The organism is Rhodanobacter fulvus Jip2 (assembly GCF_000264315.1).
GTDB classification, from domain to species: Bacteria; Pseudomonadota; Gammaproteobacteria; order Xanthomonadales; family Rhodanobacteraceae; genus Rhodanobacter; species Rhodanobacter fulvus.
Genome location: NZ_AJXU01000025.1, coordinates 1 through 51,764 on the forward strand (window position 1 = coordinate 1; position 51,764 = coordinate 51,764).

Genomic DNA, 51,764 nt, shown 5'->3' on the forward strand with positions numbered 1-51,764 from the left:
GCAGGCGATCGAAAGCTCTTGATCGGCTCCCCCGCTTGCGGGGGAAGGTGCTGAAGGATGGTGGCGCTCCTGCTCTTGATCGACCAACAAGAGCATCGCGGCTGAAGCCGCTCCCACAGACGTCAGGAGCATCGCGCACAGGGCGAGCTCCTACAGAAACGAGGCGGTGACTCGATGGGAGCCGTGCCATTCGGCAGGGCCGACTTCAGGCACATCGCGGCGGCCCCATGACTGCCACTATCCTTGCGCGCTACGGAGAGCCCATGAATATATTCGCGCCCATGATTCGCCGCCCGATCGGCACCTCGCTGCTGGCGATCGGGTTGATATTGGCGGGGAGCTGGGCCTACCAGCTGCTGGGCGTGGCCGCGCTGCCGTCGATGGACCTGCCGGTGGTGATGGTGTCGGCCAACATGCAGGGCGCCAGCGCGCAGACCATGGCGAGCACCGTGGCGGCGCCGCTGGAGCGGCACCTGGGGCGGATTCCCGGGGTCAAGGAGATGTACTCCAACAGCACCGAGGGGCGCACCTTCGTGCGGTTGCAGTTGTACATGGGGCGCAGCGCGGACAAGGCTGCCAGCGACGTGCAGGCGGCGATCAATGCCGCCGCGGTCGACCTGCCCACGCACATGGACAACCCGCCGCAATACTTCAAGGCGGATACCACCCAGGTGCCGGTGATCCTGGTGTCGCTGACCTCCACCGGGCTGCCGCCGGACAAGCTGTACGACCTCACCAACACCTTGCTCAGCCCGGCGGTGGCGCAGATCCCCGGCGTGGCCCAGGTGGAGGTGTTCGGCGGCACCGCGCATGCGGTGCGGGTGACGCTGGATACCGGGGCGCTGGCGGCCAAGGGGCTCACCACCAACGACGTGGCGAACGCGCTGCGCGCGGCCAACGTCACCTCGCCGCAGGGCCTCATCAGCGATGGCCACACGCAGATGACGGTGTCGGCCAACGACGCGCTGCAGGATCCGGCCGAATTCGGCAATCTGCTGATCGCGATGAAGAACGGCATGCCGGTACGGCTGACCGACGTGGCCACCGTAGCCGCGGGGCCGGAGGATCAATACCAGGCCGCCTGGTTCAACGGCCAGCGCGCGGTGATGATGCAGGTGACCAAGCGGCCGGAGGCGAACGCGGTGGCCACCGCCGCCGCAGTGCGCGACCAGTTGCCCACCTTTCGCGCCATGCTGCCGGCCGATGTCACCATCACGCCGATCCTGGACCTCACCCAGACCACCAAGTCCGCGCTGCATGAAGTGCAGTTCACGCTGATGATCAGCGTCGTGATGGTGGCGCTGGTGATGCTGATCTTCCTGCGTCGCATCGGCCCCACCCTGATCGCCCTGCTCAGCGTGCCGCTGTCGCTGGCCGGTGCGTTCGTGGCGATGTGGGCGTTCGGTTACACCTTGAACCTGCTGTCGCTGGTGGCGCTGGTGCTGTGCATCGGCTTCGTGGTGGACGACGCGATCGTGGTGATCGAGAACATCGTGCGCCACATGGAGAACGGCCAGCCGCCGCTGCCGGCCGCGCTGGTCGGCGTGCGCGAGATCGGCTTCACCGTGCTGTCGATCACCTTGTCGCTGGTGGCGGTGTTCGCGCCGCTGCTGTTCGGCAACAACATGCTGGTGATGCTGCTGCGCGAGTTCTCGGTGACGCTGACCGCGGCGATCGTGATCTCGGCGCTGGTCTCGCTGACGTTGACGCCCGCGCTGTGCGGGCGCTTTCTCACCCTGGAGCACGCCGGCGAAAAGCCGCTCAACCGTATCCAGCGCGCGTTCGAGCGCTTCGACCGCTGGCTGCACCGCGTCTACGAGCGCGCGCTGGACTGGGCCATGCACCACCGCCGGCTGATGCGCTGGCAACCGCTGCTGTTGCTGGTGGCGACCGTGGTGCTGGCCATGGCGGTGGTGAAGACCGCCGGCGGTACTTTCATGCCGGAAGAAGACACCGGCGCGCTCAACGGCAACATCAGCGCCGACGCCAATATCTCGCCGCAGCTGATGGCCGAGCGGGTGAAGCAGGCGGCGGCGATCGTGCAGGCGGACCCGGCCGTGCTGGATGTGTCGTCCATGCTGGGTCGCAACGGCGGCGCGGTGGGCAACAACGGCCGCATGTGGATCGATTTGAAGCCGCTGGGCGACGGCCCCGGCCAGCGCCGCGACAGCTCGAAAGTGGTGCTGGAGCGGCTCAGCAAGCAGTTCGAGGTGTTGCCCGACATGAAGGTGCAATTGCGCACGCTGCAGTTCATGGGCGGCGGTGGCGGCAACAACGAAGGCGCGCAGCACAGCTTCCAGATGATCAGCAAGGACGGCGGCGACCTGCAGCCGTGGGCGCTGAAGATGGTGCAGCAGATGCGCCGCTCGAAGGAGCTGCGCGACGTGGGCAGCGAGTTCGACGAGGTGGGCAAGCAGCAGATGCTGAAGGTGGACCACGACGCGGCCGCGCGCCTGCACGTGAACATGGGCATGGTCGACACCGCGCTGAACAACGCCTTCGGCCAGCGCATGGTGTCCACCATCTATTCCGACATCAACGAATATCACGTGGTGCTGACCAGCGCCAATGCGCAGTCGCTGAGCCCGGCCACGCTGCTGGATACGCGCGTGCGCAACGCGCAGGGCCGGTTGATCCCGCTGTCCGCGATCGCCCGCATCGAGCCCAACATCAGCCCGTCCGGCGTGGTCCACCAGGATCAGCTGGAGGCCACCGACATCAGCTACAACCTGCCCGCGGGCGTGCCCGAAAGCCATGGCATCGACCTGGTGAACCAGGCCGCGCTGGCGATCAACCTGCCCGGCGGCATCCGGCTGAAGTTCGGCGGCACCGACGAGGAGCTGCAGGATCTGCAATCCAACGGCGGCACCTTGCTGCTGGGCGCGATCCTGGCGATGTACATCGTGCTGGGCATTCTCTACGAGAGCCTGGGCCATCCGCTGACCATCCTCTCCACCCTGCCGGCGGCCGGCGCGGGTGCGTTCCTGGCAATGCTGGTGACGCAGACCCAGCTCAGCCTGATGGCGATCATCGCGATCCTGATGCTGATCGGCATCGTGAAGAAAAACGCCATCCTGATGGTGGATTTCGCGCTGGTGGCGCAACGCGAACGCGGCCTGTCCGCGCCCGACGCGATCCGCGAGGCGGCGCTGGTGCGTTTTCGCCCGATCACCATGACCACGCTGGTGGCGATGGGCGCGGCGCTGCCGCTGGCGATCGGTTTCGGCGTGGGTTCGGAAATGCGCCAGCCGCTGGGCGTGGCGATCGTGGGTGGCCTGCTGGTGTCGCAATTGCTGACCTTGCTGAGCACGCCGGCGATCTACCTGTGGGGCCACGACCGCAAGCTGCGCAAGGCCGCACGCAAGGCGCGCAAGGCGGAGAAGAAACGCCTGCGCGCGGGTTTGGCGGCCAGTGCGTCCTAAACTGCGGGCCGGTCCAAGGGACAGTCTGATGGATCAGCTTTTTGCTCGTCATTCCTGCAAAAGCAGGAATCCAGTGCCTTTGCGTTGGATGGCTTGGAGGCACTGGATCCCAGCTTTCGCTGGGATGACGAGCAAAAACAGATCTTTCCTGGGAGCCCAAATGGCAGAAGCTTTCGCGGCGCCAGCATCCACGCGCGGGCCGTCGTCGGTAATATTCCTGCGCATGCCTGCATCCTTTCGCGCCGACGACCGCCGCCCTTTCCTTCCATCGACAACCCCGCGCCGCAGCGCACAGCGGTGCGCATGAGCGTGTTCGCACCGATGGTGCGCCGGCCCGTGGGCACGTCACTGCTGGCGATCGGGCTGATGCTGGGCGGCTTGTGGGCGTACCTGCTATTGGGCGTGGCGGCGTTTCCGTCGATCGAGTTTCCCGGCGTGGCGGTGTTCGCGCAGCTGCCCGGCGCCAACGCGCAGACCATGGCCAGCACGGTGGTGGCGCCGCTGGAGCGGCACCTGGGGCGGATTCCCGGCGTGCGCCAGATGTATTCCAGCGCCAGCGAGGGCGGCGCGCAGATCCAGATCCTGTTCGAGATGGATCGCAGCGCCGACAAGGCCGCGCGCGACGTGCAGGCGGCGATCAACGCGGCCGCCGCCGACCTGCCCTCGGGCATGCCCAGCCCGCCGGGCTACTTCAAGTTCGACACATCGCAGATCCCGGTGCTGCTGGTGTCGCTGACTTCCACCAGCCTGGCGCCCGACCAGCTCTACGACCTCACCGACACCTTGCTGAAACCGGCGGTGGCGCAGATCCCCGGCGTGGCCCAGGTGCAGGTGTCCGGCGGCGCGCCGCATGCGGTGCGGATCGCGCTGAACAGCGCGGCGCTGGCGCAGAAAGGCATCACCAGCAACGACGTGGCCAATGCGCTGCGCGCGGCCAACGTCACCTCGCCGCAGGGCATGCTCAGCAACGGCGCCACCCAGATGACGGTGAGCGCCAACGACGCGCTGCACACGGTGCAGGATTTCGCGCCACTGGTGATCGCCAGCCGCGACGGCGTGCCGGTGCGGCTGTCCGACGTGGCCACCATCAGTAGCGGCCAGCAGGATCAGTACGCGGCGGCGTGGTTCAACGGCCGGCGCGCCGTGACCATGCAGATCAGCAAGCGCTCGGAGGCGAACGCCGTGGCCACGGTGAATGCCATCCGCGCCGCGCTGCCGGGCTTCAGCCACCTGATGCCGGCCGACGTGGAAATCCACCCCATCTTCGACCTCACCCCCACCACCGAATCGGCGCTGGACGAGGTACAGGTGGCGCTGCTGATGAGCATCGTGATGGTGGCGCTGGTGATGCTGGTGTTCCTGCGCCGGCTGCGGCCCACGGTGATCGCGATGTTCAGCGTGCCGCTGTCGCTGGCCGGCGCGTTCATTGTGATGTGGATGCTCGGCTTCACCCTCAACATCTTCTCGCTGGTGGCGCTGGTGCTGTGCGTGGGCTTCGTGGTGGACGACGCCATCGTGGTGATCGAGAACATCGTGCGGCACATGGAGCGCGGCATGGCGCCGCTGCCGGCCGCGCTCACCGGCGTGCGCGAGATCGGCTTCACCGTGGTGTCGATCACCTTGTCGCTGATCGCGGTGTTCGGCCCGATGGTGTTCGGCAACAACATGTTCACCATGCTGATGCGCGAGTTCTCGGTCACCCTGATCGCCACCATCGTGATTTCCGCATTGGTGTCGCTGACGCTCACGCCCGCGCTGTGCGGCGCCTGGCTGGCGCACGAACCGGAAGGCAGCCGCACGCCGGGCCGGCTGGAGCGCATGGCCGAGCGCTTCGACAGCAGCCTGCTGCGCATCTACGAGCGCGGGCTGGACTGGGCCATGCACCACCGGCGGGTGATGCGCTGGCAGCCGATCCTGTTGCTGGTGCTGACCGTGGTGCTGGCGGTGGTGGTGGCCAAGACCGCCGGCGGCAGCCTGATGCCGAAAGAGGACACCGGCCTGCTGCAGGCGCAGATCACCGGCGACGCCAACATCTCGCCCACCCTGCTGGCCGAACGCACGCAGGCGATGGCCGCCGTGCTGCAGGCCGACCCGGCCGTGCTTGATGTTTCCACCATCCTGGGCGGCGGCAACAACAACGGCGCGGTGGGCAACCAGTCCACGCTGTTCGTGGACCTGAAGCCGCGGGGTGACGGTCCGAACGATCGCCATGTGTCGGGGCAGACGGTGGTGGATCGGCTGGACAAGTACTACAAAACCGTCTCCGACCTGGACGTGACGCTGACCACGATGCAGTTCATCAACGGCGGCGGCCCCGGTGGTGGCGCCAAGGGCCAGTACGCGTTCCAGCTCAGCAGCAACGCCGGCCTGCCGTTGCAGGGCCCCACGCTGCACCTGGCGCAGGTGATGCGCGGCATGAAGCAGTTCCGCGACGTCAGCACCAGCTTCGACAGTATTGGCCGGCAGGAGCTGCTGCAGGTGAACCGCGAAACCGCCGCGCGATTGCACGTGAGCATGGGCCAGATCGATTCGGCGCTGTACGACGCGTTCGGCCAGAACCAGATCTCCACCATCTATTCCGACATCAACCAGTACCGCGTGGTGCTCACCGCCGCCGCCGAGCAGTCGCTGAGCCCGGCCAACCTGCTCAACACCTACGTGCGCAACACGGAAGGCAAGATGATTCCGCTGTCCGCGCTGGCCAGCATCCAGCCGCATATCGCGCCGGTCACCATCAACCACTACAACCAGCTCGAATCGGCCTCGATCAACTACAACCTGGTTAAGGGCCTGACCCAGACCGACGGCCTGAAATACGTCGACCAGGCCATCTTCGCCGCCGGCCTGCCCGCGGGCGTGCAGAAAAGCTACACCGGCGACAACCAGAACCTGATGGACGCGCTCAACAACGGCCTGCTGATGCTGCTGGCGGTGATCCTGGTGATGTACGTGGTGCTGGGCGTGCTGTACGAAAGCCTGATCCACCCGCTGACCATCCTCTCCACCCTGCCCGCCGCCGGCATGGGCGCGTTCCTGGCCATGCTGGTCACCCACACCCAACTCACCATGATGTCGGCGATCGCGGTGCTGATGCTGATCGGCATCGTGAAGAAAAACGCGATCCTGATGGTCGACTTCGCCCTGGTCGCCGAACGCGAACACGGCCGCTCGCCACCGGAGGCGATCCGCGAAGCCGCGCTGGTGCGCTTCCGGCCGATCACCATGACCACCCTGGTGGCGATGGGCGCCGCGCTGCCACTGGCGATCGGCTTCGGCTACGGCTCGGAAATGCGCCAGCCGCTGGGCATCGCCATCCTGGGCGGGCTGGCCGTGTCGCAACTGCTGACCCTGCTGAGCACGCCGGCGATTTATCTGTGGAGCCATGACCGCAAGCAGCGCAAGGCGGTGCGCAGAGAGCGCAAGATGGAGAAGAAGCGGCAGAAGTTGTTGCGGCGGGAAGCCAGGGCGGGCGGCTCGGCTTGATTGGGGATTTCGCGGCACTTCGACTTCGCCGTCCGGTGGACGGCTACGCTCAGTGTGATCGGGTGAGGGAATCCGACATCGACCGAAAGAACCTCCACCGTTCTCCCTGAGCGTCGGCCGCGCAGCGGCCAGAGTCGAAGGGCATGCCGCCTCAACGTCACTGTTTTGGACGGCCAATTCGATGCTCAGCTCGACCCATCACGCCCTTCGATAGAACGAAGAGCTCGCGCTTGTGGCAGCATCAACTGTTTTCCACGCGCAGGAAGGGCCCATGGTGTTCGCGATACTCGGTTACGGCCGCTTCGGCCAGGCGTTCGCCGATCTGCTGGCGCGGGCGGGGCATGAGGTGCGTATCCATGATCCGCATGCCGAGGTGCCGGCGGCGCTGGCGGCGGCGTCGATGGTTGCCGCCGTCGATGGCGCGGCCTGGGTGGTGCTGGCGATGCCGGTGCCGCGGATGGCGGAGGCGCTGGCCGCGCTGAAGCCGCATCTGGGCGCCGGGCACACCGTGATCGACGTGGGCAGCGTGAAGCTGCACCCCTGCGCCGTGATGGATGAGCAGTTGGGCGATGCGATACCGCATGTGGGCACGCATCCGCTGTTCGGCCCGCTCAGCCTGGCGCGGGGTGAGCGACCATTGCGCACGGTGGTGTGCGCCAGCGCCCGGCATCCGCAGACGGCCGAACGCGCGCGCGCACTGTTCCGCGAACTGGGTTGCGAGGTGATCGACCAGGATCCGGCCACGCATGACCGGCACATGGCGCATACCCACGCGCTGGCGTTTTTCCTGGCCAAGGGCCTGATCGAGATCGGCGTGGACGACGACTTGTCGGTGACGCCACCGTCGTTCCAGGGCCTGAAGAACATGTTGGCCGCGGTGCGCGGCGACGCCGGCCATCTGTTTGCCGCGATCCAGCAGGAAAACCCGTTCGCTGCCGAGGCGCGTGCGCAGTTGCTGGGGGCGTTGCAGCGCATCGACCGGCAGCTTGCCAGTGCGGATGACGACAGCCTGGCTATTCCTGAGCGGCACGGGGACGCCTAGAGCACTGTGGGAGCGACTTCAGTCGCGATGCTCTTGCTCTGGGGATCCAGAGAAAAAGCATCGCGGCTGAAGCCGCTCCCACACGAACCGGCATCAGACTTTCGAGAACACCAGCGTGCCGTTGGTGCCGCCGAAGCCGAAGCTGTTGGACATCACCGTAGTCAGCTTCGCGTCGCGGCTTTCGCGCACGATCGGGAAGCTCTCGGCCAGCGGGTCAAGCTCGGTGATGTTGGCCGAGGCGGCGACGTAGTTCTCGTTGAGCATCAGCAGGCTGTAGATCGCCTCGTGCACGCTGGCGGCGCCCAGCGAATGGCCGGTGAGGGCCTTGGTCGAGGACAGCGGCGGTACCGCATCGCCGAACACCTCGCGCACCGCCTTCAGCTCCACCACGTCGCCCACCGGCGTCGAGGTGCCGTGGGTGTTGAGGTAGTCGATCGGGCCGCTGACGTTGGCCATGGCCATCTGCATGCAGCGCACCGCGCCTTCGCCCGAGGGCGCCACCATGTCGCCGCCATCGGAGGTGACACCGTAACCCACCAGTTCGGCCAGGATGTTGGCGCCGCGCGCACGGGCGTGCTCGTACTCCTCCAGCACCAGCATGCCGCCGCCGCCGGCGATGACGAAGCCGTCGCGGCTGACGTCATACGGACGCGAGGCCGATTCGGGCGTGGCGTTGTAGCTGGTGGAGAGCGCGCCCATCGCGTCGAACTGCGAGGTCATGCCCCAGTGGACTTCCTCGCCGCCACCGGCGAAGACGATGTCCTGCGCGCCGTGGCGGATCAGGTCCGCCGCCGCGCCGATGCAATGCGCCGAGGTGGCGCAGGCGGCGGAGATGGAATAGCTCAGGCCACGAATGCCGAAGCCGGTGGCCAGCGTGGCCGACACGGTGGAGCACATCGTGCGCGGCACCATGTACGGACCGATCTTGCGCACGCCCTTGTTGCGCAACAGGTCGCCGGTTTCGATCTGCCACTGCGGCGAGCCGCCGCCGGAGCCGGCGATGACGCCGGTACGCGGGTTGCTGACCTGTTCGGCTGACAGCCCGGACTGGGCAATTGCGTCACGCATCGACACATAAGCGTAGGCCGCCGCATCGCCCATGAAGCGCTTCAGCTTGCGGTCGATCTCGGCCACCAGGTCGATCTCGGGCACGCCGGCCACATGGCTGCGCAGGCCCAGCGCCACGTAATCGGGAACGGCGCGGATGCCGCTGCGGCTGTCGCGCAGGGCGGATGAAACCGTCGCCCCGTCGTTGCCCAGACACGACACCACACCCATACCGGTCACTACGACACGACGCATCTCAAAAACCCTCGGTGGACTGGAACAGGCCGACGCGCATGTTGTCGGCGGCATAGATCAGGCGGTCGTCGACGAACGTCTTGCCATCGGCGATCACCAACCGCAGCTTGCCGCGCATCACGCGCCGGATATCGATTTCATAGCGCAGCTTCTTGGCGGTGGGCAGCACCTGGCCGGTGAACTTCACCTCGCCCACGCCCAGCGCACGCCCCAGGCCCGGCTCGCCCAGCCAGGGCAGGTAGAAGCCGCTGAGCTGCCACATGCCGTCGAGGCCAAGGCAGCCAGGCATCACCGGGTCGCTCTCGAAATGGCAGGCGAAAAACCACAGGTCGGGGTGGATATCCATCTCGGCCTGGATCACGCCCTTGCCGTAGGCGCCACCTTCGGTGGAGATGTGGGTGATGCGGTCGAACATCAGCATCGGCGGCAGGGGCAGGCGGGCGTTGCCCGGGCCGAACATTTCGCCACGGGCACAGGCCAGCAGTTGATCGTGATCTAACGAGGAAGGACGCGTCATGAAAAGCTCATCAGTGGAGGAAGCCGGAGTGAGATGCGCGCATGCAGGCCACAGCTACCGGTCAAACCGTATGGTGACAGGGGCACGCCGATTCGCACAATGCGACACACGGTAGCGGAGGGCGCCATAAAGGCGCGTCAAGACGCGTGGTGGCGGGTTTTGGCGGTGCGACGATGCACGTCGATAAACCGAACTGTCCGAAGGCACCGTAACCTCCTCTCCCCTTGGGGAGAGGACACAGGAGAGGGGCCGGTGCTTGCGGGGAAGGCGAGGCGAAGCTGTTCGGCGTCTTGGGTGGCTTCGTTGGGCTTCCCTGCGGCGTGCGCCCCCTCTCCCTGCCCTCTCCCCGCAGGGGAGAGGGAATTACGGCAGGGGTCGGCTTCGAGGCGCGGCGTTGTGCGGGCGCGGTCGCGGCATGGCATGAGCTTGCCGGGTCGATAAACCGAATTGCCCGAAGCCACCGTAACCTCCTCTCCCCCTTGGGGAGAGGACACAGGAGAGGGGCCGGTGCTTGCGGGGAAGGCGAGGCGAAGCTGTTCGGCGTCGTGGGTGGCTTCGTTGAGCTTCCCCGCGGCGTGTGCCCCCTCTCCCTGCCCTCTCCCCGCAGGGGAGAGGGGATTACGGCTTCTTTGTGGTGCTGAGGTTTGGCGTTCAGACGGTCACTCTTTTGCCCATGCGCCGGCGGCCAGCTTCAACAGATGCTCGCGCACGTCGGTTGGCCACTTCGCCGTCAGTTCCGCGAAACGTTGCCGCTCGCCGCGATACAGCGCCCGCGAGGCCTCTTCGTAACCGGCCAGGTCGCCCGCCATCACGCGCATGAAGCGGTCGGTCGCTTCCTGCGCCATGCGTGCCCGGGCTTGCGGCTCCTGTTGGCGGGTGGCGTTTTCCACCAGGCGGCGCAGGGCGCCGGAGATGCCGCCGGGCTGTTGGCCCAGCCAGTCCCAGTGCCGCGGCAGCAGGGTGACTTCGCGCGCCACCACGCCCAGTCGGGGGCGGCCGGGGCCGCGGGGGGTGGCGGGCGCCGGCCCTGGCAGCCGTGCCATCACCTCACCCAGCGAACCGCGGAAATCGACTTCGACGGGCTGGCTGGTGCGGTCGTCGAAGATCAGGATCGGGCCGGCCGCGCCCGCGTCGAGTGCCTGCCTGGTGGCGCGAACCACCTCGGCCAGGGGGCCGCTGGCGATCAGGCGGCGGTGGTCGAAGGCGCTGCAGCTGAGGTCGTTGCTGGGTTTCATGGGTTTGGCCCGGGTAGAAATGTACCGGCATATTACCCGGTAAATATTCACCGTCAATATCACCCGGGCAAATCTCGTCCCGCGGGATGGACGCGCACCCGTGCCGGCTTGCTATCGTTACCTCTTTCAACCGACAGGAATGCCCATGCGCCTGCTGCGTCCGGCCCCGTTGCTGGCCTCGCTCGTCCTGCTTGCCGCCATGGCCCTGCCCGCGCCGGCGGCGGCGGCGGATCTGGATATCCCCCAGCTGCATTACCAGCAACGCACCCTGCCGAACGGCTTGCAGGTGCTGAGCGTGGAGGACCACGGCAGCCCCAATGTGGCGGTGCAGATGTGGTACCACGTGGGTTCGAAGGATGACCCGAAAGGCCGCTCCGGCTTCGCGCACCTGTTCGAGCACTTGATGTTCAAGAGCACGCGGCACATGCAGGCCGAGCAGATGGACCGGCTCACCGAGGACGTCGGTGGCGCCAACAACGCCACCACCGGCGACGACGTCACCAACTATTTCGAGGTGGTGCCGTCCAACCATCTGCAGACGCTGCTGTGGGCTGAGGCCGAGCGGCTGTCCAGCCTCAATGTGGACGAGCCCAATTTCAAATCCGAGCGCGCCGTGGTGGAGGAGGAATACCGCCAGAGCGTGCTGGCCAATCCCTACGGCAAGCTGTTCAACGCGATCGATCCCAACTCCTACGCGGTCCACCCGTACCGCCGCCCCACCATCGGCAGCATCGAGGACCTGGAAGCGGCCTCGCTGCCGGACGTGATCGATTTCCACCGCACCTTCTACCGCCCCGACAACGCCACGCTGATCGTGGCGGGCGACTTCGATCCGAAGCAACTCGATGCCTGGGTCGACCAGTATTTCGGCTGGATACCGAAGCCGGCCACGCCGATCCCGCGCGTCACCGCCACCGAGCCGAAGCGGCGCAAGAACCGCCGCGTCACCATCACCGCCGCCACCGCGCCGCTGCCGGCGGTGGCGCTCAGCTGGCTGATCCCGCCGGCGTCGGACAGCGCCGACACCATCGCGCTGCAGGTGGCCGCCGCGCTGCTGGCGCGCGGCGATGCGTCGCGGCTGTACCAGGCGCTGGTGTATCGCCATCAGGTGGCGCGGGAGGTTGATGCGGAAGCCGATGTGCGGGTGGGGCCGGGCCTGTTCCTGGCCTACGCGATCCTGGCCAGCGGCCACGCGCCGGAAGAGGCGGAAAAACTGCTGCACGAGGAAATCATCTGGCTGGCTACCCAGCCGATTCCCGCCGACGAGCTGGAGCGCGCCAAGACGCTGTTGCTGACCGATGAACTGAAACAGCGCCAGACCGCGCAAGGGCTGGCCTTCGCGCTGGGCCAGGCGGCGCTGATCGGCGGCGACGTGGCCCGCGCCAACACCGACCTGGCGGCCTTGCAGAAAGTCACCGCGAAAGACGTCCATCGGGTACTGCAGAAATACGTCACCGGCGCGTACCACGTCACCATCGATTACCTGCCGGCGGCCAAGGCCGGCCAGCCGTCCAGCGGGGAGAGCTCGAAGTGAACCGTCCAGCCAGCTGTTTCCGCGCCACCCTCTTCACCGCCTTGGGTGTTGCCCTGGGCAGCGCCGTGGCGGCCGAGCCGCCGACCACGTTTCCGACCACGCCACCGGCGCCCGGCGCCGCGCCCACGCTGAGCATTCCCACCCCGACCAGCCAGACCTTGCCGAACGGCTTGCGGGTGATCAGCGTGCGCCGCGACGGCCTGCCCCTGGTCACCGCGCGGCTGGTGATACGCAGCGGCGACGAGATGGACCCGCCTTCGCAGGCCGGCCTGGCCGACCTCACCGCCAACCTGCTGACCAAGGGCGCTGCCGGCCTCACCGCGCCGCAGATCGCCACCGCCGCCGAAACCCTGGGAGGCTCGCTGACCGCGGCCGCCGGTTGGGACGAGAGCGACGTGGGCATCACCGTGACCACGCCGCGCCTGCCGCAGGCGCTGGCCCTGCTGGCCAACGTGGTGCGCCAGCCCGCGTTCAGTGCGCGCGAGTTGGCGCGGGCGCAGGCGCAGGCCATTGACGAGGTCCGCCTCACCCTCAGCAAGCCGACCGCGCTGGCCGGGCTGGTGGCCGCGCGCGGCACCTTCGGCACCGGCGCCTATGGCCACCCGCGCAGCGGCACGCCCGCATCGATCGCCCGCATCGGCCGCGCCGATGTGCAGCAATGGCACGCCGCGCTGTACCGGCCGGACAACGCCATCCTGATCCTGGCCGGCGACATCACGCCGGCGCAGGCGCTGCAACTGGCCCAGGCCAGCTTCGGCGACTGGCCGCGACCCGCCACGCCCTTGCCGGCCAAGCCAGCCGGCAGCGGCGAGCGTTCATTGCCCGCGGTGGTGCTGATCAACCAGCACGGCGCCGGGCAGGCCGGTGTAGTGGCCTCGCACCCGGCACCGCCGCGCAGCGACGCCCACTATTACGACGGCCTTGTCGCCAACGCCGTGCTGGGTGGTTCGTACTCGGCGCGGCTGAACGAGGAAATCCGCATCAAGCGCGGGCTCTCCTACGGCGCGTTCAGTGAGCTGCAACCGCGGCGCAACGCCGGCGCGTGGCTGGCCTCGGCGCAAACCCGCAACCCCGCGGCGCCGCAGGTGGTGGACCTGATGCTGGCCCAGTTCCAGCAGCTGGGCGACGAAAAAGTACCGGATGCCGAACTGGCCGCGCGCAAGGCCACCCTGATCGGCAGCTACGGCCGCAGCCTGGAAACCACCACCGGCCTGGCCACCCAGCTTGCCGAGCTGGCCGCGTACGACGTGAACCTCGACCAGATCAGCCGCTTTCCGGACCAGGTGAACGCGGTGACGCCGCGCCAGTTGCGCAAGTACGCACACAAGCATCTGGACGCTGACGAAGCCACCGTGGTGGTGGTCGGCGACGCCAGCCAGTTCGCGGCCGCGGTGCGCAAGGCCCATCCGAAGGCGCTGCGGCTGGACGCGGCGACGCTCGACCTGGACCGTGCCGACCTGGGCGCCGGGACGGCACCAACACCCTGACCCCGATGGCGGCCGCTGCCCGCTGCCGGAAGCGGCCGTGCGCAGCGGATACGGTCCGATCAAGCGCGGGGGGAAACGGTCGGCCATGGGCGCCTGCCTGCGTTCACCTGTACGCGACACGACATACTGAACTATCGCGTACACCATTTATTTCCGCAGGTTCCCCATGCGTTTCATCCCCACGCTGCGCTCCGCGCTGGTGTTGCTGCCGTTGACCCTCGCCGCCCAGCCCGCCGCCGCCGCGCGATGGGAGTTTCAGGCCGGGCGCAGCTACATGGACAGCTACGGCGCGAACACCGCCTTCATCGAGGCGGTGTTCGCCCCCCACCCTATCGGTGATACCCGTTTCAGCTGGGCGCCGGACGTGTCCGTAGGCTGGATCGACGGCCGCGACGTGGCGCGCTACAACGGCCACCGCTACACCACCGGCGACAGCATCGCCTTGCTGGCCGGGGGCGTACGCCTTTATGCCGGTGACGGTGACGAGTGGAGCCGCCGGTTTTTCCTTGCCCTTCAGCCGGTGCTGCATACCGGGCGCACGCAGGCGTTGAGCAGCGTCTACGAATTCGCCACCACACTGGGCTGGCAGGGCCGGCGCTTCAGCGTGCAGATCCGGCATATCTCCAACGCCAGCCTGCATGAGCCGAACCGGGGCGAGACGATGGCGCTGGTGGGGGTGGCGTTTTAAGAGCGCCCTCATCCGCCTTCGGCACCTTCTCCCGCAAGCGGGAGAAGGGAAAAAGCGCAGCGAAGCGATCCTTCTCCCGCTTGCGGGAGAAGGTGCCCGACAGGGCGGAAGAGGGCGCTCTTCTCAGTGCCCTCCCGCCGCCGGCCCCGCCTTCGCGCTGAACGGCGGCTTGGCCAGCCAGATCACCAGCACCAGCGCGATGAACACCCAGCCCAGCATGTGGAACACCTCGTTGAACGAGATCTGGTAGCCCTGCTGGGTGATCATGTTGTTGATCACGCTGGCGCCCGCTTGCGCATCGCCCTGGCCCAGATGATCCATCGCCGCCTGCGAGGTGGGGTTGAACACGTTGATGTGCTCGGCCAGCTGCTCGTGGTGGGCGACCGCGCGGCGCTCCCACAGCAAGGTGGTGATGGAGGCGGAGAAGCTGCCGCCCAGCGTGCGCAGGAAGGTGGCCAGGCCGGAGCCCGAGGCGATCTCGTTCTGCTGCAGGTCCGACAGCAAAATGGTGAGGATCGGCATGAAGAACAGCGCCACGCCCAGGCCCTGCCACAGCTGCACCATCGCCACGTGGTAGAAGTCGATGCCGATGAAGAAATCGGCGCGCATGAAGCAGGTCACGCCCATCACGATGAACGCCACCGAGGCCAGCAGGCGCAGGTCGATCTTGGTGGCGTACTTGCCCACGAAGAAGGTCAGCAGCACCGGAATGATGCCCAGCGGCGCGGTGGCATAGCCGGCCCAGGTGGAGGTGTAGCCCAGGTTGCGCTGCAGCCACAGCGGCACCAGCAGGCCGATCGAGAAGAACGCGGCATAGGCCAGCACCAGCGCGATGGTGCCGGCGGTGAAGTTGCGGTGGCGGAACAGCTTCAGGTCGACGATCGGGTCCTTGTCGGTCAATTCCCAGATCAGGAAGATCGCGATGTTTATCGCCGAGATGATGCTGGTGACGATGATGAAGGTGGAGTTGAACCAGTCCTCGTCATTGCCCTTGTCCAGCACGATCTGCAGCGCGCCCACGCCGATGATCAGCGTGATCAGGCCCACGTAGTCGACCTTCGGCCGCTCGGTTTTCTCGACTTTCGCGCGCAGCTGGCTGGCCACCACCATGCTGGCGAAAATGCCGATCGGCACGTTGATGAAGAAGATCCACGGCCATGAATAGTTGTCGGTGATCAGGCCGCCCAGAATCGGCCCGGCGATCGGCGCCACCACCGTCACCATCGCCAGCAGCGCCAGCGCCATGCCGCGCTTGGCCGGCGGATAGATGCCGATCAGCAGGCTCTGCGTGATCGGGTACATCGGCCCGGCCACCGCGCCCTGCAGCGCGCGGAACAGGATCAGCATGCCCATGCTCTGCGACACGCCGCACATGAACGAGGTCAGCGCGAACAGCAGCGTGCAGGCGGTGAACAGCTTCACCTCGCCGAAGCGGCGGGTGAGGAAGCCGGTCAGCGGCAGCGAGATCGCCATGCTCACCGCGAACGAGGTGATCACCCAGGTGCTCTGGTTGTTGCTGACGCCCAGGTTGCCGGCGATGGTCGGCAGCGACACGTTGGCGATCGTCGTGTCCAGCACCTGCATGAACGTGGCCAGCGACAGGCCGATCGTGCTGAGTGCCAGATTGGGTGGACGGAAATGGGTGGTCATCGATGTCGGTCAGTGAGGGAGTCTGCTCTTCTCCTCCCCCTGCAAAGCAGGGGGAGGTTGGGAGGGGGTAAAGCTCTTGACTCAAGATCAAGAGCGACCCCTCCCCTGCGAACAGGGGAGGGAGCCTTACTTGCTTCCGCCGGCCATGTTGGCGTGGATGATCTGCGCGATCATCGCGTCGGCCTTGGCCGACTGCTGGGCGTAGACATCGGTGCTGAAGGCCGGCTTGGTCGGCGATTGCTGCGCCAGCGTGGGGCCGCTGCGGTCGTGCAGGCCCACGTCCACGGTGAGCGACATGCCCAGCCGCAGCGGGTGTTTCTGCAACATCGCCGGATCGTCGAACAGGATGCGCACGGGGATGCGCTGCACGATCTTGATCCAGTTGCCGGTGGCGTTCTGCGCCGGCAGCAGCGAGAACGCGCTGCCGGTGCCCACGCCCAGGCTCTGCACCTTGCCCTTGTACTTCACGTCGCTGCCGTAGACGTCCGACTCGATCTCCACCGGCTGGCCGATGCGCATGTCGGTGAGCTGGGTTTCCTTGAAGTTGGCATCCACCCACACCTCGTTCAGCGGCACCACCGCCATCAGCGGCGCACCCGGCTGCACGCGCTGGCCCAGCTGCACCGAGCGTTTGGCCACATAGCCGTCCACCGGCGCCACCAGGGTGGTGCGCAGGTCATCCAGGAACGCGGCGCGCAGCCGCGCGGCGGCGGCCTGCACGTCGGGGTGCGAGGCCACCACGGTGTCGTCCACCAGCACCTTGCTGGTCTGGTACTGCTGCTGGGCGGCGATCAGGCCGCTCTCGGCGGTGGTCAGCGCATCGCTGGCGTGCGACAGCTCCTCGGCCGAGATGGCGCCGGACTTGGCCAGCGCCACGCGGCGCGTGTAGTCCGCGCGGGCCTTGGCCACCGCGGTCTTGCGCGCGGCCACGTCGGCCTGTGCGCCGTTGACGCTGCTGTACAGGCCGCGCACCTTGCGCACGGTGCTGGCCAGGTCGGCCTTGGCGCCGGCCAGGGCCACGTCGGCGTTGCTGCGGTCGAGCTTGATCAGCACGTCGCCGGCATGCACGCGGTCGCCATCATCGGCGCCGATGCTGATCACCGTACCGGCGATCTGCGGCGTCAGCTGCACCACGTTGCCGTTGACGTAGGCATCGTCGGTGCCCTCATACCAGCGGCCGTCGAAGTAGTACCAAAGGCCCCAGGCGATAGCGGCGACCAACAGCACGATGCCGAGCAGGCGCAGCATCAACCCGCGCGACCGGGTCTTGGTTTGCGGTGGGGACGGCGGTGCGGCGACCGGTGGCGCGGTGGGTGTGCTGCCCTGTTCGGGCGGTGTCTGGCTGGACATGGGGGTGCCTCAGGAACGTGATGGGGTGGAAGAGGAAAGCGGCGCGGGCGTGTCGGCTTGCGGACGGAAGCCGCCGCCGAGGGCCTGGATCAGCTGTACCGAGAGATCGACCTGCTGCGCCTGCAACTGCGCCGTGCCGCGCTCGGCCGCCAGCAGCTGCTGGCGCACGCTGAGCGCTTCCAGATAGCTGCCGATGCCGGCCTTGTAGCGCTGCTGCGCCAGCTGCCACGCCTGTTGCGCCGCCTCTTGCGCGCGCTGCTGCGCGTCGAGCTGTTGCTGCAGCGACTGCAGTGCGGACACGTCGTCGGCGACCTGGTTGAGTGCGCCCACCAGGGTGCGGTTGTACTGCGCCACGGCGATGTCGTACTGCGCATCCTTGCCGGACAGGTTGGCGCGCAGCTTGCCACCGTCGAAGATCGGCAGGCTCAGTGACGGCCCGAACTGGTAGAACCGCCCCGGCAGGCTGAACGGGTTGCCGCCGCCCATGCTCACCACGCCGGCCATCGCGCCGATGCTGATGCTCGGCAGGAACTCGGTCTTCGCCGCCTTGATGTCCTTGCCGGCGGCCTCGACGCGCCAGCGCGCGGCGACCAGGTCGGCGCGATGGCCAACCAGATCCAGCGGCAGGTTGGACGGCACCGCCAGTTCGGCCGGGTGCAGCAACTGCGGCCGGGCGATCTGCAAGCCGCGGTCCGGACCCTTGCCCAGCAACACCGACAGCGACGAGCGCGCGGCATCGACGGCGCGGCTGGCCAACGCCACCTGCTGCTCGGCGCTGGCTACCTCCGCGTCGCCCTGGCGCAGCTGGATCTGGTTGTCGATGCCGGCGGCGACGCGCTGGCGGGTCAGTTCGCGCGACTGGCTGGCGCGTTGCAGTTCACTGGCGGCCAGATCCTGCTGGGTGAACGCGTAGCCGAGCTGTGCATAGGCGCGGGCCACGTTGCCGGAGAGTTCGATGCGTGCGGCGCGGGCGTCGACCTCGGCGGCACGCGCCTGGCCCACCGCCGCTTCCCACGCGGCGCGCTTGCCGCCCCACAGGTCCAGATCCCAGTTGAAGCTGGCGTAGCCGTATTTGGCCAGCCCGAAGTGCGCCTTGTCGCCCAGCAGTGCGGCCGGCGGCCGGGCAGCGGCGACCGAGGCGCCGCCGTTCACGCGGGGCTTGCGCGCCGCCTCGGCGACGCCCGCCTCGGCCTGGGCGGCACGGGCGCGTGCGTCGGCGACACCGAGGTCGGGGTTGTTCTGCAGCGCTTCGGCGATCAGCGCGTCGAGCTGCGGATCGCCCAGCCCGCTCCACCAGTCGGTGGAGGGCCATGCGGCGGCGGAGAGATGGGCGAGGCTGTGGTCGGCCTTCAGCGTGGCCGGATCGATCGGCGTGCCGTCCGGGTGCAGGCCACCGCTGCTGGCACAGCCGGCCAACGCGAGGGTCAGGGCGGCGGCAGCCGCAAGAAGATGCAGACGCATGGAAAGGTCCAGGGTGAAAAGTCCGGGGTGGAAGGGTCAGTTCTTGTCGCGAAGCGCGTGCAGCACGCGCTCCAGGTAGTCGTGCAGTTGCGCCTGTTCGGTGTCGTCCAGCGAGCGCTGGGCCGCACTCAGCACGCGTTCGTTGCAGTCGGTCAGCTGCTGCCACAGCGTGCTGCCGGCCTCGGTCAGCTCGATCCGCAGCGCACGGCGGTCCTGCTCATGCCGGCAGCGGCGCAGGTAGCCCTTGCTCTCGAGCTGGTCGAGCTGGCGGGTCATCGCGCCGCCGTCCAACTCCACCGAGCGCGCCAGCTCGGTGGCCGACATCGGGCCAAGCCGGGACAGCCGCTTGATGATCAGGAACTGGGTGAAGCTCAGGTTCAGTCCCCTGGCCGCCAGTTCGCTTTCCATCGCGCGCACGACCTCGCTGCGGACGAGGCCGAGCAGGATGCCCAAGCTCTCCCGGGGCGTGCCAAAAGCGAGCACTTCGGAATTCATGGCCGTGCATTCTATTGCCCCGGTTATATTTGTCAAGGCAAATATATGTGCGTTCATCTTTGCTCTGGCAAGCGTTGCTGCGTTTTAGCCCGCCCGGGTGCGCAGGCTCGCCAGTTCGTCCTGCACCAGGTTGCGCAAGGCGGGATCGCGGATCGCGAAGAGGTCGAACACGCCCAGCGCCAGCAAGGTGGGCAGGCGCGCCAGCAGGCGTGGTTCGGCTTCGCGCCGTACCGATTCCGGCGTGGCCGGGTCGAGCATCAGCTGTGCGTGCACCACGAAATTGGTGAAGGCGTCGGTGTCGGGCTGCACGGGTTGGGGAAAGGGGAGTAGCGACATGTCGGTCTCCTGGCGAAGGTGCAAAAAACAAACAGGCACGGCGGTGGCCGGCGGGTACGGCGAACGGCTGGGGCGCCGTTCGCCGTGGGGATGCCGGTTGGAAAACCGGGCATCCGCGTGGCGCGTGATCGGCGATCACGCGCGTGAAGGGGTGACGGACGGGACAGGCAACCCTATTTCCACCGCCGCTATCATGGGAAGGCACTTCCCACTGCTGGTACTCCCACCACCACCACCTCGCCGGTTGTCGATGACCACGCCCATGCAACGCTCCGAGTTGAAGGCATTCCTGCGCACGCGGCGGGCGATGCTGACGCCCGAGGCGGTGGGTTTGCCACGCGGCACGCGCCGGCTCACGCCCGGTTTGCGGCGCGAGGAAGTAGCCACGCTGGCCGATGTGGGGCTCACCTGGTACACGTGGCTGGAGCAGGGCCGCGACATCAACGTGTCCGCCGCCGCGCTCACCCGCATCGCGCGCGCGCTGTCGCTGTCGGCCACCGACGAAACCTACCTGTTCGCGCTGATGGGCCTGTCACGCACCGAGGTGACCGAGCACCACTTCACCTTGCCGCCGGTGACGCAGCAGGTGCTGGACCTGTACCAGGCGCCGGCGTTCGTGCTGGATACGGTGTTCAACCTGCTGGCCTGGAACCGGCTGGCGGGGAAGCTGTACGACCTGGGCGAATTCGGCGGGCCGTTCGCCGACAACCACATCTGGAACCTCTTCATGAACCCGGCCCGGCGCCGGCTGTATCCGGATTTCGAGGACGGCGCGCTGAACCTGCTGGGCATGTTCCGCATGAATTACGCGGCGCACCCCGAAGACACCCGCTTCGACCGCCTGATCGCCGCGCTGACGGCGGCCAGCCCCGAATTCGTGACCCTATGGCAGCGCTGCCACACGGCGCCGTTGAGCGCGATCATCGTGCCGTTCTTCCACCCGGATTTCGGCGACCTCAGCATCCACTCGATGCGCATGCCGATCCGCGACGAAGACCACCTCGACCGCGCCACCGCCTTCTTCTTCGCTCCCGCCGACGCGCCAACCGCGACCAGCTTCGCGCGGATGGCGCAGCGCCTGGGCGGCGGTTGACAGCCACGCACGTGCCCGCAGGAACCCGTGGGAGCGACTTCAGTCGCGATGCTCTGGGCCGGGCTGGGGAAAAAACATCGCGGCTGCAGCCGCCCCCGCAGAACGCGGGCGCTAACCCTTCGCCGTCAACCGTGCCATGACCGCCTCGGTGACGCGGGCGCAGCGTTCGCCCATGAACGGGAACGCGTCGGTAAGGGAGGCGGCCACCGTGCCGTGCAGTGAATGGCGCAGCAGCCGGCGGGCACGATGCAGGCGGGTCTTCACCGTTTGCGGGTTGATCGCCAGCTGGGTGGCGGTTTCCTCCACCGAGCACTCCTCCACGTCGCGCATCATGTAGACGGTGCGGAACGCCGGCGGCAAGGCGTCGATGGCGTGTTCCAGCAGATGGCGGATCTGCGTGCGCTCGGCGGATACGGCCGGGTCTTCGCTGCCGAAGCGCGAGGGGAACTGGACGATCTGGTGGGTATCCATGGGGGACTCGTCGATTTTCTCCAGCCCGACCATGTTGTGCCGCTTGCGCAGCCGGCCACGGGCCTCGTTCAGCACGATGGAGGTGAGCCAGGTCAGCAGGCTGGACTCGCCACGGAAGGTGTCCAGCTTGCGGTACGCGCGCAGGTAGGACTCCTGCAGCACGTCTTCGGCCTCGGCGTCCTCACCCAGCACGCTGCGGGCGATGCGGAACAGTCGCTGGTTGCAGCGCTGCATGATGTGGCGGAACGCGCCTTGCTGACCACCACGCACCAGGGCCACCAGCGCGGCATCGTCCAGCGCGGTGTAGTCAATGGCAACGGCATGAAGGGAAGCGGACATGATTTCTCCTTTCTACACCGATTGGGATGCGATGACCTCGCCGCAGGTTCCCGCCGAAATTTCCGGAACCTCGCGGGCAGCACCCGCATCCCATGGCCGCAGACGGGCAACTGCCGAACCTGCCCATGTCCATCAGGAGAAATCACGTGAAAAAGTCACTTTTCGCTCTCGCCATCGCGCTTGCCTTCGGCACCGTCGCCAGCGTGCAGGCGCAGCCCGCGCCGGCCGCCGCCACCGCGCCGGCCACGATCGATGACGCGCAGATCGCGCACATCGCCTATACCGCCGGCCAGATCGATGTCACCGCGGCGAAGCAGGCGCTGAAGAAGTCCCACAACAAGGCCGTGCTCGCCTTTGCCGAGGAAATGGCGCGTGATCACGCCGCCGTCAACGAGCAGGCGCTGGCGCTGTGCAAGAAGCTGGGCGTGACGCCGGCCGACAACCCCACCAGCCAGGCGCTGGCCAAGGCCGCGGCGGCCGAGCAGGTGAAGCTGGCCGCGCTGAGCGGCGATGCGTACGACAAGGCCTATGCAGCCAACGAAGTGGCCTTCCATCAGACGGTGAACCAGGCGCTTTCCGGCACGCTGATTCCGTCGGCCAGGAACGAAGAGCTGAAGTCGTTGCTGGAAACCGGCCTGAAGCTGTTCGAGTCGCATCAGATGCACGCCGAACACCTGGCGCAGAGCCTGAAGTAAGGAGCGGATCATGCGCTGCACGATGATGGTATTTGCCAGCCTGCTGGCGATGAGCGGCTGGGCGGTGGCGGCCACCCCACCGACGAAAGCTCCGGCTGCCGTCAAGGCGGCCACGCCGGCGCCGCAGGTGCACGTCATCGTGGTCGACACGATGCAGTACGGCCCGATGCCGACCGGCGTACGCGCCGGCGACATCATCGAGTGGGTCAATCGCGGCATTCTGGAGCACACCGCCACCGCCCGCGACGGCCGTTTCGATCTCGACCTGAAACCGGGCGCCAGCGCGCGCATGAAAGCCACGGCGGGCACGGTGGAGGTCTACTGCAAGTTCCACCCCACGATGGTGGCAACGCTGGTGGTGAAATAGCCGGCTGCGGGGAGCGCCATTTTGTGGGAGCGACTTCAGTCGCGATGCTCTTGCTCTGACGCTCAAAAGCAAAAGCATCGCGGCTGAAGCCGCTCCCACATAATGTGTGCGTTCAGGGGCTCTTCGGCTTTTCCAGATACGTCTCGAACAACTCATCCACGCGCCGGTATTCGTCGTACCACGCGTCGGGATGCACGAAGCCGTGGCGTTCCATCGGGTACAGCGAGATCCAGAAGTTCTTCTTGCGCAGCTCGATCAGGCGCTGGTACAGACGGATGGAATCCTCGGCCAGCACGTTGTCGTCGATCAGGCCGTGTTCGATCAGCAGCGGGTCCTGCAACTGGTCGGCGTATTCGATCGGCGAACTGGCCGTATAGGCGGCCGGATCGATCTGCGGGTCGTTGAGGATGTTGGCGGTGTATTCGTGGTTGTACAGCGTCCAGTCGCTGACCGGGCGCAGCGCGGCGCCGGCGGCGAATTCGCCGGGTGCGCGCAGCAGGGCCATCTCGGTCATGAAACCGCCGTAGCTGCCGCCGTAGAGGCCCACGCGTTGCGGGTCGACGCCATGGTTCTTCACCAGCCAGGCCTTGCCGTCGAGCAGATCCTCCAGTTCCGGATGGCCCATGTTGCGGTAGATCGCGGTGCGCCAGTCGCGGCCGTAGCCTTCGGAGGCGCGGTAATCCATGTCCAGCACCGCGTAGCCGCGCTGCACCAGCAGGTTGTTGAACATCTGCTCGCGGAAGTAATAGGTGGACGACAGCGTCACGTCCTGCAGGTAGCCGGCGCCGTGCACGAACAACACGGCGGGGCGGCTGGTGGTGTCATCGGCCGGGCCGTAGTACTTGGCGTAGATCACGCCGGCGCCGTGGCTGGACGGGATCTGCACGATTTTCGGGGTGATCCACTGATGCGCGGTGAAGGCCGGCTTCATCGTGTCGGTCAGCTCGCGCGGCGTGCCGCCGGCGGCGGGCTGCACCGCCAGTTGCGGGAGGCGGTAGGCGGAGGAATGCAACACCGCCAGCTGGCTGCCGTCGGGCGAGAGCTTGAAGTCGTCCATGCCCTGGTAGTGGGTGACGCGGCTCAACGCGCCGCCGCCGCTGGGCACGCGGTAGACGTCGTAGCTGTACGGCGCCACCTGATTGCTGCGCAGGTAGAACCAGCGGCCGTCGGGGCTCAGCTGCGGGTGGCTGACTTCGAAGCGGCCGGTCGTAAGCGCTTTGGGCTTGCCATCCAATGGCTTGGTGTAGAGCTGCGACCAGCCGCTTTGTTCGCTGAGGTACCACAGCGTGTGGCTGTCCTTCAGCCAGCCGAAATCGTTGAAGTTCCAGTTGATCCAGGCCGGGTCGGTGAGCCGCTGTTGATTGACCAGCGTGTGATCGCCGAAATCGACGCTGGCGATCCAGCGGTCCTTGTTGTCGATGGCGCGCAGCTGCACGGCCAGTTCGGTGCCGTCGTCGCTCCACGCGATGTTGTCGCCACCGTCGCCGGCCACGGTCACCGGGCGCACGTCCGGCGCTTTCAGCGCCTTGGCCTGGTCGGCTTTGCCGGCTTTTTCCAGCGCGGCGATCGCGTCGTGGCGCAGCGCCTTCAGCGGGTCGTCCTTGATGCCGGGCAGGGTGTCGGTGGGCAGTGCGTACGGCTTGTGCTTGACCAGGTCCAGCAGCAGCAGCGACTGGCCGGCCGGATCGTTGCGGCCGACATAAGTGTGCACGTCCTCCGGTTCCGCGTAGCCGCTGTCGGTGACGTAGTGGGTGAGCTGCGGCACTTTGCCCCCGTCGGCGTCCTTGGGCACGGTCACCAGCAGCATCCAGCGGCCGCTGGGCGAGAGCTGGGCATCCACCAGCTTGATCTTGTCGCCCAGCCAGAACGGCATCGGCGCGCGGCTGGGGTCGGCCGCCTGCAGGGCTTCGTTTTCGTCGCGCACGGCCTGCTTGTCGGCCTTGATCCGGCGCAGCGTGCTGAAGGTGGCCAGCTGCCGCTCGCCCAGCGCGTCGGGCCTGGCGTCCTGCGGATCGTCGGCGAATTTCAGCAGCGCCACCGGCGCGACGACAGCCTGCGCCAGGTCGTAGCTGTACCAGTCGTTGCCGTCGCGATACTGCAGCGCGCGGCCGTCGGCGGAGAACTGCGGCGAGGATTCGTCCTGCGGCGTGCGCGTCACCTGGCGCCGCTGGCCGCTGGCCACGTCGACCACGAAAACGTCGCCATGCAGGATGTACGCGGCGTGCTGCCGGCGGCGGTCGAACACCGGATCACCACCGGCCTGCGCCCGCGCCGCGGCATCCAGCTTCACGCTCTGCCCGCTGGCGGCATCGACCCGGTACAGGTCGCGCACCTGGCTGCCGTCGCGCTTCACCGCGTAGTAGATGCTGCGCCCGTCCACGCTCCAGTACGGGCTTTCCACCGCCTGGCCGACCCAGTCGGGGTTGGCCATGATGGTTTCCAGATCCAGCGGTTGCGGGGTGGATGGCGGTGTCGCCGCCAGCGGCAGCACGGTGAAGGCAATGAGGCCGGCGAGCAGCAGTCGACGCATCTTCGGTGTTTCCTGCAAATAGTCAGCATACCGGGCGATCCTCGGCGCTGGCCCCACCCCTGCCACAAGTCAGGCCCCGAAATCACCCGGAATCGAAGTGGCTCGCGTTACCCTCGTTGCCTTCGTTTTGCAGGGAGTTTCCGTCATGCGCCGAGCCCTCGTGGTGGCCATCCTGATGTTCTTGCCCACGACGGGCTGTCTCGCCCAGACGTCGACGGCGCCGACGCCGGATGCGCGTCCGCAGCTGCGCGACGTGTCGCTGATCGGCCAGCGTCTGCTGCCGCCGCCGACGCCCGCGCGAACCGACCGCAGCGTGCTGCACGGCGTGACCGTGGCCGATCCCTACCGCTGGCTGGAAAACCCCGACGATCCGCAGGTGCAGGCGTGGATCACCGCGCAGAACGCCTACACCGAAGCCGAGTTGGCGGCGATGCCCGAGGGTGCGGCGCTCACCGCGCGGGTGCGCCAGCTGGCGATCACTTCCACCACCCGCAGCGGGCCGGTGCTGGCCGGCGGCACGCTGTTCTACATGCAGCAGACGCCACCGCAGCCGCAGCCGGTGGTGATCGCGCAGGCCTGGCCCGACGGCGCCGCCAAAACGCTGGTGGACCCGAACGTCGACCATGGCAGCACCGCCATCACCGGCTACTGGCCGTCGCCAAAAGGACGCTACCTGGCTTACGGCAGTGCCGAGGGCGGCAGCGAACTGACCACGCTCCACGTGCTCGACGTGTCGAGCGGCAAGCTGTTGCCCGACACCCTGCCCTGGGCCGGCGGCGGCACCACGCCACAGGGCGTGGCGTGGGATGCGGACGAGCGCGGCTTCAGCTATGTGCGCTTTGTGCCGCCCACCCCCGGCAAGCCGGTGGAACAGTTCAACGCGGCGCTGGCGCACCACACGCTGGGCCAGCCCGCCACGGCCGACCGCACCGTATTTGGCCGCGATTATTCGAAGGTGGCCGAGTACGTGCTGGTCGATGACGCCGCCTCGGCGCAGGCCGCCGTATTGGCGTACGAAGGCGATGGCGGTCCGGCCGAGGTGTTCCTGCGCCGCGGCGGCGAATTCCGTCCGGTGCTGGGCCATGACGCCAACGTGCGCACCGCGGCATGGGTGTCTGGACGTCTATACGTGGCGACGTTCGCGGACGCGCCGCGCGGCCGCATCGTGGCGGTGGACGCGAACGGCGCCACCACCACGGTGCTGCCCGATAGCAAGGGCGCGATCCAGGAAATCGCGCCGCTGGGCAGCGGTTTCCTGGTGGTGCGCAGCGACGGCCCGGACTGGTGGGTCGAGCAGTACGACGCCAAGGCCGCCTTCGTGCGCCGGCTGCCGCTGCCCGCGCACGGCATCGGCGTGGGTGCGATCGCGTCCGAATCGGGCCAGGACAAGGCGCTGATCAGCTACAGCGGCTGGACCACGCCGTCGCGCTGGGTGGAATACGACGGTCGCAGCGGCAGCCTGAAGACGATTTTCCAGGTCAAGCCCGCCGCCGATTATTCGAAGGTGAAGGTGCAACGCATCGACGGCACCTCGAAGGACGGCACCAGGATTCCGGTCACCGTGCTGTCGATGTCCGGCGTCACCCCCAACGGCGCGCGCCCCACCATCCTGTACAGCTACGGCGGCTTCGACATTCCGATCAAGCCCGGCTTCGTCGGCGCCAACCTGGCCTGGCTGGAGCGTGGCGGCGTGCTGGCCTACGCCAACATCCGCGGCGGCAACGAGAACGGCCAGGCGTGGCACGCGCGAGGGCAGAAGCTGCACAAGCAGAACGTGTTCGACGATTTCCACGCCGCCGCGCTGGCGCTGTTCGACACGCGTTGGACCGACCGCGCCCACCTGGGCATCCTGGGCGGCAGCAACGGCGGCCTGCTGATGGGATCGCAGATCGTGCAGCACCCGGCCGACTACCGCGCCGTGGTGGCGCGCGTGGGCATCTACGACGTGCTTCGCCACGAGACGGATTTCGCCAACGGCCCGTACAACGTCAGCGAGTACGGCAGCGTCACCGATCCGGCGCAGTTCAAGGCCACGCTGGCCTATTCGCCGCTGCAGAATGTAAAGCCGCGCACCGCCTACCCGGCCGTGCTGATGACCACCGGCGCCAACGATCCGCGCGTGGCGCCGTGGCAGTCACGCAAGTTCACCGCCGCGCTGCAGAACGCCACCTCGTCGGATCAACCCATCCTGTTGCTGACCCGCATGAACGCCGGCCACGGCGTCGGCGCGCCCTTCAGCCAGCGCGTGGGCGACACCGCGATCGGGCTGACCTTCTTCGCGCATGAGCTGGGGTTGCCGGCCAAATAAAGCCCGCGCCCTTCGGCGTCGGGGGACTCAGTTCCCCACGCCGCCGATCCAGCTCTGCCGCACGCGGTAGTCGGCATCCAGCGCCACCAGATCGGCCTGGTAGCCGGCAGCGATGCGGCCGTGGCTGGCGCCCAGGCCCAGGAAATCGGCGGGGTAGGTGCTGGCCATGCGGGCGGCTTCGTCCAGCGGCAGGTGCAGCATTTCCACCGCGTTGCGCACGGCGCCGGCCATGTCCAGTGCGGAGCCCGCCAGGGTGCCGCCGGCGGTCTGGCAGACGCCGTCTTTCACGACGATGGTTTCGCCGTTGAGCTTGTATTCGGGGCTGTCGGCACCCACCGGCGGCATCGCGTCGGTGACCAGAACCATCTTGCCGCGCGCCTTGGCGGCGATCGCCACGCGCAGGCTGACCGGATGCACGTGGTGGCCGTCCGCGATGATGCCGCACCAGCTTTCGGCATCGTCCAGCGCCGCCCCGACCACGCCCGGCTCGCGGCTGCCGAACGGGGTCATGGCGTTGAACAGGTGGGTGAAGCCGCGCACGCCCGCGTCCAGCGCGGCGCGCGTGGTGGCGTAGTCGGCGGCGGTGTGGCCGGCGCAGACGATCACGCCGCTGGCCGCCAGCGCACTGATGCTGGCGGTGGGCATCTGGTCCGGCGCCAGGGTGATCAGCCGCACGCCACGGTGCGGCGCGCACAGCAACGCCAGCTCGTCGGCGTCGGGTACGCGGAAGAATTTCGGGTCGTGCACACCCTTGCGCGCGGGCGCCAGGTAGGGGCCTTCCAAGTGGATGCCGAGCACGCCCGGCACGCCTTCGGCCAGCGCCTGCTCCACCGCGGCCAGTGCTGCGCGCATCACCTCGGCGTCGTCGCTGATCAGCGTGGGCAGGAAGCCGGTGGTGCCGTAACGGCGATGGCCGACGCCGATCTGGCGGATCGTCTCCACCGTGGGCGCATCGTTGAACAGCACGCCGCCGCCGCCATTGACCTGCACGTCGATGAAGCCGGGTAGCAGGGTGGCGCCGGCCAGGTCGTGGGTTTGCGCGCCGCGCACGCGCGGATCGGCGGCCGGCAGCACGGCGGCGATGCGCGCGCCGTCGAGCAGGACGGCGACGTCGTCGCGCCAGCCTTCGGGAGTGAGTACGCGGCCGTTGATGAGGGCGAGATTCATGAGAAGTCCTGATGGATGAGAGCAGGTTGGGTGTGGCGTCGAGTGTCGGGCCTGCACTTCGACTTCGCCCGCTGGCGCGGGCTACGCTCAGTGCGAACGGTGTTTCGCACGGTGGTTTTCAGTGCGAACGGCGTCTCCTGGATCATCCATTACCTCCACCGTTCACCCTGAGCGTAGGCCGCAGGCCGAAGTCGAAGGGCCGCAGGCGCCGGCATACGAGCCATCAAACCGTTTCGGTGACCTTGTTCAAATGCGGCGGCACATCCGGGTTGAAGCCGCGCAGCAAGGCCAGTTCGCTGGCGGCGCGGTAGAAGCTCTGGATGATCAGCAGCGGCGTGCACAGCGCGGGCAGGCCGGTGGCGACCGGCAGCGTGCCTTCGCCCTCGAGGCCGGGCGCGGCCACGAATACCTGCGCGCCGCGGTTGCGGAATTCGCGCGCCACTGCCAGCGTGCTGTCCAGCGTGTCGTCGTCCTGGGCGAAGCACAGCACCGGGAAATCCGGGCCCACCAGCGCCATCGGGCCGTGCTTGACCTCGGCCGAACTGAACGCCTCGGCGTGCAGGCCGCAGGTTTCCTTGAACTTCAGCGCCGCTTCCAGCGCGATGCCCAAACCGAAACCGCGCCCCACCACGAACAGGTTGTGGGCGCCGGCCAGGCCACTGCTCAGCGGCGACCAGTCGGCATCCCAGTTGGCGCGCAGTGCGTCGGGCAAGGCCTGCAACGCGGTGGCCAGCGCCGGATCGCTTTTCCAGCGCGCGCACAGGTGCAGCACGGCGGCCAGCGCGGCGATGTAGCTCTTGGTGGCGGCCACGCTGCGCTCCGGGCCCGCATGCAGCGGGATCACCGTGTCGGCGAGTTTCGCCAGCGGCGAATCCTCCACGTTCACCAGCGCCACCACGCGCGCGCCGGCCAGCTTGGCCGCTTCCGCGTTGCGCACCAGGTCGGGGCTCTTGCCCGATTGCGAGATGGCGATGAACAGCGCGCCCTGCCACTGCTGCGGCGCTGCGTACACGGAGGTTACCGACGGCGAAGCCGAGGCGGTGGCGATGCCCAGCTGGGTTTCGAACACGTACTTGGCGTACGCCGCCGCGTGGTCGGAACTGCCACGGGCGCAGGTGACGATGAAGCGCGGCGGCTGTTCGCGCAGCGATTGCGCCAGCGCGGCGATCACGCCTTCGTTGGCGGCGAACTGGCGCGCCACGACATCGGCCGTCTCGTGCGCTTCGGTGTACATCAACGTGTCGCTGGCTGCCATGTCGGTGGTTTTTCCCAAGGTGAAAGATCAGTCGGTTTGCAGTTCCGCCACGAAGTCGTAGATATCGCCGCGGTACCAGGAGCAGGTGAACTCGACCACGCGGCCGTCGTCCAGAAAACTGCGCCGTTCGATGTTGAGCCCGGCGCTGCCCGCGGAAACGTGCAGCAGGCGCGCCTGATGGGCGTTCAGCGACACCGCGCGCAAGCGCTGCAGCGCGCGTCGCGGGCGGGCATTGAAGCGTTCCAGCGCCTCGTACAGCGAGTCGCTGACCAACATCGGGTCGGGCAGCAGGCTGGCCGGCACGGCGCTGCGCTCGATCGCCAGCGGTTCGTCCTGGCCGTAACGCACGCGGTGCAGGCGCGCCACGATCGAACCGGGCGAGAGGTTCAGCGCCATCGATTCTTCCGGCGTCACTTCGCCCAGGCTGCGCTCGAAGAATTCGGAACGCGGCGACAGCCCGCGCTCGCGCAGATCCTCGGTGAAGCTGGTCAGCCGCGACATCGGTTTCACGATGCGCTCGGCCACGAAGGTGCCGGCGCCGTGGCGTTGATGCAGCAGGCCATCCTCGACCAGCCCGGCGATCGCCTTGCGCACCGTGACGCGTGACAGTTTCAGCGTCTGCGCCAGGTCGCGTTCGCTGGGCAGGGTCTGCCCCGGCTCGATGCCGCGGCGCTCCACGATGTTGCGGATCGCGCGGCGCAGGCGCAGATACGCCAGCGGTTGATAGACGGCCGGATCGTTGCAGATCCGCTGATATTCGAGTGCCAGGGCGCTTTCCATAGTTACGAAAGATACCAATAGCGGACCAGTTAGACAACTGCGACACTTCCTGCAGGTAATGAGCGCCTGCATGGCGTGGGTGGGCATGATTTCCGAAGTCGATGGGTTTTGTCCACCCTGCGCCACCGTTTGGTGGGGGAACTGGTGCGCTGTGGTATTCCACTGGTATGATCGACGCCGAACCGCGTGGGCGACCCCGTTCGCCCATCCCCTAACTGCTGCTGTCGTTGAGGTGAAGGCGTGACTGTGATTTCCCTGCCGGTCGAACCGTTCGACCTGGTCATTTTCGGTGGTACCGGCGACCTTGCCCTGCGCAAACTGCTGCCGGCCCTTTTCCATCGCTTCGTGGACGGCCAGATCCCGGCCGAGAGCCGCATCATCGGCGTGGCCCGCGAAGTGCTCGACGACGACGGTTACCGCGCCTCGCTGCGCAAGACGCTGAACGCGCTGGTCGGCAGCGAGCCGGCCAAGGTCGACCAGTTCCTGCAGCAGGTCGGCTACCGCCCGCTGGATGCGCGCAAGGATGCCGGCTGGGACGACTTCGCCGCGCTGATCGGCGAGCAGCCCGACCACGTGCGGGTGTTCTACCTCTCCACCTCGCCGGACCTGTTCGTTGACCTGTGCGCCCGCCTGGGCCAGTACGGGCTCAACGAGGGCAAGTCGCGCGTGGTGCTGGAAAAGCCCATCGGCCGCAGCCTGGAGAGCGCCAACCGCATCAACGACGACGTGGGCCGCGTGTTCAACGAATCGCAGACCTTCCGCATCGATCATTACCTGGGCAAGGAGACGGTGCAGAACCTGCTGGCGTTGCGCTTCGGCAATGTGCTGTTCGAGCCGCTGTGGAACTCCGCCCACATCGACCACGTGCAGATCACCGTGGCCGAAACGCTGGGCCTGGGCCGTCGCGCCGGTTACTACGACCACGCCGGCGCGCTGCGCGACATGGTGCAGAACCACATCCTGCAGCTGCTGTGCATGGTGGCGATGGAGCCGCCGTCATCGCTGTCGCCCGACGCGGTGCGCAACGAGAAGCTGAAGGTGCTGAACGCGCTGAAGCCGATCGACGCCAGCAACGCCAGCCAGCTCACCGTGCGCGGCCAGTACCGCGCCGGCGTGGCCGAGGGCGCCAGCGTGCCCGGTTACCTCGATGAGCTGGAAAGCCATCAGTCCAACACCGAAACCTTCGTGGCGCTGAAGGCGGAAATCGCCAACTGGCGCTGGGCCGGCGTGCCGTTCTACCTGCGCACCGGCAAGCGGCTGCCCAGCCGGGTGTCGGAAATCGTGGTGGCATTCAAGCCGGTGCCGCACTCCATCTTCGACGCCTCGGCCGGCCCGGTGGTGCAAAACCGACTGGTGCTGCGGCTGCAGCCGGACGAGGGCGTGAAGCTGTGGCTGAGCATCAAGCACCCCGGCCCCGGCGGCCTGCGCCTGCGCCACGTGCCGCTGGACATGAGCTTTGCCGAGGCATTTGGCGTACAACAGCCGGATGCGTACGAGCGCCTGCTGCTCGACGTGGTGCGCGGCAACCCCACCCTGTTCATGCGTCGCGACGAGGTGGAGGCCGCATGGAAGTGGGCCGATCCGATCCTGGCCGCCTGGGCCGGCAGCAACGAGTCGCCGCGTCCGTATGCGGCCGGCAGTTGGGGTCCCAGCGCCGCAGTGGCATTGATCGAGCGCGATGGCCGCACCTGGCACGAAGACAACGATTGATCCGCGGGCGTTCGCGCCCTTGTTCCCATCCATAGCGCCGCCGTTGCGCGGCGCCCTCTTGATGCCATGTCTCCCCTACTGAACGTCACCACCCACAGTTTCACCGATTGCAAGGCGCAGGCCGCGGCGCTGGCCGAGCGCATCGCCGGCCACCTGCGCGAGGGGATCGATCAGCGCGGCAGCGCCGCGCTGGCCGTCTCCGGCGGCAGCACGCCGAAGGATCTTTTCGCCCGTCTCTCGCGCGAGGCGCTCGACTGGTCCCGCGTGCACATCACCCTGGTCGACGAGCGCTGGGTGCCGGACACCGACGAGCGCTCCAACGCCCGGCTGGTGAAGGCGACGCTGTTGCAGAACGCCGCCAGCGCGGCGCAGTTCGTGCCGCTGTACACCGGCGCGGAAAGCCCGGAGGCGGGCCTTGCCGAGGCGAACGCGCGCATCGACGCGCTGCCGCATCCGTTCGATGCGGTGGTGCTGGGGATGGGCGATGACGGCCATACCGCCTCGTTCTTCCCCGGTGGCGATCACCTGGCCGAGGCGCTCGATCTGGACGGCCAAACGCGGGTGTTGCCGATGCGCGCGCCCGGCGCGGGCGAGCCGCGCATCACGCTGAGCCTGCCGGCCGTGCTCGATACCCGGGCGCTGTACCTGCTGGTGACCGGCGCCACCAAACGCGACGTGCTGGCCGATGCCAGGCTGGGCCTGGGGGCTGCGCAACATTATCCGGTGCGCAGCGTGCTGAGTCAGACCCGCGCGCCGCTGGCCGTCTATTGGTGCCCGTAACGGCCGTCACGGCGCGCTTCATCCCGATCGCCACCGAACACAAATGGCCGCCGCAACCGGCCGACATCCACGGAGTTTTGTCATGAGTACGCTGCACCCCGTCATTGCCGAAGTCACCCAGCGCATCATCGAGCGCAGCCGCCCCACGCGCAGTGCCTACCTGGCACGCATCGACGAGGCCTGCGGCAAGGGCGTGTACCGCCATCGCCTGGGCTGCAGCAATCTGGCGCACGCCTTTGCCGCCAGCGGCGACGACAAGGTCGCGTTGCGCGGCACCGTCACGCCGAACGTGGGCATCGTCACGTCCTACAACGACATGCTCTCGGCGCACCAGCCGTATGAACCGTACCCCGAGCAGATCCGCCAGGCCGCGCGCCTGGTCGGCGCCGTGGCCCAGGTGGCCGGCGGCGTGCCGGCGATGTGCGACGGCGTGACCCAGGGCCGCGCGGGCATGGAGCTGTCGCTGTTCTCGCGCGAGGTGATTGCGATGGCTACCGCAGTGGCCTTGTCGCATGACACCTACGACGCGGTGCTGATGCTCGGCATCTGCGACAAGATCGTGCCCGGCCTGCTCACCGCGGCGCTCACCTTCGGCCACCTGCCGACCATCTTCGTCCCCGCCGGCCCGATGACCAGCGGCCTGTCGAACGACAAGAAATCCAAGGTGCGCCAGGCCTACGCCGAGGGCAAGGCGACGCGCGAAGAACTGCTGGAGGCCGAATCGGCCGCCTACCACGGGGCCGGTACCTGCACCTTCTACGGCACCGCCAACTCCAACCAGATGCTGATGGAGATCATGGGCCTGCACCTGCCCGGCTCCAGCTTCGTGACCCCCAACACGCTGCTGCGCGACGCGCTGACCCGCGCCGCCGTGTACCGCGCGGTGGCGATCACCGCACTGGGCGAGGAATACACGCCGATCGGCCACCTCGTCGACGAGCGCACCATCGTCAACGGCGTGATCGGCCTCAACGCCACCGGCGGCTCCACCAACCACCTGCTGCACCTGGTGGCGGTGGCGCGCGCCGCCGGCATCATCCTCACGCTGGAGGATTTCGACGCGATCTCGGCGGTGGTGCCGCTGCTGGCGCGGGTCTACCCCAACGGCAGCGCCGACGTGAACCACTTCCATCAGAGCGGCGGCATGCCGTTCCTGATCGGCTCCCTGCTCGACGCCGGCCTGTTGCACGGCGACGTGCGCACGGTGTGGGGCGAAGGCATGGCGCCGTACCGCCGCATGCCCGCGCTGGATGCCGACGGCAAGCTGGTCTGGAACGAGGTCGTGGCCAGCAGCAACCTGGACGTGCTGCGCCCCGCCGCCGAGCCGTTCCGCGCCGACGGCGGCCTGCGCGTGCTCAAGGGCAACCTCGGCCTGTCGGTGATCAAGGTCTCCTCGGTGCCCGACGACCACATGGTGGTCGAGGCGCCCGCGGTGATCTTCAACGACCAGGAAGAAATGCTGGCCGCCTTCAATCGTGGCGAGCTGGAGCGTGATCTGGTGGCCGTGGTGCGCTTCCAGGGTCCCAAGGCGATCGGCATGCCCGAGCTGCACAAGCTCACCCCGCCGCTGGGCCTGCTGCAGTCGCGCGGCTTCCACGTGGCGCTGGTCACCGACGGGCGCATGTCCGGCGCCTCCGGCAAGATTCCGGCGGCGATCCACGTGACGCCCGAGGCGATCGACGCCGGCCCGCTGGGCAAGCTGCGCGATGGCGACGTGATCCGGCTCGACGCCATCGCTGGTACGCTGGAAGCGAAGGTGGACGCCGCCGAATGGGCCGCCCGGCCGCAGGCCGTGGCCGATCTCAGCGCCCATCACAGCGGCATGGGCCGTGAGCTGTTCGCGATGATGCGCAACGCCGTCGGCGGCGCCGATACCGGCGTGACCGTGTTCGGCACCACCGATCGCCATCACGCCGCCGACTTCTGAACCCCGCGCCGGCGCGCCGCGCCGGCCTCTTCGATACAGACGGATGCCATTGACCATGACATTGCAGGAAACGCGACAACAGAAACTGGCCACCATTCTCAAGCTTGCCCCGGTGGTGCCGGTGGTGATCATCGACGACGTCAGCCACGCGGTGCCGATGGCTCGCGCGCTGGTGGCCGGCGGCATTCGCACGATCGAAGTCACCTTGCGCACGCCGGCCGCGATGGATGCGGTTCGCGCCATCGTCGCCGAGGTCAAGGAAGCCGTGGTCGGCGTGGGCACCGTGCTGCGCGGTGGCCAGCTGGAAACCGCCCGCCTCGCCGGCGCGCATTTCGCCGTCTCCCCCGGCACCTCGCCGCGCCTGCTCGACGCGGCGGACGACAACGAACTGCCGCTGTTGCCCGGCGTGGCCACCGCCAGCGAGGCGATGGCCCTGCTCGAGCGCGGCTATGAACACCTGAAGCTGTTTCCCGCCGTGCCGGTAGGCGGCGCCAAGCTGCTCGCCGCCTGGGCCAGCCCGCTGCCGCAGATCCATTTCTGCCCCACCGGCGGCATCAACCTGGCGAATGCGATCGACTTCCTGAAGCTGACCAACGTGGTCTGCGTGGGCGGCTCCTGGCTGACGCCGGCGGACAAGATGGCGCGTGGTGACTGGGCCGGCATCGAGCAACTCGCGCGCGAGGCCGCCGCGCTGAAGTAAGCGGCATCTACAGCATGTGGGAGCGACTTCAGTCGCGATGCTCTTGTTTGTAGCTTGAGGCTTCCAAGGCCTTGCAAGCAAAAGCATCGCGACTGAAGTCGCTCCCACATGTGTTTTGTGCAGTCGGGACATTCCGTTGATCGACGTCTTTCTCGCCATCGCATGCAGCGTGCTGGTCTCGGCGCTGCTCAAGCTTGCCCGCCGTTTCGGTGTGGATGTGGGCCAGGCGATCGCGTGGAACTACGCCGTCGCCAGCGTCCTCGTGGCGCTGATGCTGCAGCCGGACGTCGCCGCCCTGCGCAACGTGGCGGTGCCGTGGCTGGCGCTGATCGGCCTGGGCCTGCTGTTGCCGACCATCTTCCTGGCGCTGGGCGCCTCGGTGCGCCACGCCGGCATCGTGCGCAGCGATGCGGCACAGCGCCTGTCCCTGCTGTTGTCGTTGCCGGCGGCGTTCGTGTTCTTCGGCGAATCGCTGCGCCCGGCCGCCGCCATCGGCATCGTGCTGGGTTTGCTGGCGCTGGCGGCGATGCTGTGGCGACCCGCACCATCGCCCGCCGCGCCCGCAACGGCCAGCGCCGCACGCTGGCTCTACCCGCTGCTGGTGCTGGCCGGTTTCGGTGTCATCGACATCCTGTTCAAGCGCGTGGCGCAAGCCGGCGTGCCGCTGGCCACCTCGTTGCAGGCGATGTTCGCGCTGGCGCTGCCGGTGGCCTTCGCCCTGGCGCTGTGGCGTCGCTGCCGCGGCGGCGCCCGTTTCACCGCGCGCAACCTGCTTGGTGGCGTGCTGCTGGGGCTGTTCAACTTCGGCAACATCCTGTTCTACCTGCGCGGCCATCGCGCGCTGCCGCAACATCCCGCGCTGGTCTTCGCCAGCATGAACATCGGCGTGGTGGCGCTGGGCGCACTGGTCGGCGTACTGCTGTTCCACGAACGGTTGAGCCGGCTCAACCTCGCCGGCGTGCTGCTGGCGGCCCTGGCGATCGGCGGTATCGCCTGGCCGTAACATCCAGGCTTCGATCTCCATGTGGGAGCGACTTCAGTCGCGATGCCTTTGCTTGGCTCCGGAACAGGAGCATCGCGACTGAAATCGCTCCTGCATTCATACTGGGCGCTGCCGATTCGTGGGGCTTTCATGAGCAAATCCATCCGCAACAACGTCCTGATCGTGGGTTCGGCCAATCTGGATTTCGTGATACGCGTGGCCCACGTGCCGGCGCCGGGTGAAACCGTACTTGGCCGCGACGCGCGCGCGTTCCCGGGCGGCAAGGGCGCCAATCAGGCGGTGGCCAGCGCCCGTGCCGGCGGCGCGCCGACACGCATGCTGCTGGCGCTGGGCGACGACGCCAATGCGGGGCCGGTCGAGGCGTCGCTGCGCGCGGCAGGCGTGCGGCCGCAGGTCGTGCGCATGGCCGGTGAGCCCACCGGCATGGCGTTCATCTGCGTCGCCGACGATGCCGAAAACGCCATCACCGTCGCCGCCGGCGCCAACGGTTTGCTGGACGCCAGCGCAATGCCCGCGCTGGACGACGTCGGCCAGCTGCTGATGCAACTGGAGATTCCACTCGACACCGTGCTCGATTGCGCCCGCGCGGCGCGCCGTGCCGGCAGTCGCGTGATCCTAAATGCGGCGCCCGCGCGCGCGCTGCCCGACGAACTGCTGTCGCTGGTGGATGTGCTGGTGGTCAACGAAGGCGAGCTGATCGCGCTGGGCGGCCACCCCGGCGACTTGCGTCGGTCGCTGGACGCCATCACGGTGCCATGCGTGGTGGTGACCCTGGGCGCGCGCGGTTGCGTGGCGCGCATCGACGGCGAGTTCCTGCTGCAAGCTGCGTTCGCCGTCGAGCCATTGGACACCACGGCCGCAGGCGATACGTTCTGCGGTGTGCTGGCCGCTGCCCTGGCGCAGGGTGAGCCGTGGCCGCAGGTGCTGCGCCGCGCCAGCGCCGCTGCGGCCCTCGCCTGCACCCGCTTGGGCGCGCAGGCGAGCATTCCGGATGTGGCGGAAGTGGATGCGCTGCTGCAGCAGGCGGATGGGCGCGAGGCGCCGGCATCGCGCGCCGCGCTGGCGCGCTGCTTCGGGCTCGGTCAGTAATTCAGCGCGTGCGTTTTTTCGGCGCGCTGCGCAGCGGCCCGGTTGAGCCGCGCACCACCAGTTCCGGGCTGAAGCCGTGGTTGACGGGGTCGACGGGCTCGCCGTGGGCGTCGTGTTCCAGGCCGCTGATCAGCCGACGTGCGGCGTGCCGGCCGATTTCCTCGGTGGCCTGGCGGGCGGTGGTGAGCGCGGGCCACGACTGCTTGGAGAACGGGCTGTCCTCGAAGCCGGTGATCGACAACTCCCACGGCACGCTGATACCGCCCGAATGCGCCGCCGCCAGCACGCCGGCGGCGATCTCGTCGTTGGAGCCGAAGATGGCGGTGGGCCGATCCTTCAGCGCCAGCAGCTTGCGCGCGCCGCGGAAGCCGTCGTCGAACGAATAATCGCCGGCCACGATCAGCTTGCGATCCAGCGTGATGCCGTAATCCTTCAGCGCATCCTCGTAGCCCTGGTAGCGCTCGCCGCTGGAGCGGTGCTCGCGGCCGCCCCACAGGAAACCGATGCGCTGGTGACCCAGCTGGATCAGGTGCTCGGTGATCGCGTACGCCGCATCGCGGTCGTCCACGTAGACGCAGGGGTAGCCATCCTGCGGATCGCTGCGCGCGGAAATGATGCGCATGAACGCGATGCCGGCGTCGGCCAGGGTCTTGATCAACTCCGGTTGCTCGGACATCGGCGGTGCCAGCACCAGCCCGGCCAGGCGCGAGTGCTGCACCAGCGCACACAGCTCCTCGGCCAGTTTCGGCGAGGAGGCGTCGCAGGGATGGATCTGCAGGCCGTAGCCGCTTTCGCGGCAAACCGACAGCACGCCGCGCTGCATGCTGATGATGTAGTGCGCGTTGGGGTTGTCGTAGACCAGGCCCAGCAGGCGCGCCCGTGTACTGCGCAGGCTGCGGGCGGAAGGGTCGGGGCGATAGCCCAGGGTGTCGATCGCCCGCTGCACTTTCTCGCGCGTGCGTTCGTGTACCGAGGCCTCGTGGTTGATCACCCGCGATACGGTTTTCAGCGACACGCCAGCCAGTTCGGCAACATGCTTGATGGTGGCGTTACGCAATGACGGATCCTTCAGGCGATCGGGCCGCACGGCGGCGGCACCAACACGGTGGCACGCGCGAAAGCCGCGTGCCGGATCAGCCATTCTAGCGGCGCGGGCGCCCGGACGGCCAAATGCGTCACGCCGTCGTGTCCTGGCCCACGCGGTGTCCGGCCAGCCCGTAATACAGGATGTACAGGTAGCACGGCACCATCAGCAGCAGGAACGCCAGCTGGAAATCGATGTGCTGCTTCAGGTGCACGAACAGCTGCGGCACGATCGCGCCGCCGGCGATGCCCATGATCAGCAGCGCCGAGGCGAACTCGGTGAAGCGCCCCAGCCCCTTGATCGCCAGCGGGAAAATCGCCGGCCACATCATCGCGTTGGCAAAGCCCAGCGCCGCCACGAAACCCACCGACACATAGCCGTGGGTGAGAAACGCGCCGATGGTGAACAACACGCCCAGCACCGCCGACATCGCCAGGTAGCGCTGCTGCGACATCACCCGCGGAATCATCAGCAGCCCGGCGATGTAGCCCAGCAGCATCGCGCCCAGGGTGAACGCGGTGAAGAATTTCGTCTCGTCCAGCGGCAGGCCGAAGCCCGCGCCGTAGGTGCCGATGGCGTCCCCCGCCATCACCTCCACACCCACGTACAGAAACAGGCACAGCACGCCCAGCCACAGGTGCGGATAGGCGAGGATGCCGCGACGCGAGGTGGCGCCGGCGCTGTTGGCGGTGGACGCTTCCACCTCCGGCAGTGACGAGCGCACCACCCAGATCGCCAGCAGCACCAGCACGCCGGCCATCACCATGTACGGCGTGTGGATTTTCGCGGCGAAGGTATTGAGCAGCACTTCGCGCGTGGCCGGGTCGGCGGCCTTCACCTGCTGGTCGATATCACCGATGCCGTGCAGCACCAGCGCACCGATCAACAGCGGCGCAAGAATGCCTGCGAACTTGTTGCAGATACCCATCACCGCGATGCGCTGCGCCGCGCTCTCGATCGGCCCCAGGATGCTGATGTATGGATTGGACGCGGTCTGCAGCAATGAAAGGCCGGCGCCGATCACGAACAGCCCGAACAGCGCACCGGGGAAAATCCGCATCGTGGCGAACTGCCCGAACAGCACCGCGCCGATCGCCATCACGAACAGGCCCAGCGCCATGCCGCGCTTCATGCCGGTGACTTTCAGGATCGCCGAGGCCGGCAACGACAGGAAGAAGTACGACAGATAGAAGGCCATCGGCACCAGGAAGGCATTCACGTCGTTGAGGTCGAAAGCCAGCTTGACGAAGGTGATCAGTGGCCCGTTGAGCCAGGTCACGAAGCCGAAGATGAAGAACAGGACGCCGATGATGATGATCGGCCCAAGATTCGAGCGGTCTGCCTGCGCCGTGTCCAGCGTGGTTGCCATGCGTATTCCCCCGATGCCCGCCACCGACGATGGCGCTGATGATCGCCCCCGATGGCGGCGTCGAAACGGAGGCGAAGCGCCCCCGCTGACGGAATGTCTCGCAATTGGACAGAAAGTGCAACGTTGTCAATAAATGCCCGCGAGAGACGCCGGGTATGGCCATCCATATCGCTGGTTACGAGACGTGTTTGTGCCGTTCTTGCGGCGATGCCGCATCCGCAGGATGATCCGATGAAATGGAAATATGCCTTAAAACAAGGCATATTTTGCGACCGATTCGATTCAGTCGATGACGCCGAGCCAAATGTATTGCGACGCATCATGCCGTGCTCGGAAATTTGTCGCCGAAGGTTTGACAACGTTGTCATTTTCAGTCCATGCTCCGTCCCCATCAGCACCCGTGCGATCTGCTGCGGCGGCAATGCCCGCATCGCACGGCAAACCTGGCAAGGGAGAATCGGGGTGGGGGAAGTGGTCAACCAGCGTCATGTCATGTCGCCGTCGACGGCGGCGGATCATCGGGTCGCGCCGTTCCTGGCTGCCGATGTCGGTGGCACGCATGCGCGCATCGCGCTGGTCGCCCCGGCGGCGAACCGCCGGCAGCCGATCGACGTGTTGCACTACCGCCGCTACCAGTGCGCCGCCTGGCCCAGTCTTACCGCCGTGTTGCGCGACTTTGTCGAGCAGTTGCCGGGCGTGGCGCTGGAGCAGGCGCCGGCGGAATGCGCGGTGGCCTGCGCCGGCTACGTGCTGGGCGACGCCATCGTCAATGAAAACCTGCCCTGGCCGGTATCCATCGGCGACATCCGCCAGAGCCTGGGCATCAAGCGGATCGCGGTGATCAACGATTTCGAAGCGCTTGCCTACGCCACGCAGTTTGTCGATCAGGCCGATACGCGCGCCGTCATCGACGCGATCCGGCCGACCGCGCCCGGCCCGGTGCTGGTGATGGGGCCGGGCACCGGGCTGGGTTCGGCGGTGCTGATGCCGGGTGAGCCGCACGCCCACGTGCTGGCCACCGAGGCGGGGCAGATTTCACTGGCGCCGGGTACCGAGCGCGAGCGGCAGGTGTTGCCCTTGCTGGCGCACGGGCGCGACTACGTCTCGTACGAGAACGCGCTCTCCGGCCCCGGCCTGCTGAATCTCTACCGCGCGCTGTGCAGCCTGCATCGCACGTCGCCCGCGGCGACCACACCCGCCGACGTCACCGCCGCGGCACTGGCGGGCGAGGACCCGGCCGCGGTCGAGGCGCTGGACATGTTCTGCGGGCTGCTCGGCAGCTTCGTCGGCGACCTGGTGATGCTGTACGGCGCGCGCGGCGGCGTGTACCTGGCCGGCGGCATCCTGCCGCAGATCCACGGCTTCCTGGCGTCCAGCACCTTCGCCGAACGCTATTTCAACAAGGGCGTGATGCGCGCCTATCTGCAACAGGTTCCGGTTCGATTGATTGAGCACGGCCAGCTTGGCGTCATGGGTGCTGCAGGCTGGTTTCTCGAAGAGCGGAGGAACACGTGACACGTCGGCGGCACCGGGCATCCAGCCACACAACCTGCGATCCATGAAGAGCTCGACCGTCGGCATTCCGTTCGCCGGTCACCAAACCAGCCACCTCTGAGGGGAGGAAACACCATGAACTACCGCAAGACCATGCTCGCCGCGAGCATCATCACCGGTTTGTGCCTGTCGGGTGCGGCATTTGCCCAGGACAGTGCGCAGAGCCCTGCCTCGACGACCCAGACGGCCAGCCAACGCGCCAAGGCCGCCCAGGAAAAGGACGCGACGCAACTGGTCGGCGTGACCGTCGTCGGCATCCGCGCCAGCTTGCAGAAGTCGTTGGACACCAAGCGCAACCTCGACACCATTTCCGATTCGATCACCGCCGAGGACATCGGCAAGTTCCCCAACACCAACGTCGCCGAGGCGATGTCGCTGATGCCGGGCGTCACCATCGACCGTCGTTTTGGCCAGGGTGAGCGCGTCAGCATCGACGGCACCGATCCCAGCCTCAACCTCAGCTTCCTCGACGGCCACCCGGTGGCGCAGGCGATCTGGCTGTATGGCGAATCGCCGAATCGCGGTTTCGACTACACCATGATGGCGCCGGAAATCCTCGGTCGCCTGGAAGTGATCAAGTCGTCCGAAGCACGCCTGCCCGAAGGCAGCCTGGGCGGCACGGTGCTGATGCATTCGCGCAAGCCGCTCGACCTGGACGCCAATACCATCAGCGGTTCGGTGGGCTATACCTACAACGACCAGGCCGAAGGCGGCAAGCCGAACATCTCGGCGCTGTACAGCTGGAAGAACACCGAAAGCACCTTCGGTTTCGACATCGCCGCACAGCACTTCGAGGAGCGGATCGATCGCCAGGGCCTGGAAATCTTCGGCTACACGCCGGTGTCGGCCTTCGCCGCGGTGAACCCGAACATCGCCGCCCAGGTGGCTGCCGGCGAACTGCGCCCGAACGACATGGTGCCGCAGGAAGTCAACGCGGCGTACTTCCAGCAGACCCGCAAACGCGACAGCGCGTTGTTCAACTTGCAGATCAAGCCGAACGACCAGTTCTCGGCCAACCTGAGCGGCCTGTACATCAAGGAGAACTTCGACAGCTACAACCAGTCGATGTACAACTTCATGACGCAGAACACCTCGTCGATGCAGGCGGTCGATTCGTTCACGCCGACGACCAACGGCGTGGTCTCCGGCGGTCACACCAGCTCCAACCCGGGCAGTGGCACCGGCCTGATCTACGACAACCAGCTGCGCCAGTCCGAAGTGACGACCAAGGGCGCCGACCTGAAAGCCGACTACACCGCCGACAGCTGGTCGCTCGGTGGCCAGATCGGCATGAGCAAGTCCGACAACCCGAACATCAACCAGTACCTGCTCGAGCCGACCTACCAGGGCGGTTACAGCTGGGGCATCAACCAGGGCTTCCAGGCCGATGACCAGGCCGCCGTGCACAATCCGGCCAACTGGGGCGGCGGCTGGCTGGGCAACAACGGCAAGTTCGCGTCGCACGCCAAGGATCGGTACGCGCAACTCGACTTCAGCAAGAACTTCGATGGCGTGATCAACCAGTTGCTGGTCGGCGTGCGCTACAACAAGCACAACGAAGACTATGCGCTGCATGTCTATGGCGGCGTCACCCCCGGCACGCTGGCCGACGTCGGCACCATCGGCGACACCGACATCCTTAACGCCCTGCCGGGGATCAACGGCAACACCGGGCAGCACATCCAGGTCGGCGCCGGCAATATCCAGGACTGGATCAACAGCAGCTCGCTCGATTTCGACAACCCGGATCCGGGCTCCACCATCAACAACACGTGGCAGCTGGAGCAGAAGAACACCGCGGCCTATGCGCAGTTGAACTACTCCACCGATGTGCTGCGCGGCAACGTGGGCGTGCGTTGGGTCCGCACGGAGACGGCGAGCACGGCCTACACCAAGCCGAACGACGCGGCGCCCGTATTGCCGGCACCGGCGGGATGGTGGGGTACCACGAAGAACACGAAGAACAACTTCCTGCCGTCGGTCAACGTGACCTACGACAACGGCGGTGACGTGGTGCTGCGCGCGGCGGCCTCCAAGGTCATGGCCTGGGCGCCGTACAACCTGATGGTCAACCAGACCTTCCTCAACGACACCGTGCTCACCGGCAGCGGCGGCAGCCCGTCGATCGACCCGTACAAGTCGTACAACTTCAACGTGTCGGCCGAGTGGTACTTCGCGCCGCAGTCGGTGCTGGCCGGGTCGGTCTTCTTCAAGCACGTGCTCAACTACATCCTGATCACGCCCGGAAACGAGGTGCAGTACAACTCGATCCGCGATACCGATCCCACCACCTGGGCCAGCCTGGTCGGCTCGCACGGCTGCACCGCGGACGGCTTCTGCGATTACAGCGTGTCGCGCCCGCACAACGGCGGCGGCGCACGGGTGAAGGGCTTCACCCTGAACTACCAGCAGGCGTTTGGCGAGACCGGCTTCGGCCTGATCACCAACTACACCTTCGCCACCGGCAAGACCAATGCCGGCACCGCGATGCCGTACCTGTCGCGCAACTCGGTCAGCGTCAGCCCGTACTTCGAGAAGGGCGCGTTCACCGGCCGCGTCAACTACAACTGGCGCAGCAAGTACCAGGGCGTGGGCTACGTGGCCGGCGCGCCGGCGGCGACCACGGACGACTACACCGACCTCAGCGCCAGCGTGGGCTGGACCTTCAACCCGAACTTCTCGTTGTCGCTGGATGCGCTGAACCTGACCAACCAGAAGTACTTCCAGTACACCGACACGCCGAACCTGCCGAACGCGAAGTACACCACCGGCCGTCGTTACATGGCCAGCCTGCACTTCAAGTTCTGACCCACCCCCGTACCTCCCGGGCCATGGATGGCCCACCACCAACCCCCTTTCCGGGCCCGTCAGGCACACTGTACGGGCCCTTTTTTTAAAGCGTGTCGCGCGGTTCCGGCGACCCACGATGGAGATGGACCATGACGCGTCGTCTGCCCACCTTTCTGCATGCCTGCGCATGGCTCTTTGCCGCCGTGATGGCGGTCTTGCCCGCGGCCACCCGCGCCGGCGACGCGGTGGTTCCGCTGATCCCGCAGCCGGCGCAGGTCACCGTCACCGAGGGCCGATTCACGGTAGGCGTCGATACGCCCATCGTGATCGCCGATGACGGGAAGGGCACGGCCGGCACCGCCGCTTACCTGTCCGACCTGGTCGAGCGCACGCGCGGTTTGCACCTGCGTGTGCAGCGCGGTCCGGCGCCCGCGCATGCCATCGTCCTGCAGCGTGACCCGCAGGCCGTCGTGACGCAGGCCGAGGGCTATGCGCTGGATGTCACGCCCGCGGGCATCCGCATCAGCGCGCGCGATGACGCCGGCCTGTTTCATGGCGCCATCACCCTGTGGCAGTTGCTGACGCCCGATGCGCAGCACGGCCCGGTGACGCTGGCGGCCATGCGGATCCGCGACCAGCCGCGTTTCGCCTGGCGTGGCCTGATGCTGGATTCCGTGCGCCATTTCCAGAGCGTGGCCGAGGTGGAAACGCTGATCGACCAGATGGCGCAGCACAAGATGAACACGCTGCACTGGCACCTTACCGACGACCAGGGCTGGCGCATCCAGATCAAGCGCTACCCCGAGCTCACCCGCATCGGTGCGTGGCGCACGCCGCCGGATGCCGGGAAAAACGGCGAGCCGAAACGCTACGGTGGCTTCTACACCCAGGACCAGATCCGCCAGGTGGTCGCCTACGCCGCCGCGCGCCACATCACCATCGTGCCGGAGCTGGACATGCCCGGCCACGCGCAGGCCGCGGTGGCCGCGTACCCGCAGCTGGGCGTCACCGGCCAGCGGCCGCAGGTATCCATCGACTGGGGCGTGAACCCCTGGCTCTACAACGTCGACGACGACACCTTCACCTTCATCGACAACGTGCTGGACGAGGTGCTGGCGTTGTTCCCGTCCACGTATATCCACGTCGGCGGCGACGAGGCGATCAAGGACCAGTGGCAAGCCTCACCCGCGGTGCAGGCGAAGATGCGCGAGCTGGGCATCACCAGCGAGAACGCAATGCAAGGCTGGTTCATCGACCGCATCGGCCAGTACCTGGATAAGCACGGACGCAAGCTGATCGGCTGGGACGAAATCCTCGAAGGCGACAACCTGCCGGCCGATGCCACGGTGATGTCCTGGCGCGGTACCGACGGCGCGATCAAGGCCGCGATGCTGGGCCACGACGTGGTGATGGCGCCCGCGCCGAATCTCTACTTCGACCACGTGCAAAGCGAGCTGGAGGATGACTACGCCGGCCGGCTGGGCGTGGAATCCCTGCGCAGCATCTATGGTTTCCAGGTGGTGCCGGCCATTCTGGGCGCCGCACAGGCGAAGCACGTGCTGGGCGTGCAGGCCAATGTATGGACCGAGCACATGCCCACCTTCGCCCATGTGGAGCATGCGGTATTCCCGCGCCTGGATGCGCTCAGCGAGGTGGCCTGGTCGCCGGCCGCGAGCAACCACTGGCCCGCCTTCCTGGCCCGCCTGCCGGCGCAACTGGAGCGCTACAAGGCGCAGCGGATTCCGTACGCCGACGGCGCGTTCGCGGTGGATATCGCGATCGATCGCACCGTCGCGCTGGTCACCGGCCGGGCCACGGTCACGCTGGCCAACCAGACCGACTTCGGCAACATTCACTACACGACCGACGGCAGCACGCCCACCCTCGACTCGCCGCGCTACGACGCACCGTTCAACGTGACGCTGCCGATCACCGTGCGCGCCGCCAGCTTCGCGACGGATGGCAGCGAACTGGCTGCCGCGCGCCAGCGCGTGCTCGATCGCGCCAGTCTGCTCACGGTGGCCGGCAACAGCATGCCGAACTGCCCCGGCAGCGATTTCCGCCTGCGTGTGCAGCCGCTGCCGGACGCCGCGTCGACGGCGCCGGTGTACACCATCAACGTCTTCGACAGCTGCCATCTTTATCCGGCCACGCCACTGGACGGGCTGAGGTCGATCCGCGTCGATACCGCGCGGCTGGTACGCAACTTCGCGATGGCCCACGACCAGAAGCTGGTGGTGTCGCGCCCGCGGCGCACGCCGTTCGGCGAGCTGGTGGTGCACCGCGATACCTGCAATGGCCCGGTGCTGGCCAGCATGCCGCTGCCCGATCCCACCCACAGTGCGCGCAACTTCACCCTCAACGCGGCGCTGCCCGCGCAGCAGGGCGAGCACGCGCTGTGCCTGATCTACACGGCGCCGATCGAAGGCGCGCTGTATGCGATCGGCCAGGTGTCGCTGACGCCGTGACGTGCTTCCCACCATGCAGGACCGCCGTACTCCCTCCCCTGCAGCGCAGGGGAGGGTTGGGGAGGGGTTGCTTTTGATCTGCTCCGCCACCCGGCGCAACCCCCTCCCAACCTCCCCCTGCGCGCAGGGGGAGGAGCGGAAACGCCGTGCTCCCTCTCTGCTTGCAGGGAGGGTTGGCGAGGGTCGCTGCTGATCTGCGCGCACTGACGTCATGAAGCCCCCATGAGCAAACGCCTCCCCTCCCTCGACGCCTTGCGCGGCTGCACGGTCGCGGCGATGTTGCTGGTCAACGACCCCGGCGACTGGGGGCATATCTACGCGCCGCTGGAACACGCGCCGTGGCACGGCTGCACGCCAACCGATCTGGTGTTTCCGTTCTTCCTGTTCGTGGTCGGCGTGTCGAGCGCGCTGGCCCTGCTGCCGCGGCTGGAGCAGGGTGTGGCGCCCGGCGCCCTGGTGAAGGCCGCGCTATGGCGCGCGCTGCGCATTCTTGCGCTGGGCGTGGCGATCAACCTGCTGGCGGCGTGGTTGCTGCCGCATGCGCACCTGCGTTTTCCGGGCGTGTTGCAACGGATCGGCATCTGCTTCGCCGCGGTCGCGCTGTTTGCGGTCCATACCCGACCGCGCACGCAATGGATCGCGATCGGCGGCATCCTGCTTGGTTACTGGGGCTTGCTGCTGGCGGGCGGTTCTGTGGCGCCGTGGGTGAATATCGTCAGTCGCACCGACAGCGTCGTGTTCGGCCACTTCGTCTACCTGATCGACCCGGCCACCGGCCGCGGCCACGATCCCGAAGGACTGCTCGCCACCCTGCCTTCGCTCGCCACCACCTTGCTGGGCCTGCGCGTCGGCTGCTGGTTGCGCCGTAGGGAGATCCGCCGATTGCTGATCGCCGGTGTGCTGTTGCTGCTGCTCGGCGCGCTGTGGTCGCTGTGGCTGCCGCTCAACAAGAACCTGTGGACGTCGTCGTTCGTGCTGTGGACAGCCGGCTGGGCCACGCTGGCGCTGCTGGCCTTCCACTGGCTGATCGATCGGCATGGCTGGCCGGCCTGGGGTCGCCGTTTCGGCGTCAACGCCATCGCCGCCTATGCCGGCTCCGAACTGATGCAGATCCTGCTGTCCGCGCTGGGCTGGAACCAGCCGATCTACCAGCACCTGTTCGCCGGCTGGATGACGCCGCACTTCGGCCCGTACGTGCCTTCGCTGGCGTTTGCCATCGCGTTTGTCACGGTGTGGTGGCTGATCGTGTGGGCGATGGATCGGCGGCGGGTCTATCTGAAACTGTAGGCATGCGTGTGGGGCCGGCCTCGAGGTTCAGCGCCGGCCGCGCAAGGCCTTGATGAAGGCGATCATCAGCAGCACTCCAAGCAGCAGGCCGACACCGGCGCCCCACAAGGCGCCCAGGTCACCGGCGATCAGATAGCCGATGCCGAATCCCGTCGGAAACAACAGCAGTACCGGCAGACAACCCACCTCAGGGCGCCACCGCCGGTGCTTCCGGCTGCGACGGCGGATAGCGCAGCAGCGCGTGCTTCGCGTGTTGCTGATCGGCCTCGGCCAATTCCACCAACGCGTTGACCTTGCCGCCGACCAGCGCCGCGATCGGCGCGCCATCGCGGTACAGCACGCGCGAGCCGGTCACCGCCGCGACCTTGTCACCCACCAGCACCGTGCCGACCAGGTTCAGCGGATCGCTGCCGCTGACCGAAACCAGTTCGCCATCGTTGGCACGCCTGCGCACTGCACGCAACGGCGCGATGGCTTCGGGCAACGCGAACTGCTCGCCGACCAGTCCCTCCACGAAACGCCCGCCGCGAATCTCGCCACGCGCCTCCAGCCGGTGATAGACGCGCAGCAAGTCGCGCCACGGCGGCAGCCACGGCGCTTCGCGCTCCAGCAGCTTCCAGAACACCACGCCGTAGCGGCGAAGCAGAGCACGTGCAACGTGTTCGGCTTCATCTGAATCAAACCGGCGCGTAGCGCCACCATCGCCTCCTCTCCCCTGCGGGGAGAGGATTGAGGTGACGGGTCGCTCTTGCCGCAAGCCTCCATCTGCCTTTCGCGCGAGCACCCGCCCCTCATCTGCCCTGTCGGGCATCTTCTCCCCGGAGGGGAGAAGAGAACGGCTGCGCACCAACGACCAGCGCCCCGCATCCTCGATGCTGCTCAGCTGATGCCGCCGCACCCGCCGATGCCTGCCGCCATCGCGCTTGGCCGCCGGCAGCAACAGCGCGCGCAAACCCGCAAAACTGTCGGCACGAACCTGACCCGCGGCCACCAGTTCACCCAGCGCATTCTCCAGCTCGGTGCGCAGCAAACGCGTGGCATCCATCAACTCGTCGAAAAACAGCGCCCCGCGTTCGCCCAGTGCGTCGGCCACGGCCTGGGCGCGCGACGACAACGCGGCATCGGCCGACTCCCGTTCCGCGACGGACGTCCAGACGGCCATTTCGCGTCGCGGCAGCAACACGATCGGCGTGCTGCGCACCGGCCCGCCGCTGCCGCCACCGCTGCGCAGCCGGGTCCAGCCGATGCGCCCGGCGCGGCACAGATCGTCCAGCCAGCCGATCGAATAATCGGCGACGCGCGCGGGCAGGATCTCCGCCTCCCACGCGCCGGCCGCCGCTTCGTAGCCCTCCAGTTGCGCCAGCGTGGCCGCCAGCGCATCCGGCCCATTGAGTCGCGCGGCGGCCGATACGTGCTGCCAATCGAACAGGAAACGCATCAGGTCGCGCCGGCTGACCGGTTCGATTTCCCGCCGCAGGCGGCCGATCGTATAGCGGTGGATGCGCGCCAGCAGGTGGCGCTCGCACCATTCCGTGGCGCTGGCATCCGCGGTGAAGCGGCCCTGCATCACGAAGCCCTCGGTTTGCAGGCGCAGCAGCGCGTGTTCGACCTCGCCCGCTTCCACCGCCATCGACCCGGCCAGCGCGGCCACGGTGACCGGGCCGAGCCCGCCCAGGCGGCGGCGCACCAATTCCAGCAGCGCGTCCTCGCGTGTCCAGGTTTGTGCGGCGTATTCGGCCGGGGCGGCAATCGATGGCTGCGTCACCGCGTCGGGATGAAGTGCCAGCCAGACAGGCAGCTGCTCGGCGGACGTCCAGATGACGGCAGCCTGTGTAGGAGCGCACCCTGTGCGCGAGCTCTCGGTTTCAGAGCCAGAAGCATCGCGCACAGGGTGCGCTCCTACAGTGAGCCGTGTCGCGCGGGCGGACTGGGCCAACGCCTGCAATCGTTCGTCCCAGCCCGCGTTGGTGCCGGCCTCGATAACGGTGACAAAACCCAGCAAGGTCAGCGCTTCATGCATCTCGTCGGCGTCGCGCACCTGCGGCCAGGCTTCCTCGCGTACGGCGGCGATCGCGTCGGGATCGAGCCGGCCCAGGTCGCCGGCATCGTCGGCGCCCCAGCGCCGCGTCTGCACGGCCTGCGTGCGGCGTTCTTCCAGCGGTGCGTCATCGAGAAACGCATACGGCGCCGCATTCAGCACTTCGGCCGCCAGCGGGCTGGGGCCGGTGAGGTCGCGAGCCACGATGGTGATTTCGCCCGCCTCCAGCGAACGCAGGATGGCCAGCAACCCATCCACGTCCATCGCCTCGCGCAGGCAGTCGTGCATGGTCTGGTTGACCAGCGGATGATCGGGCACCTCGCGCTCGCCCACGATGTTTTCCAGGCAGGCGACCTGGTCGGGGAACACCGCGGCCAGCAGGTCCTCGCTTTTCATGCGCTGCAACGGCGGCGGCGTGCGCTTGCCGCCGGTGAAGCGCGGCAGCGCCAATGCGGTGACGGCATTCCAGCGCCAGCGCGCGGGGAACAGCGGCGCGTCCAGCAGCGCCTGCACCAGTACGTGCTCGGCGGTGTTGGAGTGCAGGTAGTGCGCCACTTCCTCCAGCGGAAAGCTGTGGCTGGTGGACAGCGACAGCACGATCGCATCCTCGGTCGCCGCCGCCTGCAGCTCGAAGTTGAACTGGCGGCAGAAGCGCTTGCGCAGCGCCAGCCCCCACGCGCGATTGATGCGGCTGCCCCATGGCGTGTGGATCACCAGCTGGGTGCCGCCGGATTCGTCGAAGAAGCGCTCCAGCACCAGGGTGCGCTGGCTGGGGAGGACGCCCAGCGCGGCCTTGGCGCGGGCGAGGTAGTCGACGAGTTGCTGGGCGGCGGCGTCGTCGAGGCCCAGCTCGTTGCGCAGCCACGCAAGCGCCCGCGCCTTACCCCCCTCTCCCGCTTGCGGGAGAGGGGCCGGGGGAGAGGGCTCGGGCGTGCGGGAATGTTCGGCAAGCACCGTG

General features: G+C 67.6%; 38 protein-coding genes. 20 read left to right on the plus strand and 18 right to left on the minus strand.

What is annotated here, in order from left to right; translation table 11 throughout:
* The first annotated feature begins 263 nt into the window (after positions 1 to 263).
* The 3 genes from UU9_RS04690 to UU9_RS04700 all read left to right on the plus strand — a co-directional run bounded on the left by UU9_RS04690 (position 264) and on the right by UU9_RS04700 (position 7,947).
* On the plus strand, positions 264 to 3,422 hold the full coding sequence (locus UU9_RS04690; RefSeq protein WP_007080572.1) for an efflux RND transporter permease subunit: 3,159 nt from the start codon (positions 264 to 266) through the stop codon (positions 3,420 to 3,422).
* 303 nt (positions 3,423 to 3,725) lie between these two features.
* A complete protein-coding gene (locus UU9_RS04695; RefSeq protein ID WP_007080573.1) occupies positions 3,726 to 6,905 on the plus strand; it encodes an efflux RND transporter permease subunit in 3,180 nt (1,059 codons plus the stop codon).
* A gap of 271 nt (positions 6,906 to 7,176) precedes the next feature.
* On the plus strand, positions 7,177 to 7,947 hold the full coding sequence (locus UU9_RS04700) for a prephenate dehydrogenase/arogenate dehydrogenase family protein (protein WP_007080574.1): 771 nt from the start codon (positions 7,177 to 7,179) through the stop codon (positions 7,945 to 7,947).
* Positions 7,948 to 8,040: 93 nt separating this feature from the next.
* Here UU9_RS04700 and fabB read toward each other — a convergent pair whose 3' ends face one another.
* The 3 genes from fabB to UU9_RS04715 form a co-directional block, all read right to left on the minus strand.
* Positions 8,041 to 9,249: a beta-ketoacyl-ACP synthase I gene (fabB, locus tag UU9_RS04705; RefSeq protein WP_007080575.1), complete on the minus strand. Its 1,209-nt coding sequence runs from the start codon at positions 9,247 to 9,249 to the stop codon at positions 8,041 to 8,043.
* Between the two features lies 1 nt (position 9,250).
* The gene (gene fabA / locus UU9_RS04710) at positions 9,251 to 9,766 is read right to left on the minus strand and encodes a 3-hydroxyacyl-[acyl-carrier-protein] dehydratase FabA (protein ID WP_007080576.1); all 516 of its coding nucleotides are present in this window, start codon (positions 9,764 to 9,766) and stop codon (positions 9,251 to 9,253) included.
* A 659-nt stretch (positions 9,767 to 10,425) separates the two neighbouring features.
* Entirely contained in the window at positions 10,426 to 11,001 is a 576-nt protein-coding gene (locus UU9_RS04715) for a DUF2239 family protein (RefSeq protein ID WP_007080577.1), read from the minus strand.
* Positions 11,002 to 11,146: 145 nt separating this feature from the next.
* Between UU9_RS04715 and UU9_RS04720 the strand changes: the two genes are divergently transcribed.
* The 3 genes from UU9_RS04720 to UU9_RS04730 all read left to right on the plus strand — a co-directional run bounded on the left by UU9_RS04720 (position 11,147) and on the right by UU9_RS04730 (position 14,710).
* Positions 11,147 to 12,535: a M16 family metallopeptidase gene (locus UU9_RS04720; RefSeq protein WP_007080578.1), complete on the plus strand. Its 1,389-nt coding sequence runs from the start codon at positions 11,147 to 11,149 to the stop codon at positions 12,533 to 12,535.
* Positions 12,532 to 14,022 carry a M16 family metallopeptidase gene (locus UU9_RS04725; protein WP_007080579.1) on the plus strand — a complete coding sequence of 497 codons (1,491 nt, stop codon included), beginning with the start codon at positions 12,532 to 12,534 and terminating at the stop codon, positions 14,020 to 14,022. Before UU9_RS04720 ends, UU9_RS04725 begins: the two co-directional genes overlap by 4 nt.
* 166 nt (positions 14,023 to 14,188) lie before the next feature.
* Positions 14,189 to 14,710, plus strand: coding sequence for an acyloxyacyl hydrolase (locus UU9_RS04730; protein WP_007080580.1), 522 nt, complete (start codon positions 14,189 to 14,191; stop codon positions 14,708 to 14,710).
* A gap of 123 nt (positions 14,711 to 14,833) precedes the next feature.
* On the opposite strand, the gene UU9_RS04735 is transcribed toward UU9_RS04730, so the two are convergent.
* From UU9_RS04735 to UU9_RS04755, 5 genes are all read right to left on the minus strand, one after another.
* Positions 14,834 to 16,360, minus strand: a complete 1,527-nt coding sequence (locus tag UU9_RS04735; protein ID WP_007080581.1) for a DHA2 family efflux MFS transporter permease subunit — start codon at positions 16,358 to 16,360, stop codon at positions 14,834 to 14,836.
* Positions 16,361 to 16,486: 126 nt separating this feature from the next.
* Positions 16,487 to 17,710: an HlyD/EmrA/EmrK family protein gene (locus UU9_RS04740; RefSeq protein WP_007080582.1), complete on the minus strand. Its 1,224-nt coding sequence runs from the start codon at positions 17,708 to 17,710 to the stop codon at positions 16,487 to 16,489.
* A gap of 9 nt (positions 17,711 to 17,719) precedes the next feature.
* Positions 17,720 to 19,171 carry an efflux transporter outer membrane subunit gene (locus tag UU9_RS04745; RefSeq protein ID WP_007080583.1) on the minus strand — a complete coding sequence of 484 codons (1,452 nt, stop codon included), beginning with the start codon at positions 19,169 to 19,171 and terminating at the stop codon, positions 17,720 to 17,722.
* A 36-nt stretch (positions 19,172 to 19,207) separates the two neighbouring features.
* A complete protein-coding gene (locus tag UU9_RS04750) occupies positions 19,208 to 19,666 on the minus strand; it encodes a MarR family winged helix-turn-helix transcriptional regulator (protein ID WP_007080584.1) in 459 nt (152 codons plus the stop codon).
* An 84-nt stretch (positions 19,667 to 19,750) separates the two neighbouring features.
* On the minus strand, positions 19,751 to 20,002 hold the full coding sequence (locus UU9_RS04755) for a hypothetical protein (RefSeq protein ID WP_007080585.1): 252 nt from the start codon (positions 20,000 to 20,002) through the stop codon (positions 19,751 to 19,753).
* A 250-nt stretch (positions 20,003 to 20,252) separates the two neighbouring features.
* Here UU9_RS04755 and UU9_RS04760 point away from each other — a divergent pair, with 250 nt between their 5' ends.
* The gene (locus tag UU9_RS04760; protein WP_040670286.1) at positions 20,253 to 21,095 is read left to right on the plus strand and encodes a helix-turn-helix transcriptional regulator; all 843 of its coding nucleotides are present in this window, start codon (positions 20,253 to 20,255) and stop codon (positions 21,093 to 21,095) included.
* Between the two features lie 111 nt (positions 21,096 to 21,206).
* Here UU9_RS04760 and UU9_RS04765 read toward each other — a convergent pair whose 3' ends face one another.
* Positions 21,207 to 21,905, minus strand: a complete 699-nt coding sequence (locus tag UU9_RS04765) for an RNA polymerase sigma factor (protein WP_007080587.1) — start codon at positions 21,903 to 21,905, stop codon at positions 21,207 to 21,209.
* A gap of 146 nt (positions 21,906 to 22,051) precedes the next feature.
* Here UU9_RS04765 and UU9_RS04770 point away from each other — a divergent pair, with 146 nt between their 5' ends.
* Both UU9_RS04770 and UU9_RS04775 read left to right on the plus strand, forming a co-directional pair.
* A complete protein-coding gene (locus tag UU9_RS04770; RefSeq protein ID WP_007080588.1) occupies positions 22,052 to 22,600 on the plus strand; it encodes a DUF4142 domain-containing protein in 549 nt (182 codons plus the stop codon).
* Positions 22,601 to 22,610: 10 nt separating this feature from the next.
* Positions 22,611 to 22,967: a cupredoxin domain-containing protein gene (locus UU9_RS04775; RefSeq protein WP_007080589.1), complete on the plus strand. Its 357-nt coding sequence runs from the start codon at positions 22,611 to 22,613 to the stop codon at positions 22,965 to 22,967.
* 112 nt (positions 22,968 to 23,079) lie between these two features.
* On the opposite strand, the gene UU9_RS04780 is transcribed toward UU9_RS04775, so the two are convergent.
* On the minus strand, positions 23,080 to 25,497 hold the full coding sequence (locus tag UU9_RS04780) for a S9 family peptidase (protein ID WP_007080590.1): 2,418 nt from the start codon (positions 25,495 to 25,497) through the stop codon (positions 23,080 to 23,082).
* 145 nt (positions 25,498 to 25,642) lie between these two features.
* On the opposite strand from UU9_RS04780, the gene UU9_RS04785 reads away from it, so the two are divergent.
* Positions 25,643 to 27,805 (plus strand): prolyl oligopeptidase family serine peptidase, encoded by a 2,163-nt coding sequence (locus tag UU9_RS04785; protein WP_007080591.1) that lies wholly within the window; start codon positions 25,643 to 25,645, stop codon positions 27,803 to 27,805.
* A gap of 27 nt (positions 27,806 to 27,832) precedes the next feature.
* Here the strand turns inward: UU9_RS04785 and nagA are convergent, their stop codons facing one another.
* From nagA to UU9_RS04800, 3 genes are all read right to left on the minus strand, one after another.
* On the minus strand, positions 27,833 to 28,972 hold the full coding sequence (gene nagA, locus UU9_RS04790) for an N-acetylglucosamine-6-phosphate deacetylase (protein ID WP_007080592.1): 1,140 nt from the start codon (positions 28,970 to 28,972) through the stop codon (positions 27,833 to 27,835).
* Positions 28,973 to 29,195: 223 nt separating this feature from the next.
* Positions 29,196 to 30,227, minus strand: coding sequence for an SIS domain-containing protein (locus UU9_RS04795; RefSeq protein ID WP_007080593.1), 1,032 nt, complete (start codon positions 30,225 to 30,227; stop codon positions 29,196 to 29,198).
* Between the two features lie 27 nt (positions 30,228 to 30,254).
* Positions 30,255 to 31,007 carry a GntR family transcriptional regulator gene (locus tag UU9_RS04800; protein ID WP_007080594.1) on the minus strand — a complete coding sequence of 251 codons (753 nt, stop codon included), beginning with the start codon at positions 31,005 to 31,007 and terminating at the stop codon, positions 30,255 to 30,257.
* 240 nt (positions 31,008 to 31,247) lie between these two features.
* Between UU9_RS04800 and zwf the strand changes: the two genes are divergently transcribed.
* From zwf to UU9_RS04830, 6 genes are all read left to right on the plus strand, one after another.
* Positions 31,248 to 32,717 (plus strand): glucose-6-phosphate dehydrogenase, encoded by a 1,470-nt coding sequence (zwf, locus tag UU9_RS04805; RefSeq protein WP_040670290.1) that lies wholly within the window; start codon positions 31,248 to 31,250, stop codon positions 32,715 to 32,717.
* A gap of 66 nt (positions 32,718 to 32,783) precedes the next feature.
* Positions 32,784 to 33,497: a 6-phosphogluconolactonase gene (gene pgl / locus UU9_RS04810; protein WP_007080596.1), complete on the plus strand. Its 714-nt coding sequence runs from the start codon at positions 32,784 to 32,786 to the stop codon at positions 33,495 to 33,497.
* An 82-nt stretch (positions 33,498 to 33,579) separates the two neighbouring features.
* On the plus strand, positions 33,580 to 35,424 hold the full coding sequence (edd, locus tag UU9_RS04815; RefSeq protein ID WP_007080597.1) for a phosphogluconate dehydratase: 1,845 nt from the start codon (positions 33,580 to 33,582) through the stop codon (positions 35,422 to 35,424).
* Between the two features lie 55 nt (positions 35,425 to 35,479).
* A complete protein-coding gene (eda, locus tag UU9_RS04820) occupies positions 35,480 to 36,124 on the plus strand; it encodes a bifunctional 4-hydroxy-2-oxoglutarate aldolase/2-dehydro-3-deoxy-phosphogluconate aldolase (RefSeq protein ID WP_040670291.1) in 645 nt (214 codons plus the stop codon).
* A 136-nt stretch (positions 36,125 to 36,260) separates the two neighbouring features.
* Positions 36,261 to 37,127 carry a hypothetical protein gene (locus tag UU9_RS04825; protein WP_007080599.1) on the plus strand — a complete coding sequence of 289 codons (867 nt, stop codon included), beginning with the start codon at positions 36,261 to 36,263 and terminating at the stop codon, positions 37,125 to 37,127.
* A gap of 129 nt (positions 37,128 to 37,256) precedes the next feature.
* Complete coding sequence (locus UU9_RS04830; RefSeq protein WP_007080600.1) at positions 37,257 to 38,216, plus strand: ribokinase; 960 nt, start codon at positions 37,257 to 37,259, stop codon at positions 38,214 to 38,216.
* 1 nt (position 38,217) lies between these two features.
* Here UU9_RS04830 and UU9_RS04835 read toward each other — a convergent pair whose 3' ends face one another.
* The 3 genes from UU9_RS04835 to UU9_RS18165 all read right to left on the minus strand — a co-directional run bounded on the left by UU9_RS04835 (position 38,218) and on the right by UU9_RS18165 (position 41,158).
* Positions 38,218 to 39,273: a LacI family DNA-binding transcriptional regulator gene (locus UU9_RS04835; protein ID WP_040670294.1), complete on the minus strand. Its 1,056-nt coding sequence runs from the start codon at positions 39,271 to 39,273 to the stop codon at positions 38,218 to 38,220.
* 118 nt (positions 39,274 to 39,391) lie between these two features.
* Positions 39,392 to 40,669 carry a sugar MFS transporter gene (locus UU9_RS04840; protein WP_007080602.1) on the minus strand — a complete coding sequence of 426 codons (1,278 nt, stop codon included), beginning with the start codon at positions 40,667 to 40,669 and terminating at the stop codon, positions 39,392 to 39,394.
* 282 nt (positions 40,670 to 40,951) lie between these two features.
* Entirely contained in the window at positions 40,952 to 41,158 is a 207-nt protein-coding gene (locus UU9_RS18165; protein WP_162098768.1) for a hypothetical protein, read from the minus strand.
* A 3-nt stretch (positions 41,159 to 41,161) separates the two neighbouring features.
* Here UU9_RS18165 and glk point away from each other — a divergent pair, with 3 nt between their 5' ends.
* The 4 genes from glk to UU9_RS04860 all read left to right on the plus strand — a co-directional run bounded on the left by glk (position 41,162) and on the right by UU9_RS04860 (position 48,768).
* Positions 41,162 to 42,184, plus strand: a complete 1,023-nt coding sequence (glk, locus tag UU9_RS04845; protein WP_193385289.1) for a glucokinase — start codon at positions 41,162 to 41,164, stop codon at positions 42,182 to 42,184.
* Positions 42,185 to 42,298: 114 nt separating this feature from the next.
* Positions 42,299 to 45,031: a TonB-dependent receptor gene (locus UU9_RS04850; RefSeq protein ID WP_007080604.1), complete on the plus strand. Its 2,733-nt coding sequence runs from the start codon at positions 42,299 to 42,301 to the stop codon at positions 45,029 to 45,031.
* Between the two features lie 131 nt (positions 45,032 to 45,162).
* Positions 45,163 to 47,481, plus strand: a complete 2,319-nt coding sequence (locus UU9_RS04855) for a beta-N-acetylhexosaminidase (protein ID WP_007080605.1) — start codon at positions 45,163 to 45,165, stop codon at positions 47,479 to 47,481.
* 222 nt (positions 47,482 to 47,703) lie between these two features.
* Entirely contained in the window at positions 47,704 to 48,768 is a 1,065-nt protein-coding gene (locus UU9_RS04860; protein ID WP_007080606.1) for an acyltransferase family protein, read from the plus strand.
* A gap of 27 nt (positions 48,769 to 48,795) precedes the next feature.
* Here the strand turns inward: UU9_RS04860 and UU9_RS18235 are convergent, their stop codons facing one another.
* Complete coding sequence (locus UU9_RS18235) at positions 48,796 to 48,954, minus strand: hypothetical protein (protein WP_193385290.1); 159 nt, start codon at positions 48,952 to 48,954, stop codon at positions 48,796 to 48,798.
* Between the two features lies 1 nt (position 48,955).
* The coding region (locus UU9_RS04865; RefSeq protein WP_007080607.1) for an Lhr family helicase at positions 48,956 to 51,764 on the minus strand (2,809 nt) is incomplete at its 5' end.

What these genes read in the sequence shown, in the direction of transcription:
- fabB (WP_007080575.1), bottom strand. Translation starts at nt 9,249, where the DNA reads ATGCGTCGTGTCGTAGTGACCGGTATGGGTGTGGTGTCGTGTCTGGGC.
- pgl (WP_007080596.1), top strand. Translation starts at nt 32,784, where the DNA reads ATGTCTCCCCTACTGAACGTCACCACCCACAGTTTCACCGATTGCAAG.
- UU9_RS04760 (WP_040670286.1), top strand. Translation starts at nt 20,253, where the DNA reads ATGACCACGCCCATGCAACGCTCCGAGTTGAAGGCATTCCTGCGCACG.
- UU9_RS04830 (WP_007080600.1), top strand. Translation starts at nt 37,257, where the DNA reads ATGAGCAAATCCATCCGCAACAACGTCCTGATCGTGGGTTCGGCCAAT.
- UU9_RS04800 (WP_007080594.1), bottom strand. Translation starts at nt 31,007, where the DNA reads ATGGAAAGCGCCCTGGCACTCGAATATCAGCGGATCTGCAACGATCCG.
- UU9_RS04840 (WP_007080602.1), bottom strand. Translation starts at nt 40,669, where the DNA reads ATGGCAACCACGCTGGACACGGCGCAGGCAGACCGCTCGAATCTTGGG.
- UU9_RS18165 (WP_162098768.1), bottom strand. Translation starts at nt 41,158, where the DNA reads ATGACGCTGGTTGACCACTTCCCCCACCCCGATTCTCCCTTGCCAGGT.
- UU9_RS04860 (WP_007080606.1), top strand. Translation starts at nt 47,704, where the DNA reads ATGAGCAAACGCCTCCCCTCCCTCGACGCCTTGCGCGGCTGCACGGTC.
- UU9_RS04715 (WP_007080577.1), bottom strand. Translation starts at nt 11,001, where the DNA reads ATGAAACCCAGCAACGACCTCAGCTGCAGCGCCTTCGACCACCGCCGC.
- UU9_RS04735 (WP_007080581.1), bottom strand. Translation starts at nt 16,360, where the DNA reads ATGACCACCCATTTCCGTCCACCCAATCTGGCACTCAGCACGATCGGC.
- UU9_RS04780 (WP_007080590.1), bottom strand. Translation starts at nt 25,497, where the DNA reads ATGCGTCGACTGCTGCTCGCCGGCCTCATTGCCTTCACCGTGCTGCCG.
- UU9_RS04690 (WP_007080572.1), top strand. Translation starts at nt 264, where the DNA reads ATGAATATATTCGCGCCCATGATTCGCCGCCCGATCGGCACCTCGCTG.
- UU9_RS04700 (WP_007080574.1), top strand. Translation starts at nt 7,177, where the DNA reads ATGGTGTTCGCGATACTCGGTTACGGCCGCTTCGGCCAGGCGTTCGCC.
- UU9_RS04695 (WP_007080573.1), top strand. Translation starts at nt 3,726, where the DNA reads ATGAGCGTGTTCGCACCGATGGTGCGCCGGCCCGTGGGCACGTCACTG.
- UU9_RS04795 (WP_007080593.1), bottom strand. Translation starts at nt 30,227, where the DNA reads ATGGCAGCCAGCGACACGTTGATGTACACCGAAGCGCACGAGACGGCC.
- UU9_RS04850 (WP_007080604.1), top strand. Translation starts at nt 42,299, where the DNA reads ATGAACTACCGCAAGACCATGCTCGCCGCGAGCATCATCACCGGTTTG.
- UU9_RS04750 (WP_007080584.1), bottom strand. Translation starts at nt 19,666, where the DNA reads ATGAATTCCGAAGTGCTCGCTTTTGGCACGCCCCGGGAGAGCTTGGGC.
- edd (WP_007080597.1), top strand. Translation starts at nt 33,580, where the DNA reads ATGAGTACGCTGCACCCCGTCATTGCCGAAGTCACCCAGCGCATCATC.
- fabA (WP_007080576.1), bottom strand. Translation starts at nt 9,766, where the DNA reads ATGACGCGTCCTTCCTCGTTAGATCACGATCAACTGCTGGCCTGTGCC.
- nagA (WP_007080592.1), bottom strand. Translation starts at nt 28,972, where the DNA reads ATGAATCTCGCCCTCATCAACGGCCGCGTACTCACTCCCGAAGGCTGG.
- UU9_RS04720 (WP_007080578.1), top strand. Translation starts at nt 11,147, where the DNA reads ATGCGCCTGCTGCGTCCGGCCCCGTTGCTGGCCTCGCTCGTCCTGCTT.
- UU9_RS04785 (WP_007080591.1), top strand. Translation starts at nt 25,643, where the DNA reads ATGCGCCGAGCCCTCGTGGTGGCCATCCTGATGTTCTTGCCCACGACG.
- UU9_RS04855 (WP_007080605.1), top strand. Translation starts at nt 45,163, where the DNA reads ATGACGCGTCGTCTGCCCACCTTTCTGCATGCCTGCGCATGGCTCTTT.
- UU9_RS04730 (WP_007080580.1), top strand. Translation starts at nt 14,189, where the DNA reads ATGCGTTTCATCCCCACGCTGCGCTCCGCGCTGGTGTTGCTGCCGTTG.
- UU9_RS04745 (WP_007080583.1), bottom strand. Translation starts at nt 19,171, where the DNA reads ATGCGTCTGCATCTTCTTGCGGCTGCCGCCGCCCTGACCCTCGCGTTG.
- glk (WP_193385289.1), top strand. Translation starts at nt 41,162, where the DNA reads ATGTCGCCGTCGACGGCGGCGGATCATCGGGTCGCGCCGTTCCTGGCT.
- eda (WP_040670291.1), top strand. Translation starts at nt 35,480, where the DNA reads ATGACATTGCAGGAAACGCGACAACAGAAACTGGCCACCATTCTCAAG.
- UU9_RS04755 (WP_007080585.1), bottom strand. Translation starts at nt 20,002, where the DNA reads ATGTCGCTACTCCCCTTTCCCCAACCCGTGCAGCCCGACACCGACGCC.
- UU9_RS04740 (WP_007080582.1), bottom strand. Translation starts at nt 17,710, where the DNA reads ATGTCCAGCCAGACACCGCCCGAACAGGGCAGCACACCCACCGCGCCA.
- UU9_RS04775 (WP_007080589.1), top strand. Translation starts at nt 22,611, where the DNA reads ATGCGCTGCACGATGATGGTATTTGCCAGCCTGCTGGCGATGAGCGGC.
- UU9_RS04765 (WP_007080587.1), bottom strand. Translation starts at nt 21,905, where the DNA reads ATGTCCGCTTCCCTTCATGCCGTTGCCATTGACTACACCGCGCTGGAC.